The 50,662-nt window shown below is 60.0% G+C and carries 47 protein-coding genes, 4 tRNA genes and 1 riboswitch; of the genes, 19 read left to right on the forward strand and 32 right to left on the reverse strand.

The genetic code is table 11. The annotated features are described in order from the left end of the window. Positions 1-61: 61 nt before the first annotated feature. The 3 genes from B348_RS0121850 to B348_RS0121860 form a co-directional block, all read right to left on the reverse strand. The gene (locus B348_RS0121850) at positions 62-646 is read right to left on the reverse strand and encodes an NTP transferase domain-containing protein (protein WP_017738178.1); all 585 of its coding nucleotides are present in this window, start codon (positions 644-646) and stop codon (positions 62-64) included. Further along, positions 643-1,596, reverse strand: coding sequence for an XdhC family protein (locus B348_RS0121855; RefSeq protein WP_017738179.1), 954 nt, complete (start codon positions 1,594-1,596; stop codon positions 643-645). The genes B348_RS0121850 and B348_RS0121855 overlap by 4 nt, the downstream gene beginning before the upstream one ends. Positions 1,597-1,733: 137 nt before the next feature. Continuing rightward, positions 1,734-3,065 carry a dicarboxylate/amino acid:cation symporter gene (locus tag B348_RS0121860; protein ID WP_017738180.1) on the reverse strand — a complete coding sequence of 444 codons (1,332 nt, stop codon included), beginning with the start codon at positions 3,063-3,065 and terminating at the stop codon, positions 1,734-1,736. Between the two features lie 339 nt (positions 3,066-3,404). Here B348_RS0121860 and B348_RS0121870 point away from each other — a divergent pair, with 339 nt between their 5' ends. After that, positions 3,405-4,403 carry an AraC family transcriptional regulator gene (locus B348_RS0121870; protein WP_017738182.1) on the forward strand — a complete coding sequence of 333 codons (999 nt, stop codon included), beginning with the start codon at positions 3,405-3,407 and terminating at the stop codon, positions 4,401-4,403. A gap of 129 nt (positions 4,404-4,532) precedes the next feature. Here B348_RS0121870 and B348_RS0121875 read toward each other — a convergent pair whose 3' ends face one another. The 3 genes from B348_RS0121875 to B348_RS0121885 are packed head-to-tail and all read right to left on the reverse strand — an operon-like array spanning position 4,533 to position 6,880. Further along, positions 4,533-5,879, reverse strand: coding sequence for an ATP-binding protein (locus B348_RS0121875; RefSeq protein ID WP_017738183.1), 1,347 nt, complete (start codon positions 5,877-5,879; stop codon positions 4,533-4,535). Next, positions 5,876-6,553 (reverse strand): response regulator transcription factor, encoded by a 678-nt coding sequence (locus B348_RS0121880; protein ID WP_017738184.1) that lies wholly within the window; start codon positions 6,551-6,553, stop codon positions 5,876-5,878. Before B348_RS0121880 ends, B348_RS0121875 begins: the two co-directional genes overlap by 4 nt. Positions 6,554-6,571: 18 nt before the next feature. Then, entirely contained in the window at positions 6,572-6,880 is a 309-nt protein-coding gene (locus tag B348_RS0121885) for a hypothetical protein (RefSeq protein WP_026136976.1), read from the reverse strand. Between the two features lie 111 nt (positions 6,881-6,991). Between B348_RS0121885 and B348_RS0121890 the strand changes: the two genes are divergently transcribed. Then, positions 6,992-7,708, forward strand: coding sequence for a 4'-phosphopantetheinyl transferase (locus tag B348_RS0121890; RefSeq protein WP_026136977.1), 717 nt, complete (start codon positions 6,992-6,994; stop codon positions 7,706-7,708). Positions 7,709-7,806: 98 nt separating this feature from the next. On the opposite strand, the gene B348_RS0121895 is transcribed toward B348_RS0121890, so the two are convergent. After that, positions 7,807-9,417: an ATP-binding protein gene (locus B348_RS0121895; RefSeq protein WP_017738187.1), complete on the reverse strand. Its 1,611-nt coding sequence runs from the start codon at positions 9,415-9,417 to the stop codon at positions 7,807-7,809. Beyond that, positions 9,414-10,136 (reverse strand): response regulator, encoded by a 723-nt coding sequence (locus B348_RS0121900; protein WP_017738188.1) that lies wholly within the window; start codon positions 10,134-10,136, stop codon positions 9,414-9,416. Before B348_RS0121900 ends, B348_RS0121895 begins: the two co-directional genes overlap by 4 nt. Before the next feature lie 620 nt (positions 10,137-10,756). Between B348_RS0121900 and B348_RS0121905 the strand changes: the two genes are divergently transcribed. Beyond that, positions 10,757-13,651 carry a ribonucleoside-diphosphate reductase subunit alpha gene (locus B348_RS0121905; protein ID WP_017738189.1) on the forward strand — a complete coding sequence of 965 codons (2,895 nt, stop codon included), beginning with the start codon at positions 10,757-10,759 and terminating at the stop codon, positions 13,649-13,651. Between the two features lie 94 nt (positions 13,652-13,745). Here B348_RS0121905 and B348_RS0121910 read toward each other — a convergent pair whose 3' ends face one another. From B348_RS0121910 to B348_RS0121940, 7 genes are all read right to left on the reverse strand, one after another. Then, positions 13,746-14,816 carry a hypothetical protein gene (locus tag B348_RS0121910; RefSeq protein ID WP_017738190.1) on the reverse strand — a complete coding sequence of 357 codons (1,071 nt, stop codon included), beginning with the start codon at positions 14,814-14,816 and terminating at the stop codon, positions 13,746-13,748. 200 nt (positions 14,817-15,016) lie between these two features. Beyond that, complete coding sequence (gene flgE / locus B348_RS0121915) at positions 15,017-16,333, reverse strand: flagellar hook protein FlgE (protein WP_017738191.1); 1,317 nt, start codon at positions 16,331-16,333, stop codon at positions 15,017-15,019. 31 nt (positions 16,334-16,364) lie between these two features. Continuing rightward, the gene (gene flgD / locus B348_RS0121920; RefSeq protein WP_017738192.1) at positions 16,365-17,084 is read right to left on the reverse strand and encodes a flagellar hook assembly protein FlgD; all 720 of its coding nucleotides are present in this window, start codon (positions 17,082-17,084) and stop codon (positions 16,365-16,367) included. A 16-nt stretch (positions 17,085-17,100) separates the two neighbouring features. Continuing rightward, positions 17,101-17,544, reverse strand: coding sequence for a flagellar basal body rod protein FlgC (gene flgC, locus B348_RS0121925; protein ID WP_017738193.1), 444 nt, complete (start codon positions 17,542-17,544; stop codon positions 17,101-17,103). 3 nt (positions 17,545-17,547) lie between these two features. Next, positions 17,548-17,955, reverse strand: a complete 408-nt coding sequence (gene flgB, locus B348_RS0121930) for a flagellar basal body rod protein FlgB (protein WP_017529461.1) — start codon at positions 17,953-17,955, stop codon at positions 17,548-17,550. Positions 17,956-18,287: 332 nt separating this feature from the next. Continuing rightward, positions 18,288-19,115 carry a protein-glutamate O-methyltransferase CheR gene (gene cheR / locus B348_RS0121935; RefSeq protein WP_016979774.1) on the reverse strand — a complete coding sequence of 276 codons (828 nt, stop codon included), beginning with the start codon at positions 19,113-19,115 and terminating at the stop codon, positions 18,288-18,290. A gap of 42 nt (positions 19,116-19,157) precedes the next feature. Continuing rightward, entirely contained in the window at positions 19,158-20,090 is a 933-nt protein-coding gene (locus B348_RS0121940; protein WP_026136978.1) for a chemotaxis protein CheV, read from the reverse strand. A gap of 94 nt (positions 20,091-20,184) precedes the next feature. On the opposite strand from B348_RS0121940, the gene flgA reads away from it, so the two are divergent. The 4 genes from flgA (at position 20,185) to B348_RS0121960 (ending at position 22,779) form a co-directional block, all read left to right on the forward strand. Then, on the forward strand, positions 20,185-20,949 hold the full coding sequence (flgA, locus tag B348_RS0121945) for a flagellar basal body P-ring formation chaperone FlgA (protein WP_032865061.1): 765 nt from the start codon (positions 20,185-20,187) through the stop codon (positions 20,947-20,949). Between the two features lie 141 nt (positions 20,950-21,090). Continuing rightward, a complete protein-coding gene (flgM, locus tag B348_RS0121950; RefSeq protein ID WP_017738197.1) occupies positions 21,091-21,414 on the forward strand; it encodes a flagellar biosynthesis anti-sigma factor FlgM in 324 nt (107 codons plus the stop codon). A gap of 48 nt (positions 21,415-21,462) precedes the next feature. Beyond that, positions 21,463-21,933 carry a flagella synthesis protein FlgN gene (locus B348_RS0121955; protein ID WP_017738198.1) on the forward strand — a complete coding sequence of 157 codons (471 nt, stop codon included), beginning with the start codon at positions 21,463-21,465 and terminating at the stop codon, positions 21,931-21,933. Positions 21,934-22,029: 96 nt separating this feature from the next. Continuing rightward, positions 22,030-22,779 (forward strand): flagellar brake protein, encoded by a 750-nt coding sequence (locus B348_RS0121960; RefSeq protein WP_026136980.1) that lies wholly within the window; start codon positions 22,030-22,032, stop codon positions 22,777-22,779. A 61-nt stretch (positions 22,780-22,840) separates the two neighbouring features. Here B348_RS0121960 and B348_RS0121965 read toward each other — a convergent pair whose 3' ends face one another. Further along, on the reverse strand, positions 22,841-24,220 hold the full coding sequence (locus tag B348_RS0121965) for an MFS transporter (protein ID WP_017738200.1): 1,380 nt from the start codon (positions 24,218-24,220) through the stop codon (positions 22,841-22,843). A gap of 473 nt (positions 24,221-24,693) precedes the next feature. On the opposite strand from B348_RS0121965, the gene B348_RS0121970 reads away from it, so the two are divergent. The 8 genes from B348_RS0121970 (at position 24,694) to B348_RS1000000131645 (ending at position 32,714) form a co-directional block, all read left to right on the forward strand. After that, complete coding sequence (locus B348_RS0121970; RefSeq protein ID WP_026136981.1) at positions 24,694-26,118, forward strand: tyrosine-type recombinase/integrase; 1,425 nt, start codon at positions 24,694-24,696, stop codon at positions 26,116-26,118. A gap of 300 nt (positions 26,119-26,418) precedes the next feature. After that, positions 26,419-26,619 (forward strand): AlpA family phage regulatory protein, encoded by a 201-nt coding sequence (locus tag B348_RS1000000132290; protein WP_081609275.1) that lies wholly within the window; start codon positions 26,419-26,421, stop codon positions 26,617-26,619. Between the two features lie 2 nt (positions 26,620-26,621). Then, positions 26,622-26,966, forward strand: coding sequence for a hypothetical protein (locus B348_RS0121975; RefSeq protein WP_157356547.1), 345 nt, complete (start codon positions 26,622-26,624; stop codon positions 26,964-26,966). 3 nt (positions 26,967-26,969) lie between these two features. Continuing rightward, positions 26,970-30,497: a plasmid replication protein, CyRepA1 family gene (locus B348_RS0121980; protein WP_017738203.1), complete on the forward strand. Its 3,528-nt coding sequence runs from the start codon at positions 26,970-26,972 to the stop codon at positions 30,495-30,497. Positions 30,498-30,710: 213 nt separating this feature from the next. After that, positions 30,711-31,715 (forward strand): hypothetical protein, encoded by a 1,005-nt coding sequence (locus B348_RS0121985; protein ID WP_017738204.1) that lies wholly within the window; start codon positions 30,711-30,713, stop codon positions 31,713-31,715. Next, complete coding sequence (locus tag B348_RS0121990) at positions 31,716-32,039, forward strand: hypothetical protein (protein WP_017738205.1); 324 nt, start codon at positions 31,716-31,718, stop codon at positions 32,037-32,039. Positions 32,040-32,051: 12 nt separating this feature from the next. After that, positions 32,052-32,231, forward strand: a complete 180-nt coding sequence (locus tag B348_RS1000000131640) for a hypothetical protein (RefSeq protein ID WP_157356548.1) — start codon at positions 32,052-32,054, stop codon at positions 32,229-32,231. Between the two features lie 120 nt (positions 32,232-32,351). Continuing rightward, positions 32,352-32,714 carry a hypothetical protein gene (locus tag B348_RS1000000131645; protein WP_157356549.1) on the forward strand — a complete coding sequence of 121 codons (363 nt, stop codon included), beginning with the start codon at positions 32,352-32,354 and terminating at the stop codon, positions 32,712-32,714. Between the two features lie 165 nt (positions 32,715-32,879). Here the strand turns inward: B348_RS1000000131645 and B348_RS0122000 are convergent, their stop codons facing one another. Further along, complete coding sequence (locus tag B348_RS0122000) at positions 32,880-33,314, reverse strand: hypothetical protein (RefSeq protein ID WP_017738207.1); 435 nt, start codon at positions 33,312-33,314, stop codon at positions 32,880-32,882. 326 nt (positions 33,315-33,640) lie between these two features. Further along, a tRNA-Arg gene (locus B348_RS0122005) sits at positions 33,641-33,717 on the reverse strand. Between the two features lie 325 nt (positions 33,718-34,042). Between B348_RS0122005 and B348_RS0122010 the strand changes: the two genes are divergently transcribed. From B348_RS0122010 to B348_RS0122020, 3 genes are all read left to right on the forward strand, one after another. Continuing rightward, positions 34,043-34,270 carry a hypothetical protein gene (locus B348_RS0122010; RefSeq protein ID WP_026136983.1) on the forward strand — a complete coding sequence of 76 codons (228 nt, stop codon included), beginning with the start codon at positions 34,043-34,045 and terminating at the stop codon, positions 34,268-34,270. Between the two features lie 10 nt (positions 34,271-34,280). After that, a complete protein-coding gene (locus B348_RS0122015) occupies positions 34,281-34,460 on the forward strand; it encodes a PA3371 family protein (protein ID WP_017738209.1) in 180 nt (59 codons plus the stop codon). A gap of 392 nt (positions 34,461-34,852) precedes the next feature. Next, entirely contained in the window at positions 34,853-35,179 is a 327-nt protein-coding gene (locus B348_RS0122020; protein WP_003193592.1) for an Arc family DNA-binding protein, read from the forward strand. A gap of 104 nt (positions 35,180-35,283) precedes the next feature. Here B348_RS0122020 and mgtE read toward each other — a convergent pair whose 3' ends face one another. The 8 genes from mgtE to ltaE all read right to left on the reverse strand — a co-directional run bounded on the left by mgtE (position 35,284) and on the right by ltaE (position 43,037). Beyond that, complete coding sequence (mgtE, locus tag B348_RS0122025; RefSeq protein WP_017738211.1) at positions 35,284-36,726, reverse strand: magnesium transporter; 1,443 nt, start codon at positions 36,724-36,726, stop codon at positions 35,284-35,286. A gap of 349 nt (positions 36,727-37,075) precedes the next feature. Next, a tRNA-Arg gene (locus B348_RS0122030) sits at positions 37,076-37,152 on the reverse strand. A 72-nt stretch (positions 37,153-37,224) separates the two neighbouring features. Then, positions 37,225-37,301 (reverse strand) — tRNA-Arg (locus B348_RS0122035). A gap of 107 nt (positions 37,302-37,408) precedes the next feature. Beyond that, positions 37,409-37,499 (reverse strand) — tRNA-Ser (locus B348_RS0122040). 62 nt (positions 37,500-37,561) lie between these two features. After that, positions 37,562-37,750: a carbon storage regulator CsrA gene (gene csrA / locus B348_RS0122045; protein ID WP_003175645.1), complete on the reverse strand. Its 189-nt coding sequence runs from the start codon at positions 37,748-37,750 to the stop codon at positions 37,562-37,564. Positions 37,751-37,928: 178 nt separating this feature from the next. Then, entirely contained in the window at positions 37,929-39,170 is a 1,242-nt protein-coding gene (locus tag B348_RS0122050) for an aspartate kinase (protein WP_017738212.1), read from the reverse strand. A 97-nt stretch (positions 39,171-39,267) separates the two neighbouring features. Beyond that, positions 39,268-41,886, reverse strand: a complete 2,619-nt coding sequence (gene alaS, locus B348_RS0122055; RefSeq protein WP_017738213.1) for an alanine--tRNA ligase — start codon at positions 41,884-41,886, stop codon at positions 39,268-39,270. Between the two features lie 146 nt (positions 41,887-42,032). Then, entirely contained in the window at positions 42,033-43,037 is a 1,005-nt protein-coding gene (ltaE, locus tag B348_RS0122060) for a low-specificity L-threonine aldolase (RefSeq protein ID WP_017738214.1), read from the reverse strand. A gap of 190 nt (positions 43,038-43,227) precedes the next feature. Next, positions 43,228-43,397: riboswitch (FMN riboswitch) on the forward strand. A gap of 88 nt (positions 43,398-43,485) precedes the next feature. Here ltaE and B348_RS0122065 point away from each other — a divergent pair. After that, on the forward strand, positions 43,486-43,995 hold the full coding sequence (locus B348_RS0122065; RefSeq protein ID WP_003233516.1) for a 6,7-dimethyl-8-ribityllumazine synthase: 510 nt from the start codon (positions 43,486-43,488) through the stop codon (positions 43,993-43,995). A gap of 131 nt (positions 43,996-44,126) precedes the next feature. On the opposite strand, the gene astE is transcribed toward B348_RS0122065, so the two are convergent. The 6 genes from astE to aruF form a co-directional block, all read right to left on the reverse strand. Then, positions 44,127-45,131 (reverse strand): succinylglutamate desuccinylase, encoded by a 1,005-nt coding sequence (gene astE / locus B348_RS0122070; protein WP_017738215.1) that lies wholly within the window; start codon positions 45,129-45,131, stop codon positions 44,127-44,129. A 12-nt stretch (positions 45,132-45,143) separates the two neighbouring features. Beyond that, complete coding sequence (locus tag B348_RS0122075; RefSeq protein WP_003214319.1) at positions 45,144-45,434, reverse strand: hypothetical protein; 291 nt, start codon at positions 45,432-45,434, stop codon at positions 45,144-45,146. 25 nt (positions 45,435-45,459) lie between these two features. Beyond that, the gene (gene astB / locus B348_RS0122080) at positions 45,460-46,806 is read right to left on the reverse strand and encodes an N-succinylarginine dihydrolase (RefSeq protein ID WP_017738216.1); all 1,347 of its coding nucleotides are present in this window, start codon (positions 46,804-46,806) and stop codon (positions 45,460-45,462) included. Positions 46,807-46,980: 174 nt separating this feature from the next. After that, on the reverse strand, positions 46,981-48,450 hold the full coding sequence (astD, locus tag B348_RS0122085; protein ID WP_177325348.1) for a succinylglutamate-semialdehyde dehydrogenase: 1,470 nt from the start codon (positions 48,448-48,450) through the stop codon (positions 46,981-46,983). After that, entirely contained in the window at positions 48,447-49,472 is a 1,026-nt protein-coding gene (gene astA, locus B348_RS0122090) for an arginine N-succinyltransferase (RefSeq protein ID WP_017738218.1), read from the reverse strand. The genes astD and astA overlap by 4 nt, the downstream gene beginning before the upstream one ends. Positions 49,473-49,523: 51 nt before the next feature. Then, positions 49,524-50,543 (reverse strand): arginine/ornithine succinyltransferase subunit alpha, encoded by a 1,020-nt coding sequence (gene aruF, locus B348_RS0122095; RefSeq protein ID WP_017738219.1) that lies wholly within the window; start codon positions 50,541-50,543, stop codon positions 49,524-49,526. Positions 50,544-50,662: the final 119 nt, after the last annotated feature.

Genomic DNA, 50,662 nt, shown 5'->3' on the forward strand with positions numbered 1-50,662 from the left:
TCGTTTACTGATCCACCGCTATCGCAGGCAAGCCAGCTCCCACAAAAGCCAGCTTCTACCTTCAGATGGGTTTGAAGTTCAACGCTTGCGGCACGTCTACATCCCACAGCACGCCAGGATCATCCACGACAACCTCATGCACCGCCGCCTGCGCAAACAGTGACTTGGCCCCACGATCACCGCTCAGCGCCCTCAACCCCGGCCCAAACGCCCGGCCGAACGCCACAGGATGTCCATGCTGCCCCGCCTGCACCGGCACACTGATGCCATCGGCCTTCACGCCATCAATCACCCGCTCAATACTCGACGGCTGAATGAACGGCATATCCCCCAATACCACCAGCCAACCGTCCGCAGAACCACTGGCCGCAACTGCCGCTGCCAGGCTGTCACCCATGCCCGTCGATTCCAGCAGCAGCACCTCACAACCGTATACCCCGGCCAGACGAATGACTTCATGCTGCGCCGGTGAGGTCACCACCCAGCGCCGCACAAGGCGTTCCGGCAGATTCAACAGCACCTGTTCGATCACCGGCCGCGTCACGCCATCCAGGCCCACGCAATCCGCCAGCAGCTTATCCTGGCTTGCCTCCACCCGGAACCGGCTGCCCTGCCCCGCCGCCAGCACAATCGCCGTGACCCTCACGCCATCACACCATTCTTGATCGCCACAATTTGCGCCAGCAACGACAGGGCTATCTCCGCCGGCGTATGGCTGCCGATATACACGCCGATCGGCCCATGCAAGCGCGCAATCGCCGGCGCCGACAACCCCAGCGCCGCCAGGTCTTCCCGGCGCTTCTGGCTGTTGACCCGCGACCCGAGGGCGCCGATATAGAACGCGTCGGAGTTGAGGGCCGTGAGCAACGCCATATCATCAAGGCGCGGATCATGGGTCAGGCAGACAATGGCCGTGCGCGCATCGGCCTGGATAGTCAGCACCGCTTCGTCAGGCATGCCCGGCACAAAGCGGCCGTGCTGTTCCTCCCAGCCGTGGACGAACTCGCTACGCGGGTCGCAGATCAACACCTCGAAATCCAGCAGCCGCGCCATCTGCGCCACGTAGCGCGAGAGTTGGCCGGCGCCGATCAGCAACAGGCGCCAGCGCGGGCCGTAGATAGCGCGCAGGCGTTCGCCGTCGAACGTCAGCGCATCGGCCTTGCTCGCGGGGCTCAGCGTGACCTCGCCGGTGCTCAGGTTCAGCTCGCGGGCGACCATCTGATGATCCTCGCAACGCGCCAGCAGCTCTGCCACCCACGCCCACTCCTCCACCCGCTCCTCGGTCAGGCGCAAGGTGCCGCCGCACGGCAGGCCAAAGCGCGCCGCCTCATCGCGGGTGACACCGTAGGTCACCAGTTGCACCGGCGGCCCATCATCGGCCAGCCGGCCATCGTACAGCCGGGCGATCAAGTCATCCTCGATGCAACCACCCGACACCGAGCCGATCACCACCCCGTCGCCACGCAGGGCCAGCATCGCCCCCGGCGGGCGCGGCGCACTGCCCCAGGTCTGCACGACGCTGTACAACACCACACGCTGCCCGGCACGGCGCCATTCGAGCACGCTGCGCAGGACATTCAGATCCACGCTGTCCATCCGACCTCCAGCAGGCGTTAAAACAAAAAAAACGATTCACTCACTGTAAAACAAAAAAACCGCCAGAAACGCAAACGCCCCGAACAGGTCGGGGCGTTTGTGCGTAGCGGTGGGCGTCAGTTCACGCCATCAGCGCCTTACTTGACGGTCGGTGCAGGGCCTTCGGCCACGCCCAGGTCGTCCAGTTCGCGGGTTTCCGAGATACCGGTACCGCCAGACGCCAGCTCGCTTTGCAGCTTGTCGGTGTCCAGCTCCTTGACCCACTTGGCCACAACGATGGTGGCAACGGCGTTACCCACGAGGTTGGTCAGTGCGCGGGCTTCGGACATGAAGCGGTCGATACCCAGGATCAGCGCCAGGCCGGCAACCGGCAGGTGGCCTACGGCCGACAGGGTGGCAGCCAGTACGATAAAGCCCGAACCGGTCACGCCAGCCGCGCCTTTGGAGGACAGCAGCAGCACCAGCAGCAAGGTGATCTGGTGGGTGATGTCCATGTGGGTGTCAGTCGCCTGGGCGATGAACACGGCCGCCATGGTCAGGTAGATCGAAGTACCGTCGAGGTTGAAGGAGTAGCCAGTCGGAATCACCAGGCCTACTACGGATTTCTTCGCGCCCAGACGCTCCATCTTGATCAGCATGCGTGGCAGTGCGGATTCGGAGGAGGAAGTACCCAGTACGATCAACAGCTCTTCACGGATGTAGCGGATCAGCTTGATCACGCTGAAACCGTGAGCGCGGCAGATACCGCCCAGCACCACCAGCACGAACAGGATGCAAGTGATGTAGAAGCAGATCATCAGCTGGCCCAACTGCACCAGCGAACCGACGCCGTAGGCACCGATGGTGAACGCCATGGCGCCCAGGGCACCGATTGGCGCGAGCTTCATGATCATGTTGATGATGTTGAACATCACGTGGGCGAAGCGATCGATGAAGTCCAGTACCGGCTTGCCGTAGGCACCCAGGCGGTGCAGGGCGAAACCGAAGATCACCGAGAACATCAGCACTTGCAGGATGTCGCCGTTGGCGAAGGCGCCGACGATGGTGTTCGGGATAACGTTGAGGATAAAGCCGACGATGCTCTGGTCTTTACCGGCGGTCACGTAGGCCGCGACTTTGGAAGCATCCAGGGTCGCTACGTCGATGTGCATGCCGGCGCCCGGTTGCACGACGTTCACCACGATCAGGCCGATCAGCAGCGCGACGGTGGAAACGATTTCGAAGTACAGCAGCGCGTAGCCGCCGGTCTTGCCCACCGATTTCATGCTTTGCATGCCAGCGATGCCGCTGACAACGGTGCAGAAGATGATCGGGGCGATGACCATTTTGATCAGTTTGATAAACCCGTCACCCAGCGGCTTGAGGGCCACGCCGGTGTCCGGGTAGAAGTGACCGAGCAAAATACCGATTACGATGGCAACGATCACCTGGAAATACAGGGATTTGTAGATTGGCTGACGAGTCGTCATTGCAAAGTTCCTCAATCGTCCCGTGTGGCAAAGATCCGCCATTGCCCACGACACTTCAATTGCGAACCCTCCTGCACTGGAGGGATTTGTTGTTTGCGAAGCCTGTAGGTCCAGGCCTGCGCTGTAATCCTTATCGCAAACGCCGTGCCACTTCTCTGAAAACGCCTGAAGGCCTTTAGACATCAGGGTTGCGGGTTTTCAGGCGCCCTCCACCGCGCCGAATCCGGTGGCGGATTTCCGCCCACTCATCCAATCCCGTCCTACAATTTGGCGGATATCCGCCTTGTCGCCCTTTCCACGGGTGGCTAACATCCGCCACTCCATGGACGAGGCCTTCGCATGCGTGAACGTACCATCGCCAGTCACTACGCCCGGGCCGCGCTCGGCGGTGCACGCCGGGCGGGTTACGACTATTCGGCGCTGTTGCAGCAGGTGGGGATCACCCCGGAACTGCTGAGCGAACCCCGCGCGCGCATTGCCCCCGAGCAATTCACCCAACTGCTGCAAATGCTCTGGCTGGGGCTGGATGACGAATACCTGGGCTTCGCCGAAGGCCCAAGCAAGCGCGGCACTTTCGCGATGATGTGCCACGCGCTGATCCACTGCCGCACCCTGGAGAAGGCGCTGGAACGCGGCTTATTATTTTATAGCCTATTCCCACAGGGCCCGCGCTGGCAGCTGACGCGCGAAGGCGACATGGCCCGCTTGAGCCTGGACGACTCGCAATTGTGGGACCCGGATCACTTCCTCAGCGAATGCCTGCTGGTGATCTGGCATCGCCTCGGCAGTTGGCTGATCGGCCAGCGCATCCGCCTGCACCAGGCCACGTTCAGTTACCCGATGCCGGCCCATGCCAGCGAGTACGACCTGCTGTTTCCCTGCGATCAGGTATTTGGCGCAGCGCACAGCAGCCTGGTGTTTCCCGCGCGCTACCTGAGCCTGCCGCTGTTGCAGGATGAGCGCACGCTCAAGCATTTCCTGGAGCGCTCGCCGGCCGACCTGCTGTCGCGGCCGGACGAAGGCGACAGCTTGAGCAGCCAGCTACGCCGCCTGCTCAGCCGCGACCGCACGCCCTGGCCGGATCTGGAAGCCGTCGCCCAACACTTGCACATCAGCCCACAGACGCTGCGCAGGCATCTGCGTGAGGAAGGCACCAGCTTTCAGGCGCTCAAGGATGAGCTGCGGCGGGACATCGCCATCTATCATCTGGGGCGGGCGGATTTGTCGCTGCAGGAGATTGCCGAGCAGTTGGGGTTTTCCGAGCCGTCGGCGTTTCATCGGGCGTTCAAGAAGTGGACGGGGGTGACGCCGGGGGCGTATCGGGCGCAGGAGAGCTAGAGATGTGTTGGCTGGGCGGGCCTCATCGCAGGCAAGCCAGCTCCCACAGTTGACTGCATTTCAAAGTTGGAACCCGGTCGAATGTGGGAGCTGGCTTGCCTGCGATGAGGCCAGCACAGGCAAAAAAGATCAAACAGCCGGAAAATGAATTTTGAAAGCGGCCCCACCCAACGGCGAATCCCCCAAGGTCAGCCGCGCGCCGTAACTTTCGATGATGTCCTTGACCACCGCCAACCCGATCCCCTGCCCCGGATGCTGGCGGTCCAGCCGCTCACCCCGTTGCAGAATCCGCGCCCGCTGGTCCGGCGGTACGCCCGGCCCATCATCTTCAATACATAACTCGCAGCCTTCGAGGCTTTCCACGAGGCGGATGCGCACTTCGCGCAAACACAGGCGATAGGCGTTTTCCAGCAGGTTGCCGAGCATTTCCAGCAAGGCGCCCTTCTCGATCGGCACGTAGCACTCGTCCGGCAAGTCGAAGGCCACGGTGACACCCTTGTCGCGGTAGACCTTGTCCAACGTGTCACACAGGCTTTGCAGCACCGGTTCCAGGCGCACCTGATGGCGCACCAGGCCGCTTTTGCGCAGGCTGGCGCGCTGCAATTGGTAGCTGATCTGCTGGCTCATGCGCTCGATCTGCGATTGCAGCACCCAGGCTTGATCGCGGTCTTCGGGGCGTTGGGCCATGTCTTCGCTGACGCCCTGCAACACGGCGAGCGGGGTTTTCAGGCTGTGGGCCAGGTCGTCCAGGGAGTCGCGATAACGTGCCCGTTGCTCGCGTTCGCTGGCAAGCAAACGGTTGAGGGAACCGGTGAGGCGCAGCAATTCACGCGGGTGCTCTTCGGAAAGGCTCTCGCGGGTGCCGCCTTCGATCTGGTCCAGTTCCTGGCTCAAGCGCCGCAAGGCTTGCAGGCCCCAGGTCAGGCCCAGCCACAGCAGCGTCAGCAGCACCAGCAAGGCCGCGCCGAAACCCAGGTAGAGGTTTTCCCGCAGGCCTTCGAGGGTCAGCTGGTACTCACGCACTGGTTGCAGGGCGACGATACTGAACGCCGCGCTCTTGCCACCGAGCAGCTTGACCTCCACGTCATAGACGAAAAATTCCTGGCCATTGGCCTCGCGAATCCGCGCAAACTCGTTACCGCGCCCGTCGTAGCGCGGTTTGTAGTTGATGTTTTCTTCCTTGGTCGCCCGCGAGCGCCACACCAGATGGCCTTCGCGGTCGTAGATATAACCGAGCAGGCGGCTGTCAGTGAGGTTGAAACGTTCGTCGGGCAACTGCGCCGGCATCAGCAGGCGGTTGTTTTCCACACGGGCGGCGGAGATCAGCGTGGTGACGTCCGACGCCAGGCGCTGCTCGATGGAATCCTGCAACGCCAGGCTGAACGCGCCCTGCATGGCCGGCAACAAGCCGAGCATAAACAGCACGGCCAGGGTGGCGGCCGCCAGCATCAGGCGCACGCGTAGCGAGCGAATCAAACGCAGCGCTCATTGAACAGGTAGCCCAGGCCGCGCACGGTGTCGATCGGCTTGAACCCTGCCGGGCCTTCCAGCTTGCGGCGCAGGCGGCCGACCAAGACTTCGATGACGTTTGGATCGCGCTCGTCGTCATCCGGGTAGAGCTGTTCCATCAGGCGATCCTTGGCGACCACCTGCTGGTGATGACGCATGAGGTATTCGAGGATGCGGTACTCGTAGGCAGTCAGCGCCAGCGGTTGTTCGTCGAGGGACGCCTGCTTGCGGTTGAGGTCGAGCATCAGCGGCCCGGCCACGATGGTCGACTGGGTAAACCCGCTGGAGCGGCGCAACAGGGCGTTCATGCGCGCCTCCAGCTCTTCGAACTGGAACGGCTTGACCACATAGTCGTCGGCGCCGGCGGCGAGGCCTTCGACCTTGTCCTGCCAGTTGCCGCGCGCGGTGAGGATCAGGATCGGAAAGGTCTTGGCCTGGGTGCGCAACTGGCGGATCAGATCCAGGCCGCCCATGCCGGGCAGCCCCAGGTCGATGATCGCCAGGTCATGGTTGAATTGGCCGGTCTGGTACAGCGCCTCTTCGGCATTGGCCACGGCCTCGACCACGTGTCCGCTGTCGGTCAGGCGGGTCAACAGGTGATGACGCAGCAGTGCCTCATCTTCCACCACCAGCAATTTCATAAGGCTCTCCAAGGCAAATCAACTGTCCGACAGAGGGATATCATAGCGGCCCTGCAGGTCTTGCGGGCGCAGTTTAGTGCCATTGTAGTGGCCCGTCAGGTGTGCGTAGCCGGTGCGGTACGTCGGCTGCGCGGCGGCAAAGCCCAGGGACTGGCCCCACGGCGTGGGCTGGCTGCCCGCGTTTTCGACGCTGACACGCTGGATCAGCGTGCTGGATTTCTTGGTCTTCTCGCTGCCAAATCCCGGAAAGAAACCGTCGACGGCCTGGGCCCCGGAGGTGGCACTGAGCATGGTCAACGCCAACATCAGCTTTTTCATCGCAGTCATGGTGCTTACCTCTACGCGTTTGGCTGTTGAGGCCAGACTACGCAGGCGCCCCTGAACTCCCCCTGAACAGCGGGCTATCCTCTGACCTATCAACTCGGCAAAATAGCGCCCATGACGCCCCTACCCGCTTGCTGCACCCCACTCGACGCCCATTGGCCACTGCCCGAACCCTTGCCCGGCACGGTGCTGCTCAGCACCCGTTTCGACCCGGCCTTGCTGGCCGATGGCGACTTCCAACGCAGCGCCGTGCCGCCACCGCCGAGCATCCAGCGCTCAGTGGCCAAGCGCCAGGCCGAATTCCTGGCCGGCCGCCTGTGTGCGCGTGCGGCGTTGCAACAACTGGATCAGCTCGACTGCATCCCCGCTATCGGCGATGACCGCGCACCGGTGTGGCCTGGGCATATCAGCGGTTCCATCACCCACAGCACCGGGCATGCGGCGGCGATTGTCGGGCACAAGGCGCAATGGCGCGGGCTGGGCATGGACCTGGAGAATGTGATGCCGCTGGACCGGGCGGAGCGCCTGGCGGGGGAAATACTCACTGCCGATGAACTCAAGCGCATGGCCGAGGTGCCGCGCGAGCAGATCGCGTTGCTGGTGACGCTGACGTTTTCGGCCAAGGAGAGTTTGTTCAAGGCGCTGTATCCGATTGTGCAGAAGCGCTTTTATTTTGAGCATGCCGAGGTGGTGGAGTGGCATGAGTCGGGGGCTGTGCGGTTGCGGTTGCTGACGGATCTGTCCAGTGAGTGGGGTTATGGCACGGAGTTGGTGGGGCAGTTTGTAGTGGCGGATGGGCAGTTGTTGAGCCTGGTGGCGGTCGGCGCCTGATAGATCGCTATCGCAGGCAAGCCAGCTCCCACAGTTGACCGAGTTTCAACGTTGGAATGTAGTCCACTGTGGGAGCTGGCTTGCCTGCGATGAGGGCCTCAAGGTTTCTCTTGATCCCTGGGCCAGCTCAGGCTGAAACAAGCCCCACCCAAATTGTTGCTCTTGCCAATCAACGCCCGCCCGCCATGCCAATAGATAATCCGCCGCACAATCGACAACCCCAGCCCATGCCCGCCCGACGCGCGGGTGCGGCTGTCATCCAGGCGCAAGAACGGCGTGAAGATGCGCTCCCACGCGCTTTCCGGCACGCCCGGGCCGTCGTCCTCCACATCGATGCGGCAACGCACCTGCCCCACCTGGTAACTGATCATGACCTGGCCCTGGGCATGCCGCATGGCGTTGCTCACCAGGTTTTGCAGGGCACGGTGCAGGTAACGCGGTTCGGCGTCGACCCAGGCGTCGTCCCAATGCGCCGAAGACAGGCAAATGCCCCGGGTGACCGCGACCTGCGGGCGCAGTGGCGATAATTCGCCGATCACCTGGTCGAGCAACGCACTGAGGTCGACACGCTGGAAATTCAGCTCCGGCGCGCCCTGCTCCAGGCGGGCATAGGTGAGCATTTCGTCCACCAGGCCATCGAGGTCCTGGATGTCGCTGTCCATGCCCTCCAGGTATTTGTGCCGCGCTTCCGGCGTGGTGGCATCGCCGACCATCTCCAGGCCGAAACGCAGGCGCGCCACCGGCGTGCGCAATTCGTGGGACACGGCGCGCACCAGTTCGCGCTGGATCGCCAGCAGTTGCTGCAAGTGCTCGGCCATGCCATTAAAGGCCGCGGCCAGGCGCCCCACCGAGTCGGCGCCACGGGCGGGCACGCGCACTTCCAGGTTGCCTTTGGCGATCCGTGTGGCGGCAGCCTCCAGGCCTTTGAGGCGCCGCTCCAGCTGGCGCACCAATAGATAGACGATCAAGCCGATCAGGGTCAGGCCGATCAACGCGATGAGGATCAGCCATTGCGGCGGGTACGGGTTCATTTGATACAGCGGGCCGATTTCCAACACCCACGGCGTGCCGACCATGCCGGCAAACACGCGGATCGAATCGCCGCCCTTGCCCAGGGCCATCACCGTGTCGCCTTCCGCGACGCGACGGCGCTGGTCGTCGTCCATATCGGCCTGGTCGAGGGCCATCAGATGCATCTCGAAGCCAAAGCCCTTGGCTTCCTTTATATCGGCCAGGCGCTGCGGCTGTTCGGCGACGGGGTAGCGCACCAGTTCATCGGCCAGCAGGTAGATCGTCGCGCGGGCCAATTGCTCGCTGATCTGCTGCACTTCACCGGTCAACACCAGCGACTCCTGCTCGCTGACCAGGCGCAGCACCCGCGCCGCATGGGGGCCGGTCTGCTGCACCAGGACCTGGCCGCGTTGCAGGCGGTTGCGCTGGCTCAGGTCCAGCTGCGCGTCGCTGAGGCTGCGCAGCTCCAGGGGAATGCCGAGCAAGCGCTCCCACACCGCCAGGGCGCGCTGGCGCTCGATGGGGCTCATCGGCTTGAGGTTGTCGCCCATCAGCGCAAAGGTGCCGTGGGCCAGGCGCTCGCGGTACTGGCCGCTGCGTACCTCGTTGAGCAGGTGCAGGGCCAGCACGCCCAGCAGCGCCACGAGGATCAGGGCCGCGCACATGCCACCGTAGATGCGCAGGAAGATCGAGTTCACAGCGGCATGTCGGCGGCGGCTTCGGGGACGAACAGGTAGCCTTTGCTGCGGATGGTCTTGATCAGGCGCGGGTGGATCGGGTCGTCGCCTATTTTTGGGCGGATACGTGAGATGCGCACGTCAATGGAGCGGTCCTGGCCGTCGTAGCCGATGCCGCGCAGGGCGATGAAGATCTCTTCGCGGGACAGGATGCGCCCGGCATTTGCCACCAGCAGCCATAAAAGGTCGAACTCGGCGCTGGTCAGTTCGATACTGCCGTCCTGCAACCAGGCCTCACGCAGGGCGTTGTCCACCACCAGCGGGCCGAATTGCAGGCGGCGGTTTTCTACGTGGGCCGGCTCGGCCGGCTCGCTGCGCCGCAGCAGGGCCTGGATGCGCGCCAACAAGAGGCGCGGGCGCACGGGTTTGCACACATAGTCGTCGGCGCCCATGTCGAGGCCGAGCACCTGGTCCATGTCGTCGGTGCGCGCGGTGAGCATCAGGATCACGCCGTCGTAGCGCTCGCGCACCTTGCGGCAGATGCTCAGGCCGTCTTCGCCGGGGAGCATGAGGTCGAGGATCACCAGGTCCGGTTGCTCGGCGATGATCCGCGCTGCGGCCAGGGCGCCGTCGCCCTCGACCGAGACGCGCAGGCCGTTGCTTTCCAGGTAATCACGGGTCAACTCGGCCAAACGTTCGTCGTCCTCGACGATCAGTATTTGCCAGGCTTCTTGCTCCACGGGTGGTCCTCGTTGTTATTAGACGTTCTTCTGGCCGATGGAGATCAAACTGTGGGAGCTGGCTTGCTCCCACAGTTTGATCTCCATCGGTCGTACCCTGTTTGTCATGTTTTGAGGGCATAACAGAGGCCGATTGTAGCCATGCCCACGGCCTGTAGCACAAGGCGGGAAATCCATTCGGTGATCGCGATAATCTGTGATAGGGTTCGCGCCCTTCGAAAATGGCCCAGCGGTTTTGAGCCGGAAATATTTCATGACAAACGGCGTAACGCAGCAGTAATGCGGCCTACACGCAGGTTGGACCTTTCATACACATTTTACCCACAGCGTTATCCACAGGTTACTGCGTTGCCAACCCTTCCGAAACGCATTATCTTGTACCTCGGCGACACGACAGACCCTATATGTGGGGTTTTCGAGCAAATCGCTTAACCACACAAGTGGTTCGAAATTCAAGGGTTTTATTGCTGACGCAGTAGGGAACCAACCGATTTTTCAGTAGACCAAACCGCTCACGCGGATGGCAGCTGTTTCCCATTCCCCGATATGGAAAACGGTACGGGTGTTGCAGGAAGAGCCTGGCACTCGCAATCAAATATAGAACGTGGAGACAACCCCCCATGCAAACCGACACAACTCGCGAGAACCCGCAAGGCTCCGTGACGCAGGCCGCCGATTCGAACCTGGATCTGTCCGCCACCGCACCCGGCCAACTGCGCGTGATCAAGCGTAACGGCACTGTCGTTCCTTACACCGATGACAAAATCACCGTCGCCATCACCAAAGCGTTTCTTGCAGTTGAAGGCGGCACCGCTGCCGCTTCGTCGCGCATCCACGACACCGTTGCCCGCCTGACCGAACAAGTCACCGCGACCTTCAAGCGTCGCATGCCATCGGGCGGCACCATCCACATCGAAGAAATCCAGGACCAGGTCGAACTGGCCCTGATGCGTGCCGGCGAGCAGAAAGTGGCCCGCGACTACGTGATCTACCGTGACGCCCGCTCCAAGGAGCGGGCCGTGCGCACCCCAGCCGAAGACGCTGCCGTGCAAGCTCACCCGTCGATCCGCATCACCCTGGCCGACGGTACGTTTGCACCGCTGGACCTGGGCCGCCTGAACACCATCATCACCGAGGCCTGCGAAGGCCTGGAAGAAGTCGATGGTGACCTGATCCAGCGCGAAACCCTGAAGAACCTGTACGACGGCGTGGCCCTGACCGACGTCAACACCGCCCTGGTGATGACCGCCCGTACCCTGGTTGAACGTGAGCCGAACTACTCGTTCGTGACCGCGCGCCTGCTGATGGACACCCTGCGTGCCGAAGGCCTGGGCTTCCTCGGCGTTGCCGACAGCGCCACCCACCACGAGATGGCCGACCTGTACGCCAAGGCCTTGCCTGCGTACATCGCCAAGGGTATCGAATTCGAATTGCTGAACCCGATCCTGGCCACCTTCGACCTGGAAAAACTCGGCAAGGCGATCAACCACGAACGCGACCAGCAGTTCACGTACCTGGGCCTGCAAACCCTGTACGACCGTTACTTCATCCACAAGGACGGGATCCGCTTCGAACTGCCGCAAGTGTTCTTCATGCGCGTGGCCATGGGCCTGGCGATTGAAGAGAAGCACAAAGAAGACCGCGCCATCGAGTTCTACAACCTGTTGTCGTCCTTCGACTACATGTCGTCCACACCGACGCTGTTCAACGCCGGTACCCTGCGTCCACAGCTGTCCAGCTGCTACCTGACCACCGTGCCGGACGACCTGTCGGGCATCTACCACGCGATCCACGACAACGCCATGTTGTCCAAATTCGCTGGCGGCCTGGGCAACGACTGGACGCCGGTGCGTGCACTGGGTTCGTACATCAAGGGCACCAACGGCAAGTCCCAGGGCGTTGTACCGTTCCTGAAAGTGGTGAACGACACCGCCGTAGCGGTCAACCAGGGCGGCAAGCGCAAAGGCGCAGTGTGTGCCTACCTGGAAACCTGGCACATGGACATTGAAGAGTTCATCGAGCTGCGCAAGAACACCGGTGATGATCGCCGTCGTACCCACGACATGAACACCGCCAACTGGATCCCTGACCTGTTCATGAAGCGTGTCTTCGATGACGGCCAGTGGACCCTGTTCTCGCCGTCCGAAGTGCCGGACCTGCACGACCTGACCGGCAAGGCCTTCGAAGAGCGCTACGAGTACTACGAAGCCCTGTCCCAGTACCCGGGCAAGATCAAGCTGTTCAAGACCATCCAGGCCAAAGACCTGTGGCGCAAGATGCTGTCCATGCTGTTTGAAACCGGCCACCCATGGCTGACCTTCAAAGACCCGTGCAACCTGCGCAGCCCGCAGCAGCACGTGGGCGTGGTCCACAGCTCGAACCTGTGCACCGAGATCACCTTGAACACCAACAAGGACGAGATCGCCGTTTGCAACCTGGGCTCGATCAACCTGCCGAACCACATCGTCAACGGCAAGCTGGACACCGCCAAGCTGGAACGTACCGTCAACACCGCAGTGCGCATGCTCGATAACGTGATCGACATCAACTACTACTCGGTGCCACAGGCGCAGAACTCCAACTTCAAGCACCGTCCGGTCGGCCTGGGCATCATGGGCTTCCAGGATGCGCTGTACCTGCAGCACATTCCTTACGGTTCGGATGCTGCGGTCGAGTTCGCCGACAAGTCCATGGAAGCGGTCAGCTACTACGCGATCCAGGCTTCCTGCGACCTGGCCGACGAGCGCGGTGCGTACGAGACGTTCCAGGGTTCGCTGTGGTCCAAGGGCATCCTGCCGCTGGATTCGCAACAGATCCTGATCGAAGCCCGTGGCCAGAAGTACATCGACGTTGACCTGAACGAATCCCTGGACTGGGCACCGGTACGTGCCCGTGTGCAGAAAGGCATTCGTAACTCCAACATCATGGCCATCGCGCCGACCGCGACCATCGCCAACATCACCGGCGTATCGCAGTCGATCGAACCGACCTACCAGAACCTGTATGTGAAATCGAACCTGTCGGGCGAATTCACCGTGATCAACCCGTACCTGGTTCGCGACCTCAAGGCCCGCGGCCTGTGGGACTCGGTCATGATCAACGACCTGAAGTACTACGACGGTTCCGTGCAGCAGATCGAGCGCATCCCGCAAGAACTCAAAGAGCTCTACGCGACCGCCTTCGAAGTGGACACCAAGTGGATCGTTGACGCCGCCAGCCGTCGTCAGAAGTGGATCGACCAGGCCCAGTCCCTGAACCTGTACATCGCCGGTGCATCGGGCAAGAAGCTGGACGTGACCTACCGCATGGCTTGGTACCGTGGCCTGAAAACCACTTACTACCTCCGTGCCCTGGCCGCGACCAGCACCGAGAAATCGACCATCAACACCGGTAAGCTGAACGCTGTTTCCAGCGGCAACCACGGTGATGACTCGGTGCTCGCCGCCCCTGCCGGCCCGGCGCCAGTGCCAAAGGCCTGCGCGATCGACGAGCCGGATTGCGAAGCTTGCCAATAAGCTGAGCCGGTCCAGGGCGTGAATGCCCTGGATTGAAAAGCCCGATAAACCCCGACTGCACAGGGTTTATCGGGCTTTTTATTGAGCGCTGCATTCACCTCAATGCATAGGCAATGCCTGATTCAGGATGACCTCCGCGCCGCCCCCACAACTCGATTCGCCCACCAATTACGGCCATTGAGTGTCCGCTGTAGGCCACTACCCCTAGCTGGCCATTCGCCAAACTATTGCTCGATGTCTGATAGTAAAGACCTTCCAAACCCAGGCGATCCAGCGCCTCATGGGGCATTTCACCGTTGTTCAAGCTTTGCATCGCATGCGCAAAACTGCGCCGTGAAACGTTAGGGTCGTCATCCAGACCGTTACCTTCGATCATGGCGCGCTTGGCACTCGCCGCGTAGAGAAAGTTGGCGTTGGTCAGCATTTGCGGATCATCACCTTCAAAACGCGCGTATTGCGCTGCCTGCTGCAACTCCTGCTTGGTCAACTGAAGGTTGTAGCCATCCTTCATCGTGACGTCATAGCGATCCCCCAAGTCGGTTACGCTCCTGAAGATATCCTGAGGGTTCTTGCCATACCTCATCATTGCTGCCTTTATCGCTGAAACGGTCACGCAGCTTCCGTTGGGGCCCTGCCTGAAACCACTCCAGATATTACCGGCGCCGAACTCTGTACTGGGTATCTCCCCGGGCTTGCCGGTGTCGGTCCTGTAGTTGTAGAAACCGGCCCCCGTGCTGGGCGGCACGTTGGACATGGGCTCCGAGCCGCCAAAGTCATTTCGGTTGACACCGCCTCCCCCGCCACCCCCACCGCGGTTATCGATGGGTGGTGCTGGTGGAGATACATCTTCGGGAAACAAGTCCGGGAACAGCGCTTTCAAAATAGCGAGCCAGGCGTAAGAAGCTTCTTTCTTCAGTTGCTCGATGATCGCCTTGAACTTTTCTTCGCCGAGTTTTTCGCGCAGTTCTTTGAGCTTTTCGCGCAGTTCCCGCTCGCTTTGGGTCTTGGACGTCTTCTGGGCATCCTCCAACTCCCTGATGAGCTTTGAAACGGCCTCTTTATCGGGATCCGCTTTCTGAGGATCGACGGTTGCGTCCCTGGATTGTCCTGAACTGCCCGCATCACTCCTGCCACTGATTTGCCCCCAAGACACTTGGGCCGGCATGTATACCCCTCGCATATTCCCCCCCCTATCAACCGCCCTGTTGGCCAGATAAGTGGTGAGAATGGCGGAGCCGTTCCGACCTGAAGTGTGTCATTCGATGGATGCCTCTGATCGAGGAAAAGGCCCCCACGCAGTAAAAACCCGGCAAAAAAAAACCCCTCATTGAGGGGTTTTCCTTCGCCACATTCAGGCCGGCAACATCACGTCATCTGGATGATGGTCTGCATGATGGTGCTCTGGGTGGAGATGGTCTTGGCGTTCGCCTGGTAGTTGCTCTGGGCCTTGATCAGGTCCACCAGCTCGTTGGTCAGGTTGACGTTGGAGTTCTCCAGGGAACCGGCCACGATCGAACCCAGGGTGCCCGCTTGCGGGGAGTCGTAGCCCGGCTGGCCTGACGCGAAGGTCTCTCTCCAGGTGGTGCCGCCAGCCGGTTGCAGGCCCTGCTCGTTGTTGAAGCTGGCCAGGGAGATCTGGCCGATGGCCTTGCTCTGCTGGTTGCTGAACGTAGCGAACAGCACGCCGTTGCCGTCGACTTTCAGGCCGGTGATCTGGCCGGTGGCGTAGCCATCGGTGACCGGCGGGTTGCGGTAGGTGGCCGAGTTGTATTGGGTGACGTTGGACATGTTGATCGCAATGCCGTCCTTGTTCGCCGTCGCGTCGTTGGCCTTCCAGACGCCGTCGGTCACCGTACCTGGCACCCAATCCTTGATGGTCAAGGTCGTGCCAGCCACACCGCCGGTCACGATGCTCTTGAGGTTACCGGCACCGTCGAAGGTCAACGTCGAAGGCACAGGCGGCTTCATGTCCGTAGCGTTACCGGTTGGCGGCGTACCATCAGGGTTGCGGCCATCGATCAAGGTGTACGACTGCCATTCGTTGGCGTCGGTTTTCACCACATACTGCACCATCGGGTGGGCGTTGCCCTGGGAGTCGTACAGCGTGGTGCTGTAGGACGTGGTGAAGGTGTCGGTCTTGAGCGGATCGAACGGCTTCTTGCTCTGGTCGATGACCGGCTCAGAGGAGTTCAGGTTGCTGCTGGAATCCACTTTGGTGGACGCCTTTGGCGGCAGGTTGGCCAGGTTCAGCTGCAGGTCGACCAGGCCACCCTTGGTGATCTTGCCATTTTCGTCTGCCGCATAACCTTGCAGGCGCGAAGTGCCGGTGTTGTTGGTGATGTAGCCGTCTTTGTCGGCACGGAAGGCGCCGCTACGGGTGTATTCCAGCGAACCGTCACTGCCCTTCTGTACGAAGAAACCGCCACCCTGGATCGCCATGTCCAGGATACCGCCGCTGGCGTTCACTTCACCCTGGGTGAACTGCTGGGACACTGCCGCCAGGTTCACACCGTTGCCGATGGTGTTCTGGCCGGTGCCGAGCTTGGACGCGGCGTAGATGTCGGCGAATTCCGCACGGGACGATTTGAAGCCGGTGGTCGCGACGTTGGCGATGTTGTTGCCGGTCACGTCCAGTTGTTTGTTGGCCGCATAGAGGCCGCTAAGGCCGATGTTAAAAGACATGTTTCTCTCCCTCTGCCGTATTTAGCCGGCTCTATGTACCGATAGTCTGAATTTGCGACAGCTTGACGCTGCCCATGCCGCCGGCAAGGTTCAGCAGCATTTCGCCGCCGGTCTTGCTCAAGGTCACGCTGGTAACCGTGGCTGGCAGCGAAGTCGCCAGGACGACCGCGTCGCCCTTGTCATTTTTGGTGGTGGCGGTAAAGGTGTAAGTGCCCGCCGCAGCGACCTCACCCTTGTCGTTCTTGCCATCCCAGATAAAGTCGGCCGTACCGGCGCTCTGCGCGCCCATATCGACGGTGCGCACCACGTTGCCGTCTTTGTCGGTGATCTTCACCGAGACGTTGCCCACCGCCGAGGTGACGGCGACGGAACCGGTCATGCTCTTGCTGGTATCCACCAAGGCCTTGTCGGTCTGGGTGATGATCGAACGCCCCACCAGCGACGACGCTTGCAACGCTTGCGACGAACTGAAGTTGCTGGAGATCGCATTCACCGAGTCGTTCAGGGTGTTGATGCCTTCCAGGCTGCTGAATTGCGCCAGCTGGGCGACGAACGCGCCGTTGTCCTGGGGCGACAGCGGGTTCTGGTTCTTCAGCTGGGTGACCAGCAGTTGCAGGAACGCATCCTTGCCCAGGGACTGGTTGCCCGTGGCCGCAGTGGCGGTGCTCGCCACATTGTTTGTTGCGGTCTTGACCTTGGTGTTGAAAAGGTCCTGGACCGCCGTGTTGGTCGTGGTATCAACAATGGCCATTATTTGGCGCCCCTTATCACTGACCCAGGGTCAGGACCTTCTGCATCATGGCTTTGGCGGTGTTCATCATTTCCGCGTTGGTCTGGAACGAGCGACTGGCGGAAATCATGTCAGCCATTTCCTCGACCACGTTGACGTTGGGGTAGTAGACGTAACCCTTTTCGTTCGCGGCCGGGTGGTTAGGCTCGTAGCGGGCTTCCAGGTTGCTCTGGTCTTCGACCACGCCCAGCACCTGCACGCCGGAGCCGGCATTGCCCTGGTCCTGGAACAGCGAATCGCTGCCACCGGCCTGGCCGCCCTGGAACATGGTGGCGAACACCGGGTGACGGGCGCGGTAGGTCTGGTCAATGCTCGACGACACGGTTTCGGCGTTGGCGATGTTACTGGCAACGGTGTTCAGACGCGTGGTCTGCGCGCTCATGCCGCTACCGGCAATATTGAAAACACTGGACAGGGACATGGCTTACTCTCCACGCAGGGCTGACATCAGCCCTTTGAATTTGCTGTTGAGCAGGGTAAAGCTGGCCTGGAAGTTCACCGAGTTCTCGGCGTAGGCCGATTGCTCCAGCTGGGCGTCGACGGTGTTCTGGTCGATCGACGGCTGCATCGGCGTGCGATACAGCAGCGACTCGTCCCCACTGCTCAGGCCTTGCGCTTCGATATGACGGTTGTTGGTCATGTTCAAGGCAAAGGTGCCGTTCTTGGTCTTGTCCTGCTGTGCAGCGAGCACGGCGGAGAAGTCCAGGTCCCGAGCCTTGTAGTTCGGGGTATCGGCGTTGGCAATGTTGTTGGCCAGGACTTCGGCACGCTGGGCGCGGAAGCCCAGGGCTTGTTCATGGATACCGAGCGCTTTATCGAAGCTGATGCTCATGGCGGAAACCTTTAGGCTGACCTGCTGTTCGTTAGCAGGGTTATAGCAAGGTGTGTGCCAATTCTTCGAAGGCCCGTATTTCAGGGCTTTGCGGGGAGATTGCCGGGCGGCAATGCCAGAAAAGCGGCAATGGGTTTCCGCGTGGTGCCAGTAAAGCGGCAATGGGGGATTGCCGCTCGGGGAAGCATTGCCGCAAAAAAAATGTGGGAGCTGGCTTATGTGGGAGCTGGCTTGCCTGCGATGCAGACACCTCGGTTTTTCAGTTAGGCCGAGGTGATGCTATCGCAGGCAAGCCAGCTCCCACAGAAGCCTGGCTCCCACATGTTTGATCCTTACTTGGCCTGGTAGATGATCCCAGGACTGCACTGCACCATCTGGTAATGATCCGGCAGACCGTTCAGTGCTTCGGAAGCACCGAGGAACAGATAGCCCCCACGCTTGAGCGTGCCATGGATGCGCAACAGGATGTCTTTCTTCACTTCGGCCGAGAAGTAGATCAGCACGTTGCGGCAGAACACCATGTCGAACTTGCCCAGGCTGGCGTAGCTGTCGAGCAGGTTGAACGAGCGAAACTCCACGCGGCTCTTGATCGGCGCCTTGACCGCCCAACGCCCTGCCCCTTTCGGGTCAAAGTAACGCTGCAGGCGCTCCTGGGACAAACCTCGGCCCAAGGCCAGGCTGTCGTACTCGCCGGTCTTGCAGTTGGTGAGCATGGTGCCGGACAGGTCGGTGGCAACAATCTGCGCACCGGCTTTCAGTTGGCCCATGTTGGTCCGCTCGAACTCATCGATGGACATCGAGATCGAATACGGCTCCTGCCCCGAGGAGCAGGCCGCCGACCAGATGCGCAAGCGCTGGCCCGGGCTGGCCTTGATGGCTTCCGGCAGCACTTTGCTCTTGAGCACTTCAAACGGGTAGGTGTCACGAAACCACAGGGTTTCGTTGGTGGTCATGGCATCGACCACCATTTCCTTGAGCCCGCTGCGCGGCTGCCCCTGGATACGTTGAACCAGCTCGCCCAACGACTTGATGCCCTGCTGTTCCATCAGCTTGTTGAGACGGCTGGATACCAGGTACTGCTTGTTTTCACCGAGCAATATGCCACAGGCTTTTTCCAGGAAGACCCGGAACTGTTCGAAATCCAAATTACCCGTAGACAATGATACCGCCTCTTAAATCGTGTGACCGCCAGGGGAAATCCCCTAGCCGTGATCTGCTGCCTTGATCCGGTCGACAACCCGGTTTGCCAGGTCATCCGGACGGAATTTGGCCAGGAAGTCATCAGCACCGACCTTCTTGACCATCGCCTGGTTGAATACGCCCGACAATGAAGTATGCAGGATGATATGCAATTTTTGCATGCGTGGATCGTTGCGTATCTCGGCCGTGAGGGTGTATCCGTCCATTTCCGGCATCTCGATGTCGGAAATCATCATCAAGAATTCTTCTTCCGGTTTCTTGCCTTCATCGACCAGTTTGCGCAGGTAATCCAGCGCCTGGCGCCCATCATTGAGGGCCACCACGTCTACGCCGACGGTTTGCAGGCACCGGGTCACCTGCTTGCGCGCCACCGAGGAGTCGTCCACCGTCAGCACGCGCAGCGAGATCGCCTTGTGCGCCGTCTCGGCGTCGACCACACCGACGGAAATCGCTTCCGAGGTGGGCGCCACTTCGGCGAGGATTTTCTCCACGTCGATGATTTCCACCAACTGGTTGTCCACCCGCGTCACCGCCGTGAGGTAGTGATCGCGGCCGGTGCCCTTGGGCGGCGGATGGATCTCTTCCCAGTTCATGTTGACGATGCGCTCCACCGAGCGCACCAGGAAACCCTGGGTCTTGGTGTTGTACTCGGTGATGATCACGAAAGGGTTTTCGCGGTCCTGCAAACCTGCCGAGCCGGTAGCCAGGGACAGGTCAAGGATCGGAATGGTCGCGCCACGGATGTTGGCCACGCCACACACCACCGGGCTGGACTTGGGCATGATCGTCAGCTTGGGGCACTGCAACACTTCCCGCACCTTGAACACGTTGATGCCGTACAGCTGTTTGCCATCCAGGCGAAAAAGCAACAACTCCAGGCGATTCTGCCCTACCAGCTGTGTGCGCTGGTTTACTGAATCCATTACTCCTGCCATGCCTTGACTCCCACGCTAAAACCTTTGGCCATACCTATAAGGGCAGTGACGCGCACCCAACACTAAACGGCACGAGCTTTGCTATTTATTGGTCATGGATATTAAAACGACAGTTTCCCGACACCTTGACCTGACACGGTATTGCCGCTTGTTTTGCGTACCGCTGGCGCTGCTTGCCCTGGGCTTGGGCGCCACGGCCCGCGCGGACAACGTCACCTTGCCTGATCTACTTATCGGCGTCACCCAAGGGTTTCTTGAGTTCACTGTAGAAGATTATCTGGCGACCACCCAGACACCCGGGCGATATGAAATCCAGGTCAACCAACTCGACCCGCGCTTGCGCATGCCGATGTGCGACAAGGAATTGACAGCCACCCTGGAAAGCCCCGCCCAGCCGATTGGCCGCGTGACCGTGAAGGTGCGTTGCGAGGGCGCTGCGCCGTGGACGGTATTCGTGCCGGCGCAGGTCAAACTGTTCCGCGATGTGGTGGTGGTGGCGCGGCCGCTGAAGCGTACCGGCATCATCGGTTTTGAAGACGTTGTGCTGCGTGAACGCGATATCAGCCAGATCAGCCAGGGCTATCTCACTTCGGTCGATCAGGCCGTCGGGCAAAAATTGACCCGACCAGTGGTCACCGATCAGGTCATCACCCTGGTGCATCTGGAACAGGCCGAGGTCATTCGCAAGGGCGACCAGGTGGTGATTTCCGCCAGCAGCGGTGCCTTGCAGGTAAAAATGCCGGGGGAAGCGCTGTCCAATGGCGGCATGAGTGAACAGATCAGGGTCAAGAACCTCAACTCCAACCGCGTGATCAAGGCACGGGTGACGGCACCGGGCCAGGTCGAGGTGGCCCTATAGAGAACTGGTATCAGGCGCCAGCTTTTCCTACACTGTGCGCTAGACGTCCGCACAGGCAGGTTTATTGTCAATCGAGCCTAAAGTTTGTCCGGGTATGGCCGAAAACATGGCAAGCGTCCAAATACCCAGAGGTTTTTTATCATGGTCATCGATTTCAGTCGTTTAAATAATTCCCAGGCATTGCCCGGCTCTACGCGCACCACCGGTGCCAAGGACAGCGTAGAAGCCAAGTCCCAGCCACTGCCCGCCAAGGCAGAACAGGCCGGCGCGAGCCAAAGCGGGGAATCCGTACACCTGAGCAATGAGGCTCAACAGTTGCAGAAGGTCACTGACTCGCTGCGCGATCAACCGGTAGTCAACAGCGCCCGTGTGGCCGAGTTGAAACAGGCAATCGCCGATGGCAGCTATAAAGTCGACAGCAACCGTGTAGCCAGCAAGCTGCTTAACTTCGAAGCCGAGCGCTAGGCAAAGGCCTGCGCCGGGCTTTTGGACGCTTAAAACCCAAGGCCAGCCATGCACCACGACGAAACCCTGCTTCAACTGATCATTGATGATCTGGCGCCGACGCAACAATTGCTCGAGCTGCTGAAAGAAGAATCCCTGGCCCTCTACGGTCGGGATATGCGCCTGCTGGAAGAAATCCTGGCGCGCAAACAGTCGCTCATCGTGCTCCTCGAACAGCATGGCAAGAAGCGCAGCCAGATCCTGGCCAGCCTCGGCCTGCCCACCGATCACGACGGCCTTGCCCAACTGGCCAGTCATTCCTCCGTCGGCGACGAATTGCTGGCGCAGAGCCAGGCACTCAACCAGTTGCTCAGCCAATGCCAGGAAGCCAACCTGCTCAACGGTCAGTCGATCCAACTGCAGCAAGCCACCACCGCCAACCAGTTGCGTATACTCCATGGCGGCGAGCCACCGGCCCTGTACAACGCCCAAGGCTCCACCTCACGCCTGGTCAAGCCAGGCACCCGCAGCCAAGCCTGACGCCGGTTTACAGCGCGCCCTATCCAAGGCGCGCTACATGCTGGCAAAATGCCGGTTCTTGCGTGTAGTCGTATTTTGTCTGGAGATGGAAGAACCGTGTTCAACGCCCTTAATGCGGAAGATACACCGCAGCCACCCAAGGTACTCACTACACCTCTGGAAATTGTCGGCACCCTGCGGATGCTGCAAGAAAGCCACGACCCGCTGATCATCACCTTCCACGAACGCAGCCAGCGCTTCCAAAGCTACCTGGTGGACATCGACCGGGACAGCAAGACCCTGGCACTGGACGAAATGATCCCGCGCGATGGCGAGCGCTTCCTCGAAAGCGGCGAACCGTTTCGTATCGAAGGCTTCCACGAAGGCGTTCGCGTCGCGTGGGAAAGCAACGGCACCTACACCGTCAGCGAAAAAGACGGCCACCGTATCTACACCGGCAGCATGCCGGACGAGGTGGTCTACCATCAGCGCCGCAATGCCTTCCGCGCCGCGCTGAAGCTGGCGCAACTGGTGAACATCGAGCTGGGCGGCGAGAAGCTCAAGGCACCGGTCAGCGGCAAACTGCTGGACATCTCCGCCACCGGCTGCAAATTGCGCTTTGAAGGCGACATCTCCGAGCGCCTGCAACTGGGCCAGGTCTACGATCGTTTTATCGCCGCCCTGCCCTTTGGCAGCATGACCACCTCCGTCGAACTGCGTTACCTGCACTTCGAAGAGAAGATCAACACCACCTTTGCCGGCGTGCGCTTCCACAACATGAGCGGGTTGGTGCAGCGCCAGGTCGAACGTTTTGTGTACCAGCTGCAACGCGAAGCGCGGCGTTTTGACAAAGACGACGACTTTTAAGCCTTAAGACACGCTGCAAAAAAAACGGGCAGATCCTGATGGGGTCTGCCCGTTTTTGCGTTCAGGGGCGCGCCCTGCTCAGCTCATGGGGATGCTCGTCCGGCCCCTGGGGCGCCGGCGGCCCTTCGAACAAGGGCTCATCAGCCGGTGGTTGTGACTCGGTCTCAGGCTCCACCACCGTGGTTTGCATCTGCTCCTGCACCACCGCCTCATCCACCCGCGGATCAAGGGCCGCCACCAGCGGCGAACTGGACATGCTGTCCGGCATCGCCACGTGATGCAGCGGTGCATCCTCCACCTGATGCAGGTTGGTCACCGCCTTCGGCCGGATACGCCACACCAGGATCAGCGCACACAAGCTGAAGAACGCGTAGAGCATCTGACTGCCGAACAGCTTCATCACCACACCGGCCAACAGCGGCCCGATACTGGCACCGACACCGTAGGTCACCAGCAGCATCGCGGTGAGCGACACGCGGCGATCCCCCTCGACATGGTCGTTGGAAAAGGCCACGGCCAACGGGTAAAGGCAGAACTGCACCAGCGAACACAGGAAGCCCGCCACGAACAGCACCTCCAGCGGCACCTGCGTCATGATCGCCAGGGGCAACGCGGCGACCGCCAGGCACAAGGCAAAACAGCGAATCAACAAGGCCCGGTCATAACGGTCGGACAACCAGCCGAGCGGCCACTGCACCAGCAGGCCAGCAAAAATACAGGAGCCCATGAACAGACCCACCTGCTCGGTCGTCAGCCCTTGCTGGGAGGCGTAGAGCGGCGCCAGACCGTAGAACGAACCGACAATCAGCCCCGCGCCCAGCACCGTGCTCAGCGACTGCGGCACCCGCTTGATAAAGAAACGCGGCTCCATCGGCGCAGGATGCAGCGGCGCCGGGTGAATCCGCCGGGTCATCGCCACCGGCACCAGGCACAGGGCAAAGCACAGCGCCACCAGCATCAGCAATTCCAGACCGAGCTGGGGATGCATCACCAGGATCAATTGGCCGAGCACCAGCCCCAGGTAGGACGCAATCATGTAGCCGCTGAACACCACGCCACGCTGCTTGGCGTCTGCCTGCTCATTCAGCCAGCTCTCGATGACCATGTATTGGCACATCATCCCCAGGCCCACGATGATCCGCAGCACAATCCAGGCCGGCAGCCAGTCGATCAGCCCGTGCCCCAGCACCGCCGCACCGACGATCCCGGCACAGGTAGCATACGCACGGATATGCCCGACCCGGGCGATCAGGCGGTGCCCGATCTTGCCGCCCAGCACCAGGCCAAAGTAGTTGGCCGCCATCAACGCACCGACCCACAGGCTGTCCACATGGTCGGCCGCCAGGCGCAAGGCCAGGTAGGTACTGAGCAGGCCGGAGCCGATCAGCATCATCAAGGAGGCAAAATAAAGGGCTCGAAAAGATTTCCAGATCTGGCGCATCGGCGTTCCGAGCGGCTCCTTGCAGTGAGGGACAGGGCTATCGGCATGATAGTCCTGGGTGGCGGGTCCGGACAGGCGGCAAATGCTGTTTCCGGGGATTATTTTGCCTAACCGTCAGACGCTGCCCGACGGCTTGCAAGGTACACAGATTGCGATAAATACATCGCGCACCTGCTGTGAACCCTGAACACCGGCAAGGTTCGACTCATCTTGGAAAGCGCGCACAAAAAAGCCCCGCCAGAAGAATCTGTGCGGGGCTTTGGATCTGGTGTCCCAGGGCCGGTTCGAACGGCCAACCTTCCCCTTAGGAGGGGGTAGTTACAACGATTCTCATCGTTTCAAGGAATCACCGAAAATCACGCCACACCCAATAATTACGGCGCTTTAAGGCCTTCTATTGTATTCCTTCGTTTCACTGGATAGCATGACTTTTCATGCGATACGGGGAACGAACGGGGAAAACGGGGAAGGATATGGCCAAACGAACACGCCTCACTGAAATGGAAGCGCATGCCGTAAAAACTCGCCAATCTGAGCCGGTGGGGTCAAGGGGGAAAGGAACTCTGCTACTAGAACGCAAAGCGTCAGGGGTAATCCTCGCCTATTACCGGGAGCGCACGCAGAGCAGTGACAAGCGCTTGCAAGTCGGCATTTTGTCGAAAAAGCCAAAGCTTGGTACTGATGAGCGAACGCTCGATGACATTCGCGCTGAAGTCCTGAGGATATCTTCTGAGGCGTCCAGCGCCGGAAGTCTCGCCAAATACCTGGAACTAAAAAACGAAGATAAAGCCCAGGCCGCTGCAGATCGCGCCAAGCAAAAAATATTGGCCGAGGCCGAGGCTAAGCGGGGGACGTTTGGCGACCTGCTGGAAAATTATCTGAGCTATATGGACCAAAAGGGCAAGGCGAGCGCGAGCAAAGTGCGGTCACTGTTCCGCGTAAACGTCCTGGAGCTGCGCCCAGACCTAGCACAGCGATACGCCAACGAGATACAGCCCGCAGATATAACTGACCTTCTCGACGACGTGCTGGAGCGCAAGCCCAAACCACGCGGCATAGGACACAAGGCACAGCCCCCAGCATCCAACATGCGCAGCACTGCTGATGAATTACGGCGGTATATCAGAACAGCATTCAATCACGCCGCTGCATCACACTTGGCTACAGGCCAGCGAGGGAAAGAAGGCAGCAAACAGTTTGCTGTCAGTTCCAATCCAGCAGCACTGATACCACCAATTGAGGATGCAAAGGGAGGAAATACCGAATCACTCGCCCCTGTCGAGCTCGCTGAGTTACTCCGCTATCTGGACGCGCTTCCAGAGAGAAAAAAGGCCATCGCAAAAGCGCTTGTCTATCTGGGAGGACAGCGCATAAAACAACTACTGGCCGCAAACTGGAATGACATCACTGACGACTCAATAACCCTGTTAGATGCAAAGGGCAAAAAAGCCGAGGCTTGGGAGCATCTTCTGCCAATTACCCCCCGCATCAGCGAAATCATCTCCCCCCTTCTTGCTGATCGCATCGGACCTGGCCCGTTTGCGCTAGCTCGAGATATGAACGCGCACCGCGACACGGTATCGCGCATCTTCAGCGACGCGAGCAAGGCATTGGTAGCTGCGGGCAAGACTGCGCCCTTCAGCTGGCAACGAGTACGGGCGACGTGCGAAACGTTACTAGCGGCAAATGGCATATCAACTGAAGTTCGTGCGTGGCTGCTGTCACATGGGCGTACAGGGGTCCAGGCAAAATACTACGACCGCAATACTTATTTGCCTGAAAAGACCGCAGCACTGCTTATGTGGGGCGAGTATCTGGATGGCCTTGTTTCTGGTGAATCCAAAGCCGAAACCAATGTCATTGTTTTGGCAAAACGACGAAAACTCACCCGCACTTAAACTAGCACCAATACAGTTCAAAGCTTTTTCACCCGTACACATTATGTGCAGTGATGTAGGATGATTTAGAGTTATTTCCCGTTAAAAATCAGTAAGTTGTGCAGTTTTTATTGAGTGATAAGCTCTGAAACGAAAGAGGCCAGCACGTTGGCTGGCCTCTTGAATGATGGGGACCCTAGGAATCTCACCTCCTAGCCCCGAACTGATTCGCCGAGGCAATTCAGTGCGTTGGTCACGCCTGATAATCGTAGCTCACAAGCAATAGCTGCGCAACGCCTCGGCTCGTAGAGAGCCAATCGCATGCAAACTCATAATTCCGAACGCCTGCTCCCTCCAAAAACTGTTTGCTCCCTGGTCGGCATAAGCCGCATTACTCTGTGGCGCTGGTGTCGTGATGGTGTATTTCCGGCTGGTCGGCAAATAGGTCCCCGCCGTACTGCCTGGCTGGAGTCTGAAGTTAACAGCTGGATCAACAGCCGCCCCCTAATCGGGGAGGTCTAATCATGTCTAAACGCATAGGCCAGCACCTTGCTGGCAGGAATCGTGCAGCTCGAAATCCATATAAAACTGTCAGATTCCAACGCATTTATAAGGTGCTAGCGGACATGGTCATTGCGCCACGTCAAACCCGCTACCCGGCACAACCACGCCTTGACGCCCTACGCATCCAGCACACCTGGTGGGCTATCGAAGCCATTCTATTGGCAACGCCCAACGACAATTATATTCAGGGCATCATCGCAGACCTGGCACGGATGGCGCCTAAAGATCAGCCTTGGCCTATTAGTCGTCTGGACGCAGAACGCATTTGGCTGGACGTGCTCCATTCCTTGCGCCAGCGAGGCTGAAGCATGAAGCAATCCAAGTTCGCAGCGTGGGTGGTCGAGCGCTACCCATCGCCGCTCGATACCCTTTCCAGATACATCGAAGATGCCCAGGCGGCGGCAGCCTGCGTTGGCGCCTTGCTGGATGCCATGCCCGACCTGGACGGCAAGTGGCACAAACTGCCCGAGCTGGACGGCAAGAACAATAAAACTCGATCCTACCGGGGCGAGTGGGTCACCGACAACGACGGCACCGTTTGGCCCTCGATCACCTTCACCGCTATCGGTCGGAGCTCTGTCTATTGGAAACCCCGCGACCAGGCTTTTCAGGACTGGAAGGCTTCGGCCAATGAAGATGCGTCAGGCGCCGCAAATGAGGCGCGCCGTGAAGAGTACCGCCGCCGAGCTGCCGAACTGCAAGCCGAAGCCCATACCAAACGCGCAGCCAACGATGAACAGCGTCAGGCTGGCCGCCAGGCTGCCGCAGAAGCCGCCGCCATGGTGTGGGCTTCTGCCTCGCCGTGCGTCGGACATGCCTACCTGACCGTCAAACGGGTTCAGGCGCATGGATTGCGCGTGGTGACCATCAGCCAGCGCGCCCGCCTTTGGAACGATGAAAAAGCCAAGTGGCAGACTGTGACAGTGGCGCGCCGTGGTGAAATTCTGGTGCCCATGGTAGCCGTGGACGGCTCACTTTTTAACGTGCAGCGCATCAGTGATGACGGCGAGAAACGGTTTTTAATGGGAGGCCGTAAACAGGGCACCTTCCACCGCATCGAGGGTACTGGTCTAGCCTGGCTAGCCGAAGGCTACGCCACCGCCGCGACGATCCATGCCGCCACCGGTGCCGCTGTCTTGATCGCCTTCGACGCTGGCAACATGGCTACCGTAGCTGCCGAGCTACCGGGCCGTTTAAACGCAGTCGCCGCCGACAATGACGCAAAGGGCGCAGGGCAGAAAGGCGCCGAAGCTACCGGCCTGCCATCCGTTATGCCGCCGACTGTGGGCGACGACTGGAACGACCACGCTGCACGCTTCGGCTTAGCTTCGGTGACAGAGCTGCTGGCGTGTGCCCTTTCACCTGTGCGTGAAGAGCCAGCCGAGGACCACCCTCCTCGTCTCTCTCTGCCCATATTCACTGACTTAGCAAACCTCCCGCGTATCGAGCTGTTGGGCCGTGAACAGGTCTGGTTCAACAAGCTGGCAAAAGAGGCTGACCCACTGCAGGCCGCTGCCTTGGCGTGGGCTATCTGCCGCAAGCGCGCCGTGACGATCCCGACGCAGATGACTCTGGGCGAGTTGCTGGAGCGTATCGAGCACGCCGCAGCCGACCGTTTGCACCCTGAAACCGTTGCCACCATGGGCCGCGCTTTGACCCATTGGAACAATCAGCGCCACAAGCGCGCCCTGTCGCATGTGACCGTATCGCCGGAAATCCTGCGTCGGCACCGGCACGAAGTCCGCACCGAACTGCCAGAACTGGGCGCCGACGACTACCAGGGCGTTGTCCTGCTGTGGGCACCGATGGCGAGCGGCAAGACCCAGCGCGTCGGCAAACCATTTGCAGCATGGGCGCGCCAACATGGCCGCTTCATCGCCACTTGCCACCGCCGCAGCCTGGTCGCTGAAATGGCCGAGCGCCTGAGCTGTGACCACTACGGCGACGTGACCCAGGAAACCGCGTGGTCAGTTCGAGCCCTGGCCACCTGCCTGCCGAGCATCACCAAGGGCGCCCATGCGCAAATTATCAGGGAATGCGCCTACCTGTTCGTGGATGAAATCGCCCAGGTTCTGCGCTTCCTCGAATCCGACAAAACCTGTCGTACTGAAGAAGGTACCAACGCCGAGGTCTACCAGTACCTGCGCGACCTGGTGAGCCGTGCCCGTTGCGTGATCGGCGCCGATGCTGGCATGGATGACCGTGTTGTGCAGTTCTTGGAGTCCTGCAGACCTGGAGAGCAATTCCGCATTATTGAGGTTCGTCCACGCAACGAAGGCCTGAGCGCTGGCACTGGCTACGGCGCCGACGCTGTTGCCGCAGCCTATGGCGAAATGTGCGCCCGTGTGACTGATGGTCAGCGCATATGGGTGAGCTGTGAGTCTGAAAAGCGCGTTGCTGAAGTTGCCAGGCTGCTGGAATCGACCGGCGCCCGTGTTCTGGCCGTTACTGCGAGCAATCGCGGCAACAGCAAGCAGTCAGCCTTCTGGCAGAACCCTGAAGCCGTTTCGCGCACCTACGACGCGGTCGTGCATTCGCCCGTTATTTCTTCAGGCCTGAGCATCGAACACAAGGCAGCTGGCGCCTGGTTCCATCATGGCTTTTTCATCGGTGGCGGTCACGCAATCACACCTGCCGACGCCGCGCAGATGATGCGTCGCGTGCGCTACCTAAGAAGCTGGTCCGTCGCCCTGGTGGCAAACACCATGCGCGGCCTGGACGATCCCGAAGCCATGCTGCAGGGCATGGAAGCCGCTGCCGCTGCTGAAGGCACAGCCGCCGCTGCGACTAAATTTGACGGGTTCGTGGCTGACATTCGGGCGGATAACTCCAATGCCCGCGCCGACTTCGCTGCTGGCCTGATCTGGGTACTGCAGCGCGCTGGCTTTTCCCTAAAGCGCCTGCAAATGCAAGCTGACGCACCGGACGCCAATGAACTGAAGGCACTGCGCACTGAGCTGGCAGACGAACGCCGCGCCGCAATTCTGGGTGCCAGCGACCTGAACGACGACGAAGCACGACGCCTGCGCAGCGCTGAGCATCGCACGCAAGAGCAATCGGATGCCTTGACCAAGCACGCCATACGTCACGCGCTGGGCATCACCGACGTTTCCGACGATGCCTTGGACATTTGGGACGATGGCAGAGGCCCACGGCGCCTGGATCGCTTTAGCGCTGCCGTATTTGGCCTGGCTGAGCATAACGATGATGCCAAGCACATGACCCAGCGTCGCTTCACTCGCGCCCGCGTGACCGCATACCGTGACTTTTTTGATGACGTGGAGATTCGGCCAGGCCTTAGGGTTGATGACGACACTGCAGACCAATTGATTCATCGAGCCATAGACCGCAGACACCTGCTGGCCTGGTTGGGCATCGTTCCTTCGCGCTTCGGATCATCCACTGGCAACAACAAGGATGGCGAGCAGAAACCCTTCCCAATGCCGAAGGCGCCGCAGAAGGACGTTGGTGAGATATTTCGCGCTATGGGCCTGGAGCTGAAACGCCGTCGCAATGAGTGGGCTGGAACTAAGTGTTACGAACTACAAGAGGCTGCTTTTCAGGTAACGGCAGGCTGGGCCGAGCGTCGAAACAGTGCCAGATGCGGTGTTATTACTTACGGGAAAACAGGGCAAGTGGCACTGTTCAGTCGCGGCGAGGATGACGCTCATTGGCTCGCCATCCGTAATCAGCTGATCGCTGAAATAGACCAAATGACAACGCATCGGGCCGAGGCGCTAATTCTTGCCCACCTGAATAGCCGAGGCCCCACTGCGGGTGCTAGGTCCACTGCCCTATGGTTCAAGCTGGTGTTCGTCGAGCGGTGCGCGGCGTGACGAGAGGACCGGCCAACGACCTGGAAAAATCCGGGTCCTCTCTCGGGCGGCAGGCCCTGTGGGTCCATAGGAGTCGCGACAATCCATATCTGGGTGCATTTTCAAAACCGGTTTAACAACTATATCTGAACATGAATGAATCTAATGCAGGCATTGAAAACACAGGGCGTTCCAACCGTACAGCCAGCAACACGATGAAGTAGTTTCATATAAGTGGAAAAAGCCCAAGAGGAGCAGGCGCTCGGTAAAGGTCAGAATCTAGGCCGACACTTCATCAAAAAACCGAGCGACCAAATGAACGAACTTCTCAAACTATTTGAAGACGCCAAACGCCAACTAGGCGCAAGCGTCACCTATGACCATGCAGGCGACGTGCGCCACGTAATGCCCAGGGTTCCGGCCAGTGTCAGCACACTAAACCTCCGCGAACTGAGCCTGCCACCGTTCCTCGCAAGCCAAGGGTTGAACCAGGTTCGCGTACCGGTCGGCACCGAGGCAGGCAAGAAAACCACTTTCAGCAGCGTCCTCCTGGAATCGAGCCGCGTAGCTCAGGCCGGTGCCCGTATCATCCTGGTGAACGAAGCCGATGATGCAATCAGCGTGCCTGGTGGTGGCATCGCCCTACAGCGCCGCAACGCGGGTTACACCGTGATCGAAGCGGCCGATTTTGCTGTTGTTGATGACGGTGATGATCTGGTGAATAGCGCCCTGCCGGTTCACCGCGACCTGATTGACCTGGAAACCATTCCCGCTCTGGGGTTTCGTGTGGCGCTGAGCCGCGCAGAACAGAAGGCATACGAAAGCGGCCAACTGGCTGATAGCGCCCTGGTCAGCATCGCTCTGGGCATTGCCCGCGCCGCCGACGCCACCCTGCTTTCGGCTATTGTCGCTGGCACCCCTGCAACCTTCAGCCTCGGCGCTGCCGCCGCACTTGGCGTCGAGTTTGCCGAGCTTCGCGCCCTGGTTGGCACTGCTGGCGCTGGCACAGCCGTTGGCCAAGACGGCACCTTGCGCGCCGCTGGCGTACTGGCTGAGCTGACGCCAACTGTCGCTGAAACCATCGTTGGCACGTTCAACCGCGCTGCTGTGGCCGTCCATGAGGACATCCGTCTGGTCGCAGAGCGCACCAATAAGCAGGGCGAATTGATCCTGACTTGCTGGGTGAACATGCAAGCCTTGCTGCCAATGCCTGGCGCGTTCTTCAAGGTCAGCGCGTAAATGCGCGCCAAGTGGAAGGAAGGCGAGGTGGCGGAAGCCACTGCCCTACCTGCTGAAGTTCTGACAGCCCTAGACGGCGCGAATGTTTACGTTCGCCAGCCTGGCGAGGACGGTGATCCGCGTGTTGTGGTTCAACCGGCTGGCATGAAAGGTTGGGTGCATGGTGACGAGGATAGCGAACGCCTGTCACGGATGTTCCCTGAACTGACTGAAACACAACTGCAGCGCGCCACCCGCTACCTGTCCAGCAAGGTGAGAAATCATTTGCGGATGACTGGGAACAACAGCGCGAAGTTGCAGAAAAACTGGGTTCATTCCTGGTAATTGGTGAAGAAAATGAAAGCACAGATGAAGGCAATGAAACCTGTAAAGCTGACCGTGCTGCTTGATGCGGACCTGGAACGGCGCCTGCACGATGAGCAAGCCAGGATCGCGAAAGAGACAGGCTTTAACGTGTCCATGACTCAAGTTGCATCCCGCGCAATGCGCGCCGGGTTCGACTCGCAACAAGCTTAAAGAATCACTGCTGCCTCAGAAGCGATGGTGAGCAGGAATGGCCCCACCTGCGGACACAACGGGGCCCCTAATTTCCCTACCGATGCGCCAGCAGCGCCGGTTTTTTTGAGTAGACCAGTTATGGAAACCGCACAAACCCTCGAATCGCTTTTCTCTCATCAACTCCAAATCGAGCAAGCAGCCGCTAAATTGCTTGCAGATGCCAGAGCGCTAAAAACGGTCCTAAAACGCCAGCCATTGTGCCCTGAAGTTTCCGAACTCCTGGCAGAGTTACGCCGAGGCGGCGACACAGCGAAGACCCTCGCAACTCGTTTCAGTAGTGCTCTGCTAGAACACGCCGACGCTGAACATTTGTCAGAACAATCGAACCGGCCAAAATGGAAGCCAAGCCGCAGCTGTAGCGCTGGTCAGCGTGCTCGCCGTGACATGCTCAAGAATGGCGGCCTGATTGGCAACATCGACGCGCCAGGTTTTGGCCTGTGAGCGAGAAAGCTGAGCCACAGAGCTGGGACGATTGCGTGTCCCAGCTGCTAGGCCCAAAGCTTCTGCGGGACGACCCGGAGGTGCGCCGCCGCAATGCCCTGGAGCTTGCAGCGGCGGCGCTTCGTGCAGCCGGGAAGCATGATTTAGTTAGTCTGCTCTCAATAATTAAAAGGTGCGAATAAACGCGCCAATCAAATTACAAAGCCATAGATAGTGTGGGTGTGCTACGGCACGAGAAACGACAACCTGTCCGTTCTCCGACAGAACATCCTCATCACGGGCATACAAGAAAATACCGCGAACGTGCATGTCCCCCGCATGATCCACGGCAGAAACAATACATTTCGCTACGACAGCATCGCCCCGGATATGCGGCACTGCGTTAATTTTAAAAGGTTGACCAAAAATGGAACCTGAAATTAACGCCCCCTCCGCCACCTCACTGTCAAAGACAATCACAGATTGCAGAGTCTTAGGCGCCACATCTCGCCAAAGGTCCATAACATCGGCGACCGCCTGCAAAGCTTTATCGTATTGCTTTTGGCGTTGATTGAGATCCCTACTCGCAGCTTCAGAATTTGTGTAAAGAAACTCTTCCATTCCATCATCCTTGCTCAGAGACTTTGAGTCCGCAGTCTGATGTACCCTGCAAATGGTGGCAACCAGCCATGTCACTGCGGTGCGTGAAATCACATGTCGCGACCTAAAAGAACGCACAGGCCTGCAAATATGGGCCTTCAGCTTTCTGGGTCGCGATCAAACCGCTCAATCAATAGTGAGAAATTTACCGAAGGCAGGCTTTGGGGAAAGAAAAATCAGGCTCCCCCTGCAGAGAGGACGCCATCTAGAAACGGGGAATGAACGGGGAAAATACAGGCTTAAAAACTCGCTCACCAAAGGAAAACCGCTCAAGCCCTTGAATTATATGGTGTCCCAGGGCAGGTTCGAACTGCCAACCTTCCCCTTAGGAGGGGGATGCTCTATCCAATTGAGCTACTGGGACAAATGACAGCCACTGCGCCAGGGGCAGTGCGACGGACGGCGTGCATGTTAACGGCCAAGGTGGGTTTTGTCATGTCGTCCGTAGGCTTTTTGAGTGTAGGCCGCCGCCTGCCTGGGTGACTACGGCCTGCCCCTGCAAATCCGGGCACTTGGCGCCATCGTGCAAAATGCACTCCGCCAAAATGCCATCATTGCAAATTGCAAGGAAATAGCCCCTTAAACAACACCTAAGCCACTGATTTTATTGAAATAAAACATTGGCACGGGTTCTGCAATACTTCCCCTACAACAGCCAATTGGCCACACCAGCCACGGAGAACATGATCATGAACAGCGCGCTTCTGTTAGCTCTCAACGCCGTGGCCCTGGCCGCATTGGTGATGTTCCACTTCCAATCGAGCAACAACGAAGACACCGCGCAGCTTCGCCAACCGGTGCCACACCACTTGCAACAGCGCCCGCAACTGGCGGTGATGACCGCCAAGCCACAATCCGACATCCACCTGACACAGGGCACTCAAGCAGCGCCCTCCTCCGAACACTGGGTTTTCTGAGGGCACCCCCATGAGCAAGCCTGCCTGGCTGTTCCTTTGCATGACCTTGGCCACTGCCATTCTGGGACTTAACCTCAACACCCAGGATGAGCAAACCACATCCTTTATTGCCAGCGGTGTGTTTGCGAGCCTGCTCTTGCTGACCCTCATCGTCGGCCGGCGGATCAAATTCGACCCTGTATTGCGCTGAACCGCCCCCTCCCCATCGCCTACCTTATGTCGCCTCGCGCTAGTAAATCGGCAGATTGCCACTAGTCTTAAAATCAAGGGCAAAAGGCCACATTGCTATACGATGTGCGCCCTCCAGCCCTTTTGTGGCCGGGGTGTGGGCGAAAATTGCTGGATGAAGTTTTTCGTCGAAAAGTTTTCCAACCAGTCCGCAAAAAAGCAAATCAGTGCTGGCATTAAGCCTTTAGGCAGTTCAATATTTGTCACAGAATTGACGCCAAGGAACTGGCAAATCTGAGGCATGATGCGGCCTCTTTGCAATTCAGGTTGAACTTTGGTCGTGAGCCTTGTCTTAACTCTCATCGCTTGCGGCCAATTCCAAAAACCGCTCCCCTGAACTAACCGGTTAAATATATGCGCCCATTGAAACAGGCAATTTATTCCAGCCGTACGGCTGACAAGTTCGTCGTACGTCTGCCAGACGGAATGCGGGAACGCATTGCCGAGGTGGCTCGCAATCATCACCGCAGCATGAACTCCGAAATCATCGCGCGCCTGGAGCAAAGCCTTATTCAGGAAGGTGCGTTGGGCGAAGAGTTGAGCATGCGCCTGGACAGCCCCGAGCTGTCACTGCACGAACGCGAACTGCTGCAGCGTTTTCGTCAGCTCTCCCACCGCCAGCAAAATGCTCTCGTCTCGCTCATCGCGCACGACGTCGAGGCGGCCGCAGAAGCCAATTGATAGACAACTGAAAGCCGAAGCCAGCTATGTGCTGGCTTTTTTTTGCTTGAAATTTGAGCAGGGAAGCGCAGCAAAGGGGGCAGAGTTGCCCCCTTGGGTCAGGATCAGAGCAGGAAGATCGTCGCCAGACCCAGGAAGATGAAGAAGCCGCCACTGTCGGTCATGGCGGTAATCATCACGCTGGCACCCATGGCAGGATCGCGCCCAAGGCGCGCCAGGGTCATCGGGATCAACACCCCCATCAGCGCCGCCAGCAGCAGGTTGAGCGTCATGGCGGCCGTCATCACGACGCCAAGCGACCAACTGCCGTAAAGCAAGTAAGCCACCACACCGATCACCCCACCCCACACCAGGCCGTTGATCAAGCCCACCGCCAGCTCCTTGCGCAGCAGTCGCGATGAATTGGCGGTACTCACCTGGTCCAGTGCCATGGCGCGCACGATCATCGTGATCGTCTGGTTGCCCGAGTTGCCGCCGATCCCGGCCACAATCGGCATCAGTGCCGCGAGCGCCACCAGCTTCTCGATCGAGCCTTCGAACAAGCCAATCACCCGCGATGCGATAAAAGCAGTGATCAGGTTGACGGCCAACCAGGCCCAACGGTTTTGCAGCGAGCGCCAGACCGAGGCAAAAATATCTTCCTCTTCACGCAGACCCGCCATGTTGAGGACTTCAGTCTCACTTTCCTCACGAATCAAGTCGACCATTTCATCGATGGTCAAACGGCCAATCAGCTTGCCGTTCTTGTCGACCACCGGGGCCGAGATCAAGTCATAACGCTCGAACGCCTGCGCCGCTTCGTAGGCATCTTCGTCCGGATGAAAACTTACCGTGTCACTGGCCATCAGATCCGCGACTTTCTTGTCCGGGTCATTGACCAGCAAACGCTTGATCGGCAGCACGCCCTTGAGGATGCCTTCGTAATCCACCACGAACAGTTTGTCGGTGTGGCCTGGCAGCTCCTTGAGGCGACGCAGGTAACGCAAGACCACTTCCAGGCTGACGTCTTCGCGGATGGTGACCATCTCGAAGTCCATCAGGGCGCCGACCTGGTCCTCGTCATAGGACAGCGCGGAGCGTACTCGCTCACGCTGCTGGCCATCGAGGGCTTCCATCAGCTCATGCACGACGTCACGCGGCAGCTCAGGGGCCAAGTCAGCGAGTTCGTCGGCATCCATCTCCTTGGCTGCAGCCAGGAGCTCGTGATCGTCCATGTCGGCGATCAGGGTTTCACGCACCGAGTCGGATACTTCGAGAAGGATGTCGCCGTCGCGATCAGCCTTGACCAACTGCCAGAGGGTCAGTCGATCATCGAGGGGCAAGGCTTCGAGAATGTAGGCGACGTCGGCGGAGTGCAGGTCATCGAGCTTGCGTTGCAGCTCGACGAGGTTTTGTCGGTGAACCAGGTTTTCGACGCGGTCGTGGTTCGGACCTTCCTGGCGATGCGTAAGGTCTTCGACCACGCGCTGGCGCTGCAGCAGCTCGATGACTTGAGCCAGGCGATCCTGCAGGCTTTCTTGTGTTTTCTTTACTTCTACTTCGGTCATAGGCGAACTCCACTCCCAGCAGCGGGGCACGCCGGAAGGATCAATCAGTCAATTCATGATTGGTAAAACGGGGTACTGAGTCACTACTGGGTAAGTCCATGGAGGTATTCCACAAGCCCCGGCGGGGCTGACGGGCGCAATCATACACCGCCCGACCGCTTTAAACGTCAAAAAACTGGAAAGAACAAGCGCTTGCGAGCAAAAGCTGAGCAACGGCTGGATCTATGAACTGCGACGACGCAGCCCGAAAGGAAAACACATGACGTAGGAGAAAAGATAAGACCTGGGATAAATCCTACTCAAACCCCAGACGGCAAAAAGCCCGCACTAGGCGGGCTTTTTGTTTGTATGGTGCACTCGACAGGATTCGAACCTGTGACCGCTCGGTTCGTAGCCGAGTACTCTATCCAGCTGAGCTACGAGTGCAGATTGTGTTTTTAGACCAGATCACAACTGGTTGGAGCCAAGTCACCTGCATTGCTGCAACTGACTCTTAAATGGTGCACTCGACAGGATTCGAACCTGTGACCGCTCGGTTCGTAGCCGAGTACTCTATCCAGCTGAGCTACGAGTGCATTTGTTGCCGCGCATTATAGGCCGTTCAATCTCTATGTAAAGCTATTTTTTCGTTTATTTTCAACAACTTACGAAAAAACCAGATTGCAACGTACTAAGCAAATAATGGCGGAGAACGGGGGATTCGAACCCCCGACACCCTTTTGAGGTGTACTCCCTTAGCAGGGGAGCGCCTTCGGCCACTCGGCCAGCTCTCCGCAACACGGGGCGTATATTAACCACGTTCTTCCCCGTTTGCAAACATAAAAAACGATAAAAATTAAAGGCTTGGTTCTTCGTCCTTCTCTTTCTTGATCCGCAGGTAGATTTCCTCGCGGTGGACCGCTACCTCTTTCGGAGCGTTAACCCCAATACGCACTTGATTGCCTTTGACGCCGAGCACGGTCACGGTGATTTCGCCATCACCGATAATCAGGCTTTCTGCGCAACGACGAGTCAGAATCAGCATACCTTTCTCCTCACGCATTTCAGTTCAGGAACAACAGTCTGCAAAAAAAAGGCGTTCGACCTACAACCTGATGGCCATAGCCCTACCCGCCTAAGTATTGTCGAGCCCACGCAAAAGAACATGCGCCCTACAAAAAAAGGAAAGGCGCGGTAAACCGCGCCTTCCTGGCATTACTGCATCACTCGCCCTGTCGGGCCGGAGCGTCCAGCTCGAACGCGGTATGCAGCGCGCGTACAGCCAACTCCAGGTACTTCTCTTCGATCACTACCGAGACCTTGATCTCCGACGTGGAGATCATCTGGATGTTGATGCTCTCCTTGGCCAGGGCCCCAAACATGCGGCTGGCAACGCCGGCATGGGAACGCATGCCCACGCCCACGATCGACACCTTGGCGATCTTGGTATCGCCGACCACTTCACGCGCACCAATCTCGCGGGCAGTGTTCTCCAGGATCTTCAGCGCCGCATCGTACTCGTTGCGGTGCACGGTGAAGGTGAAATCGGTGGTGTTATCGTGGGAAACGTTCTGCACGATCATGTCGACTTCAACATTCGCGTCGCTGATCGGGCCCAGAATCTTGAAAGCCACGCCCGGGGTGTCTGGCACGCCACGGATAGTCAGCTTGGCTTCATCACGGTTGAAAGCGATACCGGAAATGATCGGCTGTTCCATGGATTCCTCTTCATCAATAGTAATGAGGGTGCCCGGACCCTCTTTGAAGCTGTGCAATACGCGCAGCGGAACGTTGTACTTGCCGGCGAACTCCACCGCGCGGATCTGCAACACCTTGGAACCGAGGCTGGCCATTTCCAGCATCTCTTCAAAGGTGATCTTGTCCAGGCGCTGGGCCACGGACACCACACGCGGGTCCGTGGTATAGACGCCGTCCACATCGGTGTAGATCTGGCATTCATCGGCCTTGAGAGCCGCTGCCAGCGCCACGCCGGTGGTGTCCGAACCGCCACGCCCAAGGGTGGTGATGTTGCCGTGCTCGTCCACACCCTGGAAGCCTGCTACAACTACCACACGCCCTGCTTTCAGATCAGTGCGTATTTTCTGATCGTCGATCTGCAGGATGCGCGCCTTGGTATGTGCGCTGTCCGTGAGGATGCGTACCTGGCTGCCAGTGTAGGACACCGCCGGCACACCGCGCTTGTTCAGCGCCATGGCCAGCAAGGCGATGGTCACCTGCTCACCCGTGGACACAATCACATCCAGCTCACGCGGCAGCGGCGGTTGATCACCGCTGATAGCCTTGGCCAGGTCGATCAGGCGATTGGTCTCGCCGCTCATGGCCGACAGCACCACCACCAGGTCGTCGCCGGCATCGCGGAATTTCTTAACCTTGTCGGCCACCTGCTCGATTCGTTCGACGGAGCCGACCGAGGTGCCTCCAAATTTCTGTACGATCAAAGCCATTTCTAAGCCGCCTCAGCCCGTAAAGGGGCGCCCAATAAACCAATCTTCCAGCACCTGCGCGCGCCCATGACTAGACCATGGGCACGCCACCAGTGCCTTAAATACCCGCTTCGACAAACGGCACGGTCAGGGCCAGGGCCGCGTCCAGGGCACCGGCGTCTACACCACCGCCTTGTGCCATGTCTGGACGACCACCGCCCTTCCCGCCCATTGCCGCAGCGGCTTGCTTCATCAAATCACCGGCCTTGAGTTGGCCAGTCAGGTCCTTGGTTACACCGGCAACCAGAACGACCTTATCCTCATGGACACCGCCGAGCAGGATCACTGCGCGGCCGAGCTTGTTCTTCAACTGATCGACCAAGGCCAACAGCGCCTTGCCGTCCTGACCGTCCAGGCGCGTGGCCAGGACTTTCACACCCTTGACGTCCAACGCCGTGGCCGACAGATCGTCGCCCGCCGCGCTGGCTGCCTTGGCTTGCAACTGCTCCAGCTGTTTCTCCAGGGCGCGATTGCGCTCCAGCACGGCGGACAGCTTGTCGATCAGGTTGTCGCGGCTGCCCTTGACCAGGCTGGCCGCTTCCTTGAGTTGTTCTTCGGCGGCATTGAGGTAGGCCAGGGCCGCAGCGCCAGTCACTGCCTCAATACGGCGCACACCGGACGCCACACCGCCTTCGCTGATGATTTTCATCAGGGCAATGTCGCCGGTACGATTGGCGTGGATACCGCCACACAGTTCTACCGAGAAATCGCCGCCCATGCTCAGCACGCGCACGCTGTCGCCGTACTTCTCGCCGAACAGCGCCATGGCGCCCTTGGCCTTGGCGGTCTCGATATCGGTTTCTTCGGTTTGCACCGGGGTGTTCTTGCGGATCTCGGCGTTGACGATGTCTTCCAGCGCCTTGATCTGCTCAGGCTTGATCGCTTCGAAGTGGCTGAAGTCGAAACGCAGGCGCTGGCTATCCACCAACGAGCCTTTCTGCTGGACGTGATCGCCCAGCACCTGGCGCAGTGCGGCGTGCAGCAAGTGCGTGGCCGAGTGATTCAGTGCAGTGGCGTGGCGTACATCGGCATCGACCTGGGTATCGACCGGCGCACCAATCGTCAGGTTGCCCAGCACCATCACACCGTGATGCAGGAACGCACCGCCGGTCTTGGTGGTGTCGCGCACGTCAAAACGGCCGGACGTCGAACTCAGGAAACCACAGTCACCGACCTGGCCACCGGATTCGGCGTAGAACGGGGTCTGGTCCAGGACCACGACGGCCTCTTCGCCTTCGTTCAGCACGTCGACCGACTTGCCGTCTTTATAAATGGCGACGATCTTGGCCGAGCCCACGGTGGCGCTGTAGCCGGTGAACTCGGTCGGTACGTCAACCTTGACCAGGGTGTTGTAGTCCAGGCCAAAGGAGCTGGCGGAACGCGCACGCACACGCTGGGCTTCCATCTCACGCTCAAAACCGGCTTCGTCGATGGTCAGCTCGCGCTCACGGGCGATGTCGGCGGTCAGGTCCATCGGGAAGCCGTAGGTGTCGTACAGCTTGAACACCACGTCACCCGGCACCACGGTGCCCTTGAGGCCAGCCAGATCCTGCTCGAGGATTTTCAGGCCGTGGTCCAGGGTCTTGGAGAACTGCTCTTCTTCGGCCTTGAGCACGCGCTCGATATTGCCTTGCTGCTGCTTGAGTTCCGGGAAGGCTTCGCCCATCTCGGCAACCAGTGCCGCAACGATCTTGTAGAAGAAGCTGCCGGTGGCGCCCAGCTTGTTACCGTGGCGGCAGGCGCGACGGATGATGCGGCGCAGCACATAACCGCGGCCTTCGTTCGACGGCAGCACGCCATCGGCGATCAGGAAGCCGCAGGAACGGATGTGGTCCGACACCACCTTGAGCGAAGACTGGCTTTCATTGGCGCAGCCAATGGCCGCCGCCGAAGCGCTCAGCAGGTTGGTGAACAGGTCGATTTCGTAGTTGGAGTGCACGTGCTGCATCACCGCACTGATCCGCTCCAGGCCCATGCCGGTGTCTACCGACGGCGCTGGCAGCGGATGCAACACGCCATCGGCGGTGCGGTTGAACTGCATGAACACGTTGTTCCAGATCTCGATGTAACGGTCGCCGTCTTCTTCCGGCGAGCCCGGCGGGCCACCCCAGATGTCGGCGCCGTGGTCGTAGAAGATCTCGGTGCAAGGGCCGCACGGGCCGGTATCGCCCATGGTCCAGAAGTTGTCGGAAGCGTACGGCGCGCCTTTGTTGTCGCCGATACGGATCATGCGCTCTTCAGGCACGCCGATGTGTTGGGTCCAGATGTCATACGCTTCGTCGTCCGTGGCATACACGGTGACCCAGAGTTTTTCCTTCGGCAGCTTCAGCACGCCGGTGAGGAAAGTCCAGGCGAAGGTGATCGCATCTTTCTTGAAATAGTCGCCAAAGCTGAAGTTGCCCAGCATTTCGAAGAACGTGTGGTGACGCGCGGTGTAACCGACGTTTTCCAGGTCACTGTTCTTGCCGCCGGCGCGTACGCACTTCTGGCTGCTGGTGGCGCGGGTATAGGCGCGCTTTTCCTGGCCCAGGAAGCAGTCCTTGAACTGGTTCATCCCCGCGTTGGTGAACAGCAGGGTTGGGTCATTGCCTGGGATCAAGGAGCTGGAGGCTACACGGGTGTGGCCTTGCTCTTCGAAGAAGCGAAGGAAGGCTTCACGGATTTCTGCGCTTTTCATTAGGTTCTTCCACGGAGGCTGCGGCCAAAGGCCAGTGCGCAACATCATCAGACGGAGCGACGGCAAAGGGCCGCATTATATCGGCCCTTTGCCGGTGGTACAGCGTGTTTATACGATTGAAACGTTCAATTAGACGGTGTGCAGGCTCATTTGCGCGAAAATTCGACGAATGTCGCCAGCACCTGTTCGATCTGCGCGCGGCTCACATCCAAATGGGTGACCATGCGCAGGCGCGGGGCGGCGCTCAACTTGATCCCACGCTCGGCGGCAAACGCCTTCAACGCCTGGGCCTGCTCGCCAATCTGCACGTAGACCATGTTGGTCTGCACCGGCTCCACCGTGTAGCCGGCCTTGCGCAGTTCATCCCCCAGCCATTGCGCGTTGGCATGGTCGTCGGCCAGGCGCTGCACCTGGTGATCCAGCGCGTACAGCCCCGCCGCCGCCAGCGAACCGGCCTGGCGCATGCCGCCGCCGACCATCTTGCGCAGGCGCCGCGCCTTGGCGATCAACACCGCAGAGCCACACAACACCGAGCCAATCGGCGCGCCCAGGCCTTTGGACAGGCACACCGAGACCGAATCGAAATACCCGGCGATCACCCGCGCATCCACCTCCAGCTTGACCGCCGCGTTGTAGATCCGCGCGCCGTCCAGGTGCAGCGCCAGGCCATGCTCGCGGGTAAACGCGCGCGCCCTGGCCAGGTATTCCAGGGGCAGCACCTTGCCCTGCATGGTGTTTTCCAACGCCAGCAGGCGCGTGCGGGCGAAGTGGAAGTCGTCGGGCTTGATCGCCTCCAGCACCTGGTCCAGGTCCAGGGAGCCGTCCGCCTGCACCTCCAGCGGCTGCGGCTGAATCGAACCGAGCACCGCCGCGCCACCGCCTTCGTATTTGTAGGTGTGGGCTTGCTGGCCGACGATGTATTCCTCGCCGCGCTCACAGTGCGCCATCAACGCCAGCAGGTTGCTCATGGTGCCGGTGGGCACGAACAACGCCGCGTCGAAGCCCAGGCGCTTGGCCATCTCGGCTTCCAGCAGGTTGACGCTGGGGTCTTCGCCATACACGTCGTCGCCGCTGGCGGCGTTGGCCATGGCGTCTCGCATGCCGGGGGTGGGTTGGGTCACGGTGTCGCTGCGCAGGTCGATCACAGACATGAAACAGGCCTCTAACGGATTGGATAAGTCCTTTTGCAGATCATTACTGCGGGCAACGCCACGGAATATCAAGCCCCGGGCATATTCAATCGAATACCAACCAAACAAACCGATATAGCCTATCGATACGGCAGCCGTGCAGTTTTTGAAAAACCATGATAAAAACTCTCCGCCGCCAGGGTTCTGGTGGCAACGTTCTCAGGGCGGGGTGCAATTCCCCACCGGCGGTAATTACACGCAATGTGTATAGCCCGCGAGCGCTTGGCGCCTCGAACTGCTCACGCGGGACGGCGCCAAGGTCAGCAGACCCGGTGTGATCCCGGGGCCGACGGTCATAGTCCGGATGAAGAGAGAACGGGATTGGCACCTAAGGGCCGCTCGTCTTGCGTACCCTTAAATCCCATTCGATTCATATCGCCCTGTTTTTTTCTTAAACAGGAGTCAGAACATGCAACCCACCGCAATCGACAGCAAAAGCAAAAACCATCACGGCGAGCGCGTCGCGTTTATCCAGGCCTGCTGGCACAAGGATATTGTCGACCAATCGCGCAAAGGCTTCCTCGCCGAAATGATCGCCCAGGGCTACCAGGAATCGGACATCGATTTCTTCGAAGTCGGCGGTGCCTTTGAAATGCCCCTGCACGCCAAGCTGCTGGCCAAGACCGGCCGCTACGCCGGTATCGTTGCCGCCGCGCTGGTGGTGGACGGCGGCATCTACCGCCACGAGTTCGTGGCGCAGTCGGTGGTCAGCGGCCTGATGCAGGTGCAGCTGGAAACCGAAGTGCCGGTGTTCTCGGTGTCGCTGACGCCGCATCACTTCCATGCGGGCAGCGAGCACCACACCTTCTTCTACGAGCACTTCGTGCACAAGGGCCAGGAAGCGGCACGCACCTGCGCCGACACCCTGCACAAGGTCCGCGCGATCCGCCGCAGCGAGCCGCGTGCCGTAGCGGTCTAAGCCACACTGCAAAACAAATGTGGGAGCGGGCTTGCCCGCGATAGCGGTGGGTCAGTCACAGCATTGTTGACTGACACTCCGTAATCGCGGGCAAGCCCGCTCCCACACAGGACTGCGTTAAACCTTAAGCACTAGGCCAACCCGGCATCCGTGGTCGGCACAATCAGGATCCCCGCCCGCAAACCATTCTTCACCTTCGGGTTCGGGAAGATGATGCGCGCGCCCTCCTCCTCGATCACCCAACGGGTCTTGGCCACGTCTTCGGCCAGCAGATAGCCCTTCTCCAACTCCGAAAAGTTTTCCACATCCGCTGGCAAGTGCAGCAGGAACGCATCGCTGTGCTTGATCACTTCCCGCGCCACGGCGAACAGTTTCAGGCCGTCGAGGCTGTCGGTTGCAGGTTCGGTGCCTTCGATCATCTGCTTCAAGCGGGTTTCCAGGCGTGACACGTCCACCCCCTGGTTCTGCCCGAACGGCCGCGCCTTGCCCAATTCCAGGGTGAAGGCCTCGGCGTCGAGTTGCTCGTAGGTAAAGGCGGTGAAGGTGATGGAAGTCTTGTTCTGCAACAGCACCGCTTCCATGCCGGCGGCACGCAGGCGCTCCAGTTCGCGACGGGAATGCTGGCGCCCGGCTTTCCACGGGTACAAGGCGAACTGCTCGATCTTCGAACCGCGAATCGCGGTGTGCAGGTCGTAATGCAGGCGCGCTCGGTCGGGCAGGCTGAAAAAACTGCGAGCCAGTTGCTCCAGCTCGGCGGCACGCATGGCCTCCGGGCCGATGTTTTGTTCGTGACGGCCATTGAACAGCCGGTTGACGTCCAGTTCCAGGTAACGCTCACCGCGACGCATGGCTTCGGGGTTGCCGAACAGGAACAGAATACGGTTGCGGGGCTTGATCTCCCCACGGGCAATGCCATGCAACAGGCGGTCGAGCAGTTCGATCGGCGCCGTTTCGTTGCCATGGATGCCGGACGACAGCAGCAGGTCGCTGCCGTCGTCTCGGCCCTGCGGTGGGCGCACTTCCAGCGCGCCCTCGCTGAGCCAGCGCATCTGCACGCCGTCGACAGTCAGTTGAATTTTTTGCGCCGGTTCGCGACCGGCGAGGGTCAGTTCAAGCAGTTTGCCGAGGGCGAGCATAAGCAGCTTCTCTTAGTGGTTGCAGCCTGGACCGTGGACGTGATCGTCGTCGTCACCTTCAACGTCAGCCGGTTCCATTTCCAGTTGCAGGCTCATCAGGTTGGTGGCCAATGGGCGCATCAGCAGGTTGGCGTATTCAGCATCGCCTTCTTCCACGTCCACGCCGATCAGCAGTTGGCCACGGCCGTCGTGCTGGATCCAGATTTCCTTGCCCTGCCACACCACGGCGACGCGGGTGCAGGAGGTTTCCAGCTGGGTGCCGTCGGTGTCTTCAAGAATCAGTTTCAGGGTGTCGGTGGTCATATATATAACTCTCAGCCGTGCGGCGTTAATTGATCTGGAAAGGATAAACCGCGCCCAGTTTAAGGATTTGCGTCAGTTCATCCAGTGCCGTCCGGCATTCAAGCAACAACTGCGGGTCAGCCAGGTCGCTTTCGCGCAAGCTGTCGCGGTAGTGCTTGCCTACCCACTGGGTCAGTGTTTCGTACAACGGCGCGGTCATGATAACCCCTGGATTCACCGCCGCCAGTTCCGTTTCGTTCAACGCCACGCGCAAACGCAGGCACGCCGGGCCACCGCCGTTCTGCATGCTTTGCTTGAGGTCGAAGACTTTGACTTCACGGATCAGCCCGCCCGACGCAGTCAGGCCTTGCAGGTACTGCCACACGCGTTCGTTGGCGCGGCATTCTTCCGGCACGATCAGCAGCATCGAGCCGTCGGCGCGAGTCAGCAACTGGCTGTTGAACAGGTAGGAACGCACCGCGTCCTCGACACTGACCAGGGCACGGGGCACGCAGACGGACTGGAAGTTGCCGCCCAGTTTGCCCAACTTGGCTTGCAGCTCAGCGAGCATCTGTTCGGTATTGAGGAACGCATCCTCGTGATAGAACAGCACTTCGCCATTGCCCACCGCGATCACGTCGTTGTGGAACACACCGGCATCGATCACCGCCGGGTTCTGCTGGGCGTAGACCACGCCGTGGTCCTTCAGGCCGTGCAAGCGCGCAACCGCCTGGGACGCTTCAAGCGTCTGGCGCGCCGGGTACTTTTGCGGCGCCGGGAAGCGGCTGTCGAACGCACTGCGGCCGAACACAAAAAACTCCACGCCCGCGTCACCGTACTCACGGCAGAAACGCGTGTGGTTGGCCGCGCCTTCATCACCGAACTGCGCCACCGCCGGCAACGCGGCGTGGTGGGCGAAGTGCTTGGCGTCGGCAAACATCGCCCCCAGCACGCGGCTGGTGGTCGGGTGTTCGATGCTGCGGTGGTATTTGCAGTTCAGGTTGGCGGCGGTGAAGTGCACGCGGCCGTCGGCGGTGTCGGCGCTTGGGCTGACCGTGGCGGCGTTGGCCACCCACATGCTCGATGCCGAGCAGCTGGCGACCAGCAATGGCATGGCGTCCTTGGCGGCTTGCTGGATCACCTGGGCGTCGCTGCCGCTGAAGCCGAGGCTGCGCAAGGCGGCGACGTCGGGACGTTCCTGTGGTGCGAGCACGCCCTGGGCAAAGCCCATGTCCATCAGGGCCTTCATTTTTTGCAGGCCCTGCAACGCCGCTTCCTTGGGGTTGGAATGCTGCTGGCTGTTGCTCTGGGACGCGACGTTGCCAAAGGACAAACCGCCGTAGTTATGGGTCGGCCCCACTAGACCGTCAAAATTGACTTCATAGGATTTCATCGGCGAGGCTCCACGAACATCTGTTTTTATAGGCATTAATTGCAGGTCTATATCTGTAAACCCGATCAACTGTGGGAGCTGGCTTGCCTGCGATGGCATCACCTCGGTGTACCTGAAAGACCGAGTCGCCTGTATCGCAGGCAAGCCAGCTCCCACACAAGCCTGCTTCCACCTTTAGTTCAGCGTAATACCTGGGGTCAGCGTGGCTGGCACCACCAGGCTCGGGGTCTCCAACGACGCCACCGGATACGCACAATAATCCGCCGCGTAATACGCACTGGCACGATGATTCCCCGAGGCCCCGACCCCACCAAACGGCGCAGTACTCGCGGCGCCCGTCAGCTGTTTGTTCCAGTTGACGATCCCCGCGCGGCTTTCCAGCCAGAACTGCTGGTAACGCGCTTCGGAGTCCGACAACAAGCCAGCGGCCAGGCCGTACTGGGTGTTGTTGGCCTCGGCAATCGCGCCTGCAAAATCAGCGTAGCGAATCACTTGCAACAGCGGGCCGAACAGTTCTTCGTCTTCGCGCTCGGTCACGCCGGTCACATCGATAATGCCGGGCGTCAGCAGCGCGGCCTGATCCTGCGGCTGGGTCATTTCCAGCAGCGCCACGGCGCCGTTGGCGAGCATCAATTCCTGGGCCTCCATCAACGCTTTGGCAGCCGCCAGGGAAATCACCGAGCCCATGAACGGCGCCGGTTGCTGGTCGAATGCGCCCACTTCGATAGTCGCGCTGACTGCCACCAGGCGCGCCAACAACGCATCGCCCCACGCGCCTTCCGGCACCAGCAGGCGACGGGCACAGGTGCAACGCTGGCCGGCGGAGATAAACGCCGACTGGATAATGGTGTAGACCGCCGCATCCACGTCGGCCACTTCATCCACCACCAGCGGGTTGTTGCCGCCCATTTCCAGGGCGAGGATCTTGTCCGGGCGCCCGGAGAATTGCTGGTGCAGATGATTGCCGGTGCGGCTGGAACCGGTGAAGAACAACCCGTCGATCCCAGGATTCGCCGCCAACGCGATGCCGGTTTCCCGCGCGCCTTGCAGCAGGTTCAACACGCCCGCCGGCAAACCGGCTTCGATCCAGCATTGCACGGTCAGCTCGGCGACTTTCGGCGTCAGCTCGCTCGGCTTGAACAGCACGGTATTGCCCGCCAGCAGCGCCGGGACGATATGCCCGTTGGGCAAATGGCCGGGGAAGTTGTACGGGCCAAACACCGCCACCACGCCGTGGGGCTTGTGGCGCAGCACGGCGGTGGCGTCGCCCAGGGGGCCGCTCTTCTCGCCGGTACGCTCGCGGTAGCTTTGCACCGAGATGGCGATCTTGTTGGCCATGCTGGTGACTTCGGTGGCCGACTCCCACAGCGGCTTGCCGGTTTCCTCACCGATGCAGCGAGCGATTTCATCGGCGCGTTGTTTCAGGGTGGCGGCGAAGGTTTCCAACACACCGATGCGCTCTTCCAGCGAACGCTTGGCCCAGGCCGGGAACGCCTGGCGTGCAGCCTGCACGGCGGACTCAACCTGCTCGGCGGTGGCGCCATTGCCGGCCCACAGCACGTGCTGGGTCACCGGGTTGCGCGATTCAAACAGCTCACCCTGGCCCGCCAGCCAGCTACCTGCGATATACAGCGAATTCATTATTTCGACTCCCGAGCAGCAGACAACGGAACAGCACGCACTTGATCACCCACCACCAGTTGCAGGCGCTTGGCGGTCAGCGGATCGACCACCAGCGTGCCTGCCGCCAGACGGGCTGGAGCGGCCGTGATGCGGCACTCCTCGCGCTTGCGGTTATGGATCAGGAACGGCGTGGCATCGTCCCCCGGCGTGCCGATGGCCAGCACCAGCGATTGGCTGTCGCGCACCGCACGGATCTTGCTGGTTTCACACTCCACCGCCGGGCCCGCGTCAAAGATATCGACGTAGCCCTGGTAGCTGAAACCTTCGCTCTTGAGCATGCTCAGCGCCGGTTCGGTGTCCGGGTGGACCTTGCCGATCACGTTGCGCGCATCCTCGGACAGGAAGCAGCTGTACAGCGGGAACTTCGGCATCAGCTCGGCGATAAACGCCTTGTTGCCCACGCCGGTGAGGTAATCCGCCTGGCTGAATTCCATCTTGAAGAAGTGCCGGCCCAGGCTTTCCCAGAACGGCGAACGCCCGGCGTCGTTGGACACCCCGCGCATCTCGGCGATGATCTTGTTGCCGAACAACTGCGGGAACTCGGCGATAAACAACATGCGCGCCTTGGCCAGCATGCGGCCGTTGAGGCCGGTGCGGTAATCGGCGTGCAGGAACAACGAGCACAGCTCGGAGTTGCCGGTGAGGTCGTTGGCCAAAAACAGCGTAGGGATTTCGCGGTAGATATTCAGTTCCTGGGAGGCGCTGACTGTCAGGCCGACCCGGAAGTTGTACCAAGGCTCGCGCAGGCCGACGGCGCCCGCAATGGCGGAAATGCCCACCACACGGCCTTCGTCGTTTTCCAGCACGAACAGGTAGTCTGCATCGCCGCGCCCGGCTTCGCCGCGAAAGGTTTTCTCGGCCCAGCCAACCCGGTGAGTCAGGCGCTCTTCGTTGGCCGGCAAGGTGGTGAGGCCGGTGCCGGTGCTGCGCGCCAGGTCAATCAGGGCCGGTAAATCGCTGCTGCGTACGGGACGAACGATCATGCTATCTCCTCAGACGGGCCGCCCGCTAAAGGCCACCCGCGAAACTCTGTGTTAAACCGCAACCAAACGCACGCTGGCGCCTTCGCCGACACCCAGCGCTTCCGCTGCGGCCAGATCCAGGGTCACCGGTTTGCCGGGCGCGTAGTCCAGTTCCAGCAGCACCGCGCGGTAATCCTGCAACGACGCATTGCTCACCAGGTACTGGCGGCCGACACCCTTGACCATCTCGCCGATCTTCACCGGCACCACGCGGCTCTGGGCAATCGAGCGAATGCCCGAGACCCGTGCATGCAGCGTCGGGCCACCGTCGAAGATGTCGATGTAATGGTCGGTCTCGAAGCCTTCGCGCATCAGGATGTCGAAGGTGATCTGCGCACGCGGGTGCACCTGGCCCATCGCCTCTTGGGCTTCGTCGGGCAGCAGTGGCACGTAGATCGGGTAGTGCGGCATCAGTTCGGCGAGGAAGGTACGGCTTTTCAGCCCGCACAGGCGCTCGGCCGCGGCGTAGTTGAGGTCGAAGAAGTTGCGGCCGATGGCGTCCCAGAACGGCGAGTCACCGTTCTCGTCGCTGTAGCCGACGATCTCGGTCACCACCGAGTCGGCAAAGCGCTCGGGGTGGCTGGCGACGAACAGCAGGCGGCCACGGGAATTGAGTTCCGACCACGGCGAACCGACCAGCTCGGGCACCACATAGAAGCTGGTGAGCAGGCTGTTGCCGGTGAGGTCGTGGCACTGGGAAAGCACGTGGATCTTGTTGTGGATCTTCAGCTCGCGGGAGGCGTGCACGAAGGTCTCGTTACGAAAACTGTAGAAGGGTTCCGAATAGCCGGCCGACGCGACAATGGCCGAGCAACCGGCGAGCTTGCCGGTCTCGGTGTCTTCGAGCACGAAGAAATAGCTTTCTTCACCGTTGAAACTCACCTCGGCCGCGAAGGACGCTTCGCTGGCGGCGATCTTGTCGCTGAGGCGTTCGACATCATCCGGCAAGGAGGTGACACCAATCGGGCTGTCCGCAGCCAGACGCTGTACCTCGCCCAGATCAGCCATTTGCGCGGGGCGCATCACCAGCATGGTGTCACTCCTTAACTCGAAAAACTCATAGAGGGAAAAATGCCGGACACGGAATTTGGATTCACATAAATCCAATGTGGGAGCGGGCTTGCCCGCGATAGCAGTCTGTCAGTTGATGA

The sequence above is a fragment of the Pseudomonas sp. CBZ-4 genome, assembly GCF_000346755.1.
Classification (GTDB): Bacteria; Pseudomonadota; Gammaproteobacteria; order Pseudomonadales; family Pseudomonadaceae; genus Aquipseudomonas.

Coding starts and splice junctions, on each gene's coding strand:
- B348_RS0121855 (WP_017738179.1), bottom strand. CDS start 1,596: ATGGACAGCGTGGATCTGAATGTCCTGCGCAGCGTGCTCGAATGGCGC.
- B348_RS0121860 (WP_017738180.1), bottom strand. CDS start 3,065: ATGACGACTCGTCAGCCAATCTACAAATCCCTGTATTTCCAGGTGATC.
- B348_RS0121870 (WP_017738182.1), top strand. CDS start 3,405: ATGCGTGAACGTACCATCGCCAGTCACTACGCCCGGGCCGCGCTCGGC.
- B348_RS0121880 (WP_017738184.1), bottom strand. CDS start 6,553: ATGAAATTGCTGGTGGTGGAAGATGAGGCACTGCTGCGTCATCACCTG.
- B348_RS0121885 (WP_026136976.1), bottom strand. CDS start 6,880: ATGACTGCGATGAAAAAGCTGATGTTGGCGTTGACCATGCTCAGTGCC.
- B348_RS0121890 (WP_026136977.1), top strand. CDS start 6,992: ATGACGCCCCTACCCGCTTGCTGCACCCCACTCGACGCCCATTGGCCA.
- B348_RS0121905 (WP_017738189.1), top strand. CDS start 10,757: ATGCAAACCGACACAACTCGCGAGAACCCGCAAGGCTCCGTGACGCAG.
- B348_RS0121910 (WP_017738190.1), bottom strand. CDS start 14,816: ATGCCGGCCCAAGTGTCTTGGGGGCAAATCAGTGGCAGGAGTGATGCG.
- flgE (WP_017738191.1), bottom strand. CDS start 16,333: ATGTCTTTTAACATCGGCCTTAGCGGCCTCTATGCGGCCAACAAACAA.
- flgD (WP_017738192.1), bottom strand. CDS start 17,084: ATGGCCATTGTTGATACCACGACCAACACGGCGGTCCAGGACCTTTTC.
- flgC (WP_017738193.1), bottom strand. CDS start 17,544: ATGTCCCTGTCCAGTGTTTTCAATATTGCCGGTAGCGGCATGAGCGCG.
- flgB (WP_017529461.1), bottom strand. CDS start 17,955: ATGAGCATCAGCTTCGATAAAGCGCTCGGTATCCATGAACAAGCCCTG.
- B348_RS0121940 (WP_026136978.1), bottom strand. CDS start 20,090: ATGGCAGGAGTAATGGATTCAGTAAACCAGCGCACACAGCTGGTAGGG.
- flgA (WP_032865061.1), top strand. CDS start 20,185: ATGGATATTAAAACGACAGTTTCCCGACACCTTGACCTGACACGGTAT.
- flgM (WP_017738197.1), top strand. CDS start 21,091: ATGGTCATCGATTTCAGTCGTTTAAATAATTCCCAGGCATTGCCCGGC.
- B348_RS0121955 (WP_017738198.1), top strand. CDS start 21,463: ATGCACCACGACGAAACCCTGCTTCAACTGATCATTGATGATCTGGCG.
- B348_RS0121965 (WP_017738200.1), bottom strand. CDS start 24,220: ATGCGCCAGATCTGGAAATCTTTTCGAGCCCTTTATTTTGCCTCCTTG.
- B348_RS0121970 (WP_026136981.1), top strand. CDS start 24,694: ATGGCCAAACGAACACGCCTCACTGAAATGGAAGCGCATGCCGTAAAA.
- B348_RS1000000132290 (WP_081609275.1), top strand. CDS start 26,419: ATGCAAACTCATAATTCCGAACGCCTGCTCCCTCCAAAAACTGTTTGC.
- B348_RS0121975 (WP_157356547.1), top strand. CDS start 26,622: ATGTCTAAACGCATAGGCCAGCACCTTGCTGGCAGGAATCGTGCAGCT.
- B348_RS0121980 (WP_017738203.1), top strand. CDS start 26,970: ATGAAGCAATCCAAGTTCGCAGCGTGGGTGGTCGAGCGCTACCCATCG.
- B348_RS0121990 (WP_017738205.1), top strand. CDS start 31,716: ATGCGCGCCAAGTGGAAGGAAGGCGAGGTGGCGGAAGCCACTGCCCTA.
- B348_RS1000000131640 (WP_157356548.1), top strand. CDS start 32,052: ATGAAAGCACAGATGAAGGCAATGAAACCTGTAAAGCTGACCGTGCTG.
- B348_RS1000000131645 (WP_157356549.1), top strand. CDS start 32,352: ATGGAAACCGCACAAACCCTCGAATCGCTTTTCTCTCATCAACTCCAA.
- B348_RS0122000 (WP_017738207.1), bottom strand. CDS start 33,314: ATGGAAGAGTTTCTTTACACAAATTCTGAAGCTGCGAGTAGGGATCTC.
- B348_RS0122010 (WP_026136983.1), top strand. CDS start 34,043: ATGAACAGCGCGCTTCTGTTAGCTCTCAACGCCGTGGCCCTGGCCGCA.
- B348_RS0122015 (WP_017738209.1), top strand. CDS start 34,281: ATGAGCAAGCCTGCCTGGCTGTTCCTTTGCATGACCTTGGCCACTGCC.
- B348_RS0122020 (WP_003193592.1), top strand. CDS start 34,853: ATGCGCCCATTGAAACAGGCAATTTATTCCAGCCGTACGGCTGACAAG.
- mgtE (WP_017738211.1), bottom strand. CDS start 36,726: ATGACCGAAGTAGAAGTAAAGAAAACACAAGAAAGCCTGCAGGATCGC.
- csrA (WP_003175645.1), bottom strand. CDS start 37,750: ATGCTGATTCTGACTCGTCGTTGCGCAGAAAGCCTGATTATCGGTGAT.
- B348_RS0122050 (WP_017738212.1), bottom strand. CDS start 39,170: ATGGCTTTGATCGTACAGAAATTTGGAGGCACCTCGGTCGGCTCCGTC.
- alaS (WP_017738213.1), bottom strand. CDS start 41,886: ATGAAAAGCGCAGAAATCCGTGAAGCCTTCCTTCGCTTCTTCGAAGAG.
- ltaE (WP_017738214.1), bottom strand. CDS start 43,037: ATGTCTGTGATCGACCTGCGCAGCGACACCGTGACCCAACCCACCCCC.
- B348_RS0122065 (WP_003233516.1), top strand. CDS start 43,486: ATGCAACCCACCGCAATCGACAGCAAAAGCAAAAACCATCACGGCGAG.
- astE (WP_017738215.1), bottom strand. CDS start 45,131: ATGCTCGCCCTCGGCAAACTGCTTGAACTGACCCTCGCCGGTCGCGAA.
- B348_RS0122075 (WP_003214319.1), bottom strand. CDS start 45,434: ATGACCACCGACACCCTGAAACTGATTCTTGAAGACACCGACGGCACC.
- astB (WP_017738216.1), bottom strand. CDS start 46,806: ATGAAATCCTATGAAGTCAATTTTGACGGTCTAGTGGGGCCGACCCAT.
- astA (WP_017738218.1), bottom strand. CDS start 49,472: ATGATCGTTCGTCCCGTACGCAGCAGCGATTTACCGGCCCTGATTGAC.
- aruF (WP_017738219.1), bottom strand. CDS start 50,543: ATGCTGGTGATGCGCCCCGCGCAAATGGCTGATCTGGGCGAGGTACAG.